General features: G+C 73.3%; 42 protein-coding genes and 2 pseudogenes (1 of these 44 only partly in view). 25 read left to right on the top strand and 19 right to left on the bottom strand.

Annotation, left to right across the window (positions count from 1 at the left end):
* Positions 1-1,384: outer membrane protein assembly factor BamB family protein (locus KM933_RS15235; RefSeq protein WP_221352356.1), on the top strand; the 1,384-nt coding region annotated here is incomplete at its 5' end.
* 38 nt (positions 1,385-1,422) lie between these two features.
* Here the strand turns inward: KM933_RS15235 and KM933_RS40485 are convergent.
* Positions 1,423-1,863: pseudogene (locus KM933_RS40485) on the bottom strand (Scr1 family TA system antitoxin-like transcriptional regulator); the annotation flags it as partial.
* A gap of 134 nt (positions 1,864-1,997) precedes the next feature.
* Complete coding sequence (locus tag KM933_RS15225) at positions 1,998-2,363, bottom strand: YybH family protein (protein WP_221352351.1); 366 nt, start codon at positions 2,361-2,363, stop codon at positions 1,998-2,000.
* A 98-nt stretch (positions 2,364-2,461) separates the two neighbouring features.
* On the opposite strand from KM933_RS15225, the gene KM933_RS15220 reads away from it, so the two are divergent.
* Positions 2,462-3,355, top strand: a complete 894-nt coding sequence (locus KM933_RS15220) for a LysR family transcriptional regulator (protein WP_221352350.1) — start codon at positions 2,462-2,464, stop codon at positions 3,353-3,355.
* 94 nt (positions 3,356-3,449) lie between these two features.
* Here the strand turns inward: KM933_RS15220 and KM933_RS15215 are convergent, their stop codons facing one another.
* From KM933_RS15215 to KM933_RS15205, 3 genes are read right to left on the bottom strand one after another with little or no spacing between them, the layout of a single operon-like run.
* Complete coding sequence (locus tag KM933_RS15215) at positions 3,450-4,220, bottom strand: enoyl-CoA hydratase/isomerase family protein (protein ID WP_221352348.1); 771 nt, start codon at positions 4,218-4,220, stop codon at positions 3,450-3,452.
* Positions 4,217-4,666: a Zn-ribbon domain-containing OB-fold protein gene (locus KM933_RS15210; RefSeq protein ID WP_221352346.1), complete on the bottom strand. Its 450-nt coding sequence runs from the start codon at positions 4,664-4,666 to the stop codon at positions 4,217-4,219. Before KM933_RS15210 ends, KM933_RS15215 begins: the two co-directional genes overlap by 4 nt.
* A 41-nt stretch (positions 4,667-4,707) precedes the next feature.
* Complete coding sequence (locus KM933_RS15205; protein WP_221352344.1) at positions 4,708-5,871, bottom strand: lipid-transfer protein; 1,164 nt, start codon at positions 5,869-5,871, stop codon at positions 4,708-4,710.
* 131 nt (positions 5,872-6,002) lie between these two features.
* On the opposite strand from KM933_RS15205, the gene KM933_RS15200 reads away from it, so the two are divergent.
* Entirely contained in the window at positions 6,003-7,700 is a 1,698-nt protein-coding gene (locus tag KM933_RS15200) for a fatty acid--CoA ligase family protein (RefSeq protein ID WP_221352342.1), read from the top strand.
* A gap of 61 nt (positions 7,701-7,761) precedes the next feature.
* Here KM933_RS15200 and KM933_RS15195 read toward each other — a convergent pair whose 3' ends face one another.
* Genes KM933_RS15195 through KM933_RS15185 form a run of 3 tightly spaced genes read right to left on the bottom strand, consistent with a single transcriptional unit; the run spans position 7,762 to position 11,532 of the window.
* Positions 7,762-10,440, bottom strand: coding sequence for an ABC transporter permease (locus KM933_RS15195; RefSeq protein WP_221352340.1), 2,679 nt, complete (start codon positions 10,438-10,440; stop codon positions 7,762-7,764).
* A gap of 4 nt (positions 10,441-10,444) precedes the next feature.
* The gene (locus KM933_RS15190; protein ID WP_221352389.1) at positions 10,445-11,212 is read right to left on the bottom strand and encodes an ABC transporter ATP-binding protein; all 768 of its coding nucleotides are present in this window, start codon (positions 11,210-11,212) and stop codon (positions 10,445-10,447) included.
* Between the two features lie 32 nt (positions 11,213-11,244).
* Complete coding sequence (locus KM933_RS15185) at positions 11,245-11,532, bottom strand: hypothetical protein (RefSeq protein ID WP_260333565.1); 288 nt, start codon at positions 11,530-11,532, stop codon at positions 11,245-11,247.
* Positions 11,533-11,730: 198 nt separating this feature from the next.
* Between KM933_RS15185 and KM933_RS15180 the strand changes: the two are divergent.
* From KM933_RS15180 to KM933_RS15170, 3 genes and pseudogenes are all read left to right on the top strand, one after another.
* Positions 11,731-13,120, top strand: a pseudogene (locus KM933_RS15180) (sensor histidine kinase).
* Positions 13,108-13,767, top strand: coding sequence for a response regulator (locus KM933_RS15175; protein WP_221352338.1), 660 nt, complete (start codon positions 13,108-13,110; stop codon positions 13,765-13,767). Before KM933_RS15180 ends, KM933_RS15175 begins: the two are co-directional and overlap by 13 nt.
* Before the next feature lie 242 nt (positions 13,768-14,009).
* A complete protein-coding gene (locus KM933_RS15170) occupies positions 14,010-15,293 on the top strand; it encodes a serine hydrolase domain-containing protein (protein ID WP_221352337.1) in 1,284 nt (427 codons plus the stop codon).
* A 136-nt stretch (positions 15,294-15,429) separates the two neighbouring features.
* Here the strand turns inward: KM933_RS15170 and KM933_RS15165 are convergent, their stop codons facing one another.
* From KM933_RS15165 to afsR, 3 genes are all read right to left on the bottom strand, one after another.
* Positions 15,430-15,582, bottom strand: coding sequence for a hypothetical protein (locus KM933_RS15165; RefSeq protein WP_221352335.1), 153 nt, complete (start codon positions 15,580-15,582; stop codon positions 15,430-15,432).
* A 183-nt stretch (positions 15,583-15,765) separates the two neighbouring features.
* Complete coding sequence (locus KM933_RS39320) at positions 15,766-16,077, bottom strand: hypothetical protein (RefSeq protein WP_260333564.1); 312 nt, start codon at positions 16,075-16,077, stop codon at positions 15,766-15,768.
* A 216-nt stretch (positions 16,078-16,293) separates the two neighbouring features.
* Complete coding sequence (afsR, locus tag KM933_RS15155; protein ID WP_221352332.1) at positions 16,294-19,260, bottom strand: SARP-family global regulator AfsR; 2,967 nt, start codon at positions 19,258-19,260, stop codon at positions 16,294-16,296.
* A 224-nt stretch (positions 19,261-19,484) separates the two neighbouring features.
* Here afsR and KM933_RS15150 point away from each other — a divergent pair, with 224 nt between their 5' ends.
* From KM933_RS15150 to KM933_RS15115, 8 genes are all read left to right on the top strand, one after another.
* Positions 19,485-20,714 carry an amidohydrolase family protein gene (locus KM933_RS15150; protein WP_221352330.1) on the top strand — a complete coding sequence of 410 codons (1,230 nt, stop codon included), beginning with the start codon at positions 19,485-19,487 and terminating at the stop codon, positions 20,712-20,714.
* Positions 20,715-20,779: 65 nt separating this feature from the next.
* Positions 20,780-21,685 carry an LLM class F420-dependent oxidoreductase gene (locus KM933_RS15145; protein WP_221352383.1) on the top strand — a complete coding sequence of 302 codons (906 nt, stop codon included), beginning with the start codon at positions 20,780-20,782 and terminating at the stop codon, positions 21,683-21,685.
* A 75-nt stretch (positions 21,686-21,760) separates the two neighbouring features.
* Positions 21,761-22,579, top strand: coding sequence for an SDR family NAD(P)-dependent oxidoreductase (locus KM933_RS15140; RefSeq protein ID WP_221352329.1), 819 nt, complete (start codon positions 21,761-21,763; stop codon positions 22,577-22,579).
* 149 nt (positions 22,580-22,728) lie between these two features.
* Positions 22,729-23,847: an LLM class flavin-dependent oxidoreductase gene (locus tag KM933_RS15135; protein WP_308013402.1), complete on the top strand. Its 1,119-nt coding sequence runs from the start codon at positions 22,729-22,731 to the stop codon at positions 23,845-23,847.
* Positions 23,848-23,938: 91 nt separating this feature from the next.
* Positions 23,939-25,669, top strand: coding sequence for an N-acyl-D-amino-acid deacylase family protein (locus KM933_RS15130; RefSeq protein WP_221352327.1), 1,731 nt, complete (start codon positions 23,939-23,941; stop codon positions 25,667-25,669).
* A gap of 76 nt (positions 25,670-25,745) precedes the next feature.
* The gene (locus KM933_RS15125) at positions 25,746-27,197 is read left to right on the top strand and encodes an aldehyde dehydrogenase family protein (protein ID WP_221352325.1); all 1,452 of its coding nucleotides are present in this window, start codon (positions 25,746-25,748) and stop codon (positions 27,195-27,197) included.
* Positions 27,198-27,340: 143 nt separating this feature from the next.
* Positions 27,341-28,192: a hypothetical protein gene (locus tag KM933_RS15120; RefSeq protein ID WP_260333563.1), complete on the top strand. Its 852-nt coding sequence runs from the start codon at positions 27,341-27,343 to the stop codon at positions 28,190-28,192.
* Positions 28,193-28,417: 225 nt separating this feature from the next.
* A complete protein-coding gene (locus tag KM933_RS15115) occupies positions 28,418-29,065 on the top strand; it encodes a LysE family translocator (RefSeq protein ID WP_430727317.1) in 648 nt (215 codons plus the stop codon).
* Positions 29,066-29,096: 31 nt separating this feature from the next.
* Here KM933_RS15115 and KM933_RS15110 read toward each other — a convergent pair whose 3' ends face one another.
* A complete protein-coding gene (locus KM933_RS15110; RefSeq protein WP_221352321.1) occupies positions 29,097-30,035 on the bottom strand; it encodes an alpha/beta hydrolase family protein in 939 nt (312 codons plus the stop codon).
* Between the two features lie 142 nt (positions 30,036-30,177).
* Between KM933_RS15110 and KM933_RS15105 the strand changes: the two genes are divergently transcribed.
* Positions 30,178-30,558 carry a MerR family transcriptional regulator gene (locus KM933_RS15105; protein WP_221352319.1) on the top strand — a complete coding sequence of 127 codons (381 nt, stop codon included), beginning with the start codon at positions 30,178-30,180 and terminating at the stop codon, positions 30,556-30,558.
* Positions 30,559-30,637: 79 nt separating this feature from the next.
* Here the strand turns inward: KM933_RS15105 and abc-f are convergent, their stop codons facing one another.
* The 4 genes from abc-f to KM933_RS15085 all read right to left on the bottom strand — a co-directional run bounded on the left by abc-f (position 30,638) and on the right by KM933_RS15085 (position 33,644).
* Complete coding sequence (gene abc-f, locus KM933_RS15100) at positions 30,638-32,281, bottom strand: ribosomal protection-like ABC-F family protein (RefSeq protein WP_308013403.1); 1,644 nt, start codon at positions 32,279-32,281, stop codon at positions 30,638-30,640.
* Between the two features lie 192 nt (positions 32,282-32,473).
* Positions 32,474-32,869 carry a nitroreductase/quinone reductase family protein gene (locus KM933_RS15095; protein ID WP_221352315.1) on the bottom strand — a complete coding sequence of 132 codons (396 nt, stop codon included), beginning with the start codon at positions 32,867-32,869 and terminating at the stop codon, positions 32,474-32,476.
* Positions 32,859-33,053: a DUF397 domain-containing protein gene (locus tag KM933_RS15090; RefSeq protein ID WP_221352313.1), complete on the bottom strand. Its 195-nt coding sequence runs from the start codon at positions 33,051-33,053 to the stop codon at positions 32,859-32,861. Before KM933_RS15090 ends, KM933_RS15095 begins: the two co-directional genes overlap by 11 nt.
* Positions 33,054-33,158: 105 nt before the next feature.
* Positions 33,159-33,644 carry a Scr1 family TA system antitoxin-like transcriptional regulator gene (locus KM933_RS15085; protein WP_308013401.1) on the bottom strand — a complete coding sequence of 162 codons (486 nt, stop codon included), beginning with the start codon at positions 33,642-33,644 and terminating at the stop codon, positions 33,159-33,161.
* Between the two features lie 189 nt (positions 33,645-33,833).
* Here KM933_RS15085 and KM933_RS15080 point away from each other — a divergent pair, with 189 nt between their 5' ends.
* Positions 33,834-35,420, top strand: coding sequence for an alpha/beta hydrolase (locus KM933_RS15080; RefSeq protein ID WP_221352311.1), 1,587 nt, complete (start codon positions 33,834-33,836; stop codon positions 35,418-35,420).
* A gap of 79 nt (positions 35,421-35,499) precedes the next feature.
* Entirely contained in the window at positions 35,500-37,407 is a 1,908-nt protein-coding gene (locus tag KM933_RS15075; RefSeq protein WP_221352308.1) for a protein kinase domain-containing protein, read from the top strand.
* Positions 37,408-37,476: 69 nt separating this feature from the next.
* On the opposite strand, the gene KM933_RS15070 is transcribed toward KM933_RS15075, so the two are convergent.
* Positions 37,477-39,078: a CehA/McbA family metallohydrolase gene (locus KM933_RS15070; protein ID WP_221352306.1), complete on the bottom strand. Its 1,602-nt coding sequence runs from the start codon at positions 39,076-39,078 to the stop codon at positions 37,477-37,479.
* Positions 39,079-39,336: 258 nt separating this feature from the next.
* Between KM933_RS15070 and KM933_RS15065 the strand changes: the two genes are divergently transcribed.
* From KM933_RS15065 to KM933_RS40270, 6 genes are all read left to right on the top strand, one after another.
* On the top strand, positions 39,337-40,182 hold the full coding sequence (locus KM933_RS15065) for an LLM class F420-dependent oxidoreductase (protein ID WP_221352304.1): 846 nt from the start codon (positions 39,337-39,339) through the stop codon (positions 40,180-40,182).
* Between the two features lie 157 nt (positions 40,183-40,339).
* A complete protein-coding gene (locus KM933_RS15060; RefSeq protein ID WP_221352302.1) occupies positions 40,340-42,925 on the top strand; it encodes a bifunctional FO biosynthesis protein CofGH in 2,586 nt (861 codons plus the stop codon).
* A gap of 184 nt (positions 42,926-43,109) precedes the next feature.
* A complete protein-coding gene (locus KM933_RS15055; RefSeq protein ID WP_221352300.1) occupies positions 43,110-43,682 on the top strand; it encodes a hypothetical protein in 573 nt (190 codons plus the stop codon).
* A gap of 399 nt (positions 43,683-44,081) precedes the next feature.
* Complete coding sequence (locus KM933_RS15050; RefSeq protein WP_221352298.1) at positions 44,082-47,318, top strand: nSTAND1 domain-containing NTPase; 3,237 nt, start codon at positions 44,082-44,084, stop codon at positions 47,316-47,318.
* Between the two features lie 215 nt (positions 47,319-47,533).
* Positions 47,534-48,148, top strand: a complete 615-nt coding sequence (locus KM933_RS15045) for an RICIN domain-containing protein (protein WP_221352296.1) — start codon at positions 47,534-47,536, stop codon at positions 48,146-48,148.
* Positions 48,149-48,412: 264 nt separating this feature from the next.
* Positions 48,413-50,896: a tetratricopeptide repeat protein gene (locus tag KM933_RS40270; protein WP_308013400.1), complete on the top strand. Its 2,484-nt coding sequence runs from the start codon at positions 48,413-48,415 to the stop codon at positions 50,894-50,896.
* Between the two features lie 183 nt (positions 50,897-51,079).
* Here the strand turns inward: KM933_RS40270 and KM933_RS15035 are convergent, their stop codons facing one another.
* Positions 51,080-51,598, bottom strand: coding sequence for a DUF2165 domain-containing protein (locus KM933_RS15035; protein ID WP_221352294.1), 519 nt, complete (start codon positions 51,596-51,598; stop codon positions 51,080-51,082).
* A gap of 149 nt (positions 51,599-51,747) precedes the next feature.
* Positions 51,748-52,587, bottom strand: coding sequence for a hypothetical protein (locus tag KM933_RS15030; RefSeq protein WP_221352292.1), 840 nt, complete (start codon positions 52,585-52,587; stop codon positions 51,748-51,750).
* A 91-nt stretch (positions 52,588-52,678) separates the two neighbouring features.
* Between KM933_RS15030 and KM933_RS15025 the strand changes: the two genes are divergently transcribed.
* The gene (locus KM933_RS15025) at positions 52,679-53,464 is read left to right on the top strand and encodes an SDR family oxidoreductase (protein ID WP_221352290.1); all 786 of its coding nucleotides are present in this window, start codon (positions 52,679-52,681) and stop codon (positions 53,462-53,464) included.
* Between the two features lie 152 nt (positions 53,465-53,616).
* On the top strand, positions 53,617-53,818 hold the 5' end (the start) of the coding sequence (locus KM933_RS15020) for a sodium:solute symporter family protein (RefSeq protein ID WP_221352288.1). 1,364 nt of this gene lie beyond the right edge of the window; only the first 202 of its 1,566 coding nucleotides appear in the window; its start codon is at positions 53,617-53,619; its stop codon lies off the right edge, out of view.

Here is a 53,818-nt window from a genome sequence, read left to right as displayed (position 1 = left end):
GCGCCTCGCCGGCGCCCGGGTGCCGATCGGGCCGGGGCCGCGCGTCGCCGACGCCCGCGCGGCCGCCGTGAAGGCGCCTCCGCCCGAGGCCGGGCTCGTGGCCTCCTGGTCCCGGCCGCGCCCCGGCGTGAACGGCGGTGCGATGGCGGCCGGACCCGTCCCCGGTTCAGGCCCTGTCCCCGGTTCCGGACTCGTTCCCGGTGCCGTCCCCGGCCCGGGTGCCGTACCCGCGCAGCCCTCCGCGGCGGACGGTGGCGCGTCCTGGCGGCCGTGGCGCTTCCGCATGTCGAACGACGTGTGGGGCACCCCCGCCGTCGCCGGTGACCTGGTCTACGTCACCTCCTTCGAGGTGCACGCGCTCGACGTGGCCACCGGCCGGCGCCGCTTCAAGACGCGGGACGTCGCCTGGTCGATGGCGGTCGCCGACGGCCGCGTGCACGCCTCCGACGGACCGACCCTCTTCGCGCTGGACGCCCGCGAGGGCACCGACCTGTGGCGGCTGCCGACCGACGCCTGGGTGTACTCGCTCAAGGCCGACCGCGGCACCGTCGTCACCGGCACCCGGGGCGGCGGCGTACAGGCGTGGGAGGCCGCCAACGGGCAGAAGCTCTGGGAGATCACCGGCGCCCAGACCGACTTCGAGTCGCCCGAGGCCGGTCCGGCGATCCACGACGGCACGGTGTACGTCTGGAAGGACGCCCGGCTGCGTGCGCTGGAGGCCCGTACGGGCGAGGAGCGCTGGTCGTACCCCATCGGCGACGCGGCCTCCTGCGGCGGGGTGCCGGTCCGGATCACGCACGCCGACGACGGGTACGTGTACGTGTCGGCGGGCACGCGGGTCCTCGCCGTGGACATCGCCGGCGGGCACGTGCGCTGGCACTTCGAGGCACCGGCCGTCTTCCTCAGCCCGCCGGCCTTCGTACCGGGCCCCGCCGTCACGGGCGGCGGGGTGTACCTCGCCGACTACCTCGGCACGGTGTACGCCCTCGACGCCACGGACGGCCGCGACCGCTGGCGCATCGCGACCGAGGCCCGTTCCTCCGTCGACCCCGTCCTCGTCTCGGCCGGGCACGTCCACGTGGGCAGCGGCAAGGGGCTCTACACCCTGGACGCGGTCACCGGTACACCCAAATGGCGCTTCCAGGCGGGCGGCGACGTGGTGGGCGCGCCGGCGGTGGCGGAGGGCCGGATCCACTTCGGCTCGACGGACCACCTGCTGTACACGCTGAAGGCGGACGACGGCCGTCTGCGCTGGAAGCTGGCCACGGGCGGGGAGATCACCGGGTCGCCCGTCGTCAAGGACGGGGTGGTGTACGCGTGCAGCAAGGACCGCTGCGTGTACGCGCTGGACGCGGAGAAGGGAACGGGGACGGCCCGTTCCTGAACGGTTGCCTCCCCTGAGACCGGTGGGGCCGGATCGGCTCAGCCGGTCCGCTCCGCGGCGTACCCGACGAAGGCCGCCCAGGCATCCTGGGTGACGGCCAGTCCGGGGCGGGCGGAGTTCTTGAAGTCCCGTACACGGACGGTGCAGGAGCACACAGCGATTTCCACGCAGTCACCGCCCTCGCCGCTGCTGTGGCTGCTCTTCGTCCACGTCACCGTCCGCGCGTACTCCTCGGCCTGCAACAACCCTTTCACCACATGGGTGTCGTAGGCGTGCAGCTCGACCGCCTCCACCTCCAGTCTCGCCGCATCGTGGAAGAAAGCCGGGTACTGCGCCCTGGCAACCTCCTCCTTCATCTCCTGCAGGACACCACCCGCGTCCAGCAGTCCGTCCACCACGTCGATGAACCGGGGCGGCGGTACCCGGCGCCCCTGCTCGTACGCCGCGATCGTCGACGCTGGGTACCCGGTCCGTGCTCCGAGGCCGGTGCCCATGCCCACCAGCACCTTCAACGATGGCGGCGGCCTCAGCGCCGTGCGGGATCGTGACCGGCCCATGTAGGGCGCGCCGAGCAGTTCGGGGCCGGGCCCGTGAGGGGGCCAAGTCGCCGGTTTCAGCGGGCGGGCGGGGCGAACTCGGGCTGGTCGAGCAGGCGCAGCCAGCTTCCGTCGGGCTGGCGCCTGACGACCTGTGCCCGCGCGCCGGTCCCGTCTCCCGGCGGGGTCGAGGTGAGGGCGATGTCACCGCTGACCAGCGTCGGCAGCGGCTGTTCCGGCTCGAAGCGGGGGCCGTTGGACAGCACCTTCTGCCACAGTGCGTGGATCGCGCTCCGCCCCACCGTCCGTTCGCCGGGCGGGTAGGCCAGCACCGCGTCCTCCTCGTAGAGCGCGGCGACCCCGGCCGCGTCACCGGCGTTGGACCGTTCGACGAACAGACGGGTGATGTCCTCGGGCCGCATGGCCTTCTCGTACTCCGGCACGGGTTCCTCCTGGCGTCGGGTTCCGGTGCTTCCCAGCGTGGTCGTCCGCCGGTCAGAAGTCCAACAGATGGTTTTTCTGCGAACTAGAATCAGCGGTTATGGAACTGAGGCAGCTGGAGTACTTCGTCGCGGTCGCCGAGGAGCGGAGCTTCACGCGTGCGGCCGAGCGGGTGCACATCAGCCAGTCCGGCGTCAGCGCCCAGATCCGCCGGCTCGAACGGGAACTCGGTGCCGAGCTGTTCGACCGGTCCGCCCGCTCCGCCACTCTCACCGTCGCGGGGAAGGCGGCGCTCGGACACGCCCGCACCGCACTCGCGGCAGCCGGGGCGGTCGGCCGGGCCGTGGACGAGGTGACCGGCCTGGTCCGGGGCCGGCTCACCGTCGGGATGGTCGTCGGCTGCACCCTCACCCCGCTGTTCGACGCCCTCGCCGCGTTCCACGAGGCGCATCCCGGTGTGGAGATCTCCCTGCTGGAGGACCGCTCCGACCGGCTCGTCGAAGGGGTGCGTGCCGGCGCCGTCGACGTGGCACTCGTCGGGGCCGCGGCCGCCCCCGAGGGGCTGGACGCGCTGACCCTCGTCAGCGAACGGCTCGTCGCGGCGGTCCCGGCCGGACATCCCCTGGCGGAACAGCCGGAGGTCACCCTGCGCGACCTGATGGCCCACCCGATCGTGTGCATGCCGCCCGGCACGGGGCTGCGCGCGGTGTTCGACCGGGCCTGCGCCGCGCAGGGCCTCCAGCCCGTGATCGCGCTGCAGGCCGGCGCCGCGGACGCCATCGCGGGCCTCGCCGCCCGCGGACTCGGTGTCGCCGTCCTCAGCGACTCGATGGCCGCCGACCACCGCGACCGCCTCACCGCCCGCACCGTCGTCGATGCCGTGACACCGGCGCTGCTGGCCCTGGTCTGGAGGAACGCGGACAACCCGGCGGTGCGCGAGTTGCTCGTGCACGGCAGGCGGGCGTTCGCGGGCTTTCCGGGGGCGCGCCGGTAGAGGCCGTCCAGCGGCTTCACCGCCGGGCGGTGAAGCCGCTGGACGGTGCCCCGGAGCGCCGGACGGTGACCGAAGCCGGACCGTGCCGATCGGCTCAGCGGGTCCGGAAGTCCGCGCGGCGGGTGTCGAACAGCTCCGCCTGCGCCGCGGGCGGCAGGTTTCCGAGTGAGACCAGGTGGGGGGCCTGGGACAGGGCCGCCGTGCGGGTGGCCTCCTGGGCGGACCACAGGGCCCGGACCGTGCCCCGCACCGCCTCCGGCGGGTACGACGCGATGACGGTCGCGCAGCGCACGGCGGCCGGCAGCGCCCCGCCCGGCGCCGTCACCTCCGACACCAGCCCCACCTCGTACGCCCGCCGCGCCGAGACGCGTTCGGCCGTGCCCATCAGCGCCATGCGCGCCACCTCCCCGAAGGGCGTGCGCTGGGCCAGGTAGACCGACTCGTACGCGCTGACCATGCCGTACGTCGTGTGCGGGTCGAAGAACGTGGCCGTCTCGTCGGCGATCACGAACTCCGCCTCGCCGAGCAGGTAGAACGCCCCGCCGCACGCCATGCCGTTCACCGCGGCGACCACCGGCTTCCACAGGCCCGCCGCCTTCGGCCCGACCGCCGCGAGCGGGTCCTCCACCATGTACGGCGACCCGGGCTGCGGCACCTCGGCGCCGCGGTCCAGGCCCGTGGAGAAGGCCCGCCCGCCCGCACCGGTGAGGACGACCGCCCGTACGGAGTCGTCGTACCGGAACCCGTCCCAGGCCGACCTCAGTTCGGCGACCGTGGCCAGGTCGAGCGCGTTGAGCCGGGCCGGGCGGTCGAGGGTGACGACGGCGACCCCGGTGTCCTCGTCGGCGGCGATCCGCAGGGTCATGACCGCTCCAGCGTCCAGCGGGGCGGCCGGACGGCCCCCTCTTCCAGTTCCTTCGGCTCCCTCGGGAACACCACCTGCACCCGCGCCCCGATCCTGATCCGCTCCCGCGCGACGGAGTCGAGCCGCGCGTCCGGCCCGGCGACCAGGTTCCCCACGAGCCGGATGCGCGGCGCCTCCGCCAGCTCGACGACGATCACGTTGTACGGGGCCTGCGCCGCGTAGTCGGGCAGCAGCGGCGGATGCGGGATCACGTACGACCAGATACGCCCTCTGCCGCTCATCCTGCGCCACTCCGCGGCGAAGGAGTGACAGTGCGGGCAGCAGGGGCGGGGCGGGAAGCGGAGTTCGCCGCAGCCGGGCTCCGCGCATGCCTGGACGCGCAGTTCGCCCCGGGCGGCGTACTCCCAGAAGGGGGTGCCGTCGTCGTCCACGACGGGTGTGAGCATGGGAGTTCCTCCTCGGCTCGGCGAGCATGGTCCGGCAGACGTCAGTTCCGCAGGAGCAGGGCCGACGTCGGGACCCCCTCACCCGCCGTGACCAGGCAGGTCGCGGCGTCCGGCACCTGCGCGGTGCTGGTCCCCCGGAGCTGCCTCACGCCCTCGGTGACGAGGTTGAAGCCGTGGACGTACGCCTCCGAGAGGCCGCCGCCGCCCGTGTTCAGCGGCAGCCGCCCGCCGATCTCCAGGGCGCCCCCCTCGGTGAACGCGCCGCCCTCGCCCCGGCCGCAGAAGCCGTAGCCCTCCAGGGAGAGCGGGACGAGGGACGTGAACGCGTCGTAGATCTGGGCCACGTCGACGTCCTCCGGGGTGAGGTCGGCGTGCTTCCAGAGGTGGCGGGCCGCCGTCCAGGCGGGGCCGGTCAGCGGGTCGTCGTTCCAGTAGTTGACCATCCCGTGGTGCTGGGCGGGCAGGCCCTGGGCGGCGGAGTGCACGTACACGGGCCGGCGCCGGCAGTCGCGGGCCCGTTCGGCGGAGACGACGACGCAGGCCAGCGCCCCGTCCGTCTCCAGGCAGTTGTCGAAGAGGCAGAGCGGCTCGCTGATCCAGCGCGAGGTCATGTACATCTCCCGGGTCAGCGGTCTCTCGTACATGATCGCCGCCGGGTTCTGGTTGGCCCGGTTGCGGCAGGCGAGGGCGACGTTGAAGAGGTGGTCGCGGGTCGCCCCGTACTCGTACAGGTAGCGGCGGGTGAGCATGGCTATCTCGTCGACGGGGCGCAGGAGACCGAAGGGGCGCGTCCACTGGGCCGGGGTGGGCAGCTGGACCGCGGTGTTCCGCCACGGCCTCGGTCCGCTGCCCCGCTTCCGGGACCGCCAGGCGACCCCGACCGTCGCCTGGCCGGTGGCGACGGCCGCCGCCAGGTGCGCGACGGTGGCGCAGGAACCGCCGCCCCCGAAGCCGACCTTGGAGAAGAAGCTCAGGTCGCCGAATCCGACGGCCTTGGCGAGCTCCACCTCGTCGGTCTCCTCCATGGTGTAGGAGGCGAGCGCGTCGACCTCGGCCGGAGAGATCCCCGCGTCGTCGAGCGCGGCCAGGACCGCCCGGCACGCCAGCGCCTTCTCGCTCTCCGGGAGCCGCTTGGCGAAGGCGGTCTGCCCGATCCCGACGATCGCGGTGGCGTCCTTGAGTCCCGCTGTCCGGGTGCCTGCCATGAGCACACCTCCACGCCGGTCCACCGATACCGATGCTGACAGGGCGTCAGGCTACAGCTAATCTGACGGACAGTCAGCTAGCGATCGGCCGGCCGGTGAGAGGCCGGCCGGGCGACGGTGGGAGGCCCGCTGTGCGCGGTGACTTGGAGTGGGGCACGATCCCGGGACTCGTACGGGCGGCGGCCGGGCGGTACGCCGACGTGGAGGCGGTCGTCGAGGGCCGTACCCGTGTCACGTACGCGGAACTGGGCGCCCGGGTGGAACGCGCGGCGGCGGCCTGCGTCGCCAACGGCGTGGAACCCGGCGACCGGGTGGCGGTCTGGGCGCCCAACACCCTGGACTGGATCGTGTCCTCGCTGGGCGCGGTGTCGGCGGGCGCGGTCCTCGTCCCGCTGAACACCCGCTTCAAGGGGACGGAGGCCGTGTACGTCCTCTCCCGGAGCCGGGCGAAGCTGCTGTTCGTGACCGGCACGTTCCTCGGGACGTCGTACGTGGCGTCACTGCGGCGGGCCTGCTCCGGGGGAGGAGCCCGTTCCGGGGACTCCGGGGACTCCGGGGACTCCGGGGACTCCGGGGACTTCGGGGACTTCGGGGAGTCCGGAGGCTCCGGGAAAGGGGGCGGCGCAGCCCCCGGTCCCCTCCCCGGGCTGCCGTGGCTGGAGCAGGTGGTCGTCCTGTCGGACGACGCCCCGGCCGACTTCCGCACCTGGAAGGACTTCCTGGCGAGCGGGAACGCGGTCGAGGCGGCGCGGGTGCGGGGACGGGCCGCGGCACAGGACCCGTCCGCCCCCTCGGACATCGTCTTCACCTCGGGCACCACGGGCCGCCCCAAGGGCGCCGTGATCACCCACGCCCAGACCCTGCGGGCGTACGACGTGTGGTGCGAACTGGCGGGCCTGCGCCGCGGCGACCGCTATCTGATCGTGAACCCCTTCTTCCACACCTTCGGCTACAAGGCCGGCGTCCTCGCCTGCCTCATGCGGGGCGCGACGATGGTTCCGCAGCCGGTCTTCACCGTGGACACCGTCCTCGCGAACGTGGCCGCGGAGCGCATCTCGGTGCTCCCCGGCCCACCCACGCTCCACCAGTCCCTCCTGGACCACCCCGGCCGCGACGCGTACGACCTCTCCTCCCTGCGCCTCGTCGTGACCGGCGCGGCGGTCGTGCCGCTGCGCCTGGTGGAGCGGCTGCGGACGGAACTGGGCGTGGACACGGTCCTCACCGCCTACGGCCTCTCCGAGGCGAGCGGGATCGTCACGATGTGCCGCCGCGGGGACGAACCCGGCGTCGTCGCCGCCACGTCCGGCCGGGCCGTTCCCGGCACCGAGGTGAAGGTGGTGGACGCCCGGGGCCGGACGGTCGCCCCGGGCGTCCGGGGCGAGGTCCTGGTCCGCGGCTTCACCGTCATGCGCGGCTACTACGAGGACGCCCGCGCCACCGCGGCGGCCATGACCGCGGACGGCTGGCTGCGCACCGGCGACATCGGCGTCCTGGACGACGCGGGCAACCTGCGGATCACCGACCGCATCAAGGACATGTTCATCGTCGGCGGCTTCAACGCCTACCCGGCGGAGATAGAACAGCTCCTCGGCCTGCACCCCGGCGTCGCGGACGTGGCGGTGGTCGGCGTCCCGGACACACGGCTCGGCGAGGTCGGCAAGGCGTACGTCGTACGGCGGCCGGACGCGACGCTCACCGGCGACGACCTGATCGCCTGGGCCCGCCGCAAGATGGCGAACTACAAGGTGCCCCGGACGGTGGAGTTCCTCGGCGCACTGCCGAGGAACGCGAGCGGGAAGGTCGTCAAGGGGGAGCTGCGCGGACGCTGACGGGCCGCCCGCCGGAGGTGCGTACCTCCGGCGGGTGGGCTCCCCGGCGAGCGGGCCTGTCCTACTCGCGGGCGGACAGCGCGTCGGCGGGGGCCGTGCGCAGGGCCTGCCGGGTGGGGAGCTCGACCGTGACGAAGGCCGTGCAGAGCACGGTCAGCGCGACGGCGGGCAGCAGCCACACCGGGCCCGCGGGCCAGGGCCGGTCCAGGAAGCCGATGCCGAGCAGCGCGAGGGGGATCACGGACAGCAGCACCCCGGTGGCGAGCGCGGCGACTCCGATCACCGCGGCCTCGCGGCGCATCATCGCGAGGATCTGGCGCGGTGTGGTGCCGTTCAGGCGGAGCGTGGCGATCTCGCCCCGCCGCTGGGCCGTCGTCGCGACGAGCTTGTTGGCGATGCTGAGGAGCAGGTAGCCGAGGAGTACGACGATGGTCGCCAGGTTGATCCAGACCTCCGGCGGGGCGTCGTCCAGCCCTTCGCCGGAGCCGGAGCCGGAACCGGTGCCGGTGCCGGTGGGCTCCAGGACCAGGCCGGGGCGGTCCGCGGCGAGGGCGGCGAGAGCGTGCCGTGCGGCGTCGGTGCCGTCGGTGCGGACGAGGACGCCCTGGTCGAGACCGGCGGTGGTGTGTCCCGCGGCGAGGTCGTGGGAGAGGGCGACCGGGCCGAAGCCGAGGCCGCGGTCGTACACGGCGACCACCTCCGGGCTGACCCGGCTGCCGTCGCCGAGGACCAGGGTGATCCGCCGGCCGACGCCCGCGTCGCGGGAGCGGGCGACGTCGGCGCTGACGGCGACCGTGTCACCGGTGAGCCGGTCCAGGCTGCCGTCCCGTACGCCGAGGTCCAGGACCCCGGGCGCGGCCGGTGTCAGGATCATCGCCGAACTGGCCTCGACCTGCGGGTCGCCGAACATCTCGTAGCTCCACACGACCGTGGTGTCGCCGACCGGGGCGGCCGCCCGCACGCCGTCGGTCCGGCGGACGGCGTCCAGGGTGCCGGTGGGCACCCCGCCGAGCCCTGGTGCGCCCAGGCGCTGCTGGGCCAGGGTGCCGGTGTCGGTGTCCCGCGCGGTGGCGCTCATGACGGTCGTCTGGGCCAGGGTGTAGGTGAGGACGAACACGACCGCCATGGCGAGGGCGCTGACGACCCCCGAGAGCCGCAGGGCGTAGCCGCGGACGTTGGCGACCGCCAGCCAGGTCGGCGCCGTGACGCCGGGGCGCAGCCGCCGGGCCGCCGTGTCACCGATGCCCCGGACCAGGGCCGGTCCGGCCAGGGCCAGGCCGATCGCCCCGAGGATGCCGGCGATGGAGGTGGCCGTCGCGCCGAGGACCGTCCGGCTCAGCAGCGGCACCGCCGAGAGCGTCGTGGCACCGGTGATCAGCAGCAGCCCGGCACGGGTCCGCGTCCTCGACGGGGTACGGGGTTCGCTGCGCGACTCGGCGACCGCCTCGGTGGCCGGCATGCGCGAGGTGCGCCACGCGGCGGCGCGGGCCGACACCTGGACGCCGATGCCGAGGAGCAGGACGGTGGCGAGCGCGGGGAGCGGGCCGTACGTGAGCGGCAGGCCGTCCGGGGTCACCCCGCGGTCGACCAGCATCTCCCGGAACCGCCCGGCCAGCAGGTAGCCGAGCGCGACGCCGGGTACGGCCGCCACGGCCGCGATCAGCGAGGCCTGCGCGGCCGCGAGCCGTCTGATCTGCCGGGGTGTCGCGCCGACGGCCCGCATCAGGGCGAGGTCGCGGCGCTGGCCGCCGATGGACACCGCGAGCGCGCTCGCCATCACGAACCCGACGATCAGCAGGATGACGCCGGAGAGCGAACCGGCGAGCAGGACCAGCAGGGAACGGGCCGCGCCCGCGCCGGGGGAGGCGATGTCCCCGCGCGCGGAGCCGGTGGAGACGATCAGACCGGTGCCCTCGCCGCCTTCCCGGTCGACGGTCCTGCCGCCTTCCCGGCCGGCGCCCTTGTCCTCCTCCCGGCCGGCCTTCTCGATCGTCCTGCGGGCCGCGGCCGCCACCGGGGCCTCGGCTCCGGGTTCGGTGCGCAGGCCGATCAGGTCCACGGTCCCGGCACGCCCGCCGTCGACGCGTCCGGCGTCGGCACGCCCGCCGTCGGTGCGCCCGGCGTCGACGCGTCCGGCGAGCCGCAGGGCCGTCGGGTCGGCGAAGAGGATCCCGGCGTCCGGGGCGTCCACCACCGCCGTCACGCGGTACGCGGCGGCGGCCCGGCCTGCCGCGACGACGTCCACCCGGTCGCCCACCCCGACACCCGCGGCCCCCGCCGTCGCGCTGTCGAGGGCCACCTCGCCGGTGCCGGTGGGCGCGGAGCCGTCGATCCCGGGGTCCTCGAACAGCTTCGTCGAGGACCAGCCGTGCCCGGCCGCCTTCGGGTCCCCGGACGGTACGACCCGGCCGCCGGCGTCGATCACGGCGGCCGGGAAGCCGACGTCGCCGACTGCGGCGGTGACACCGGGCAGCCGGCCCAGCCGGTCGACCAGCCCGGCCGCGACCGTGGCGCGCTCCGGGAGCGCGATCGGCAGGTCACCGCCCGGACGCAGGTTCTGGTCGGCGGAGACTACGACGTCCGCGCCGGCGAGCCGGCCGGCCGGCAGCTGGGAGCGGATGCCGGACTCGGCCAGCACCCCGGTCCCGGTGATCAGCGCCGCGCCGCCGAACACCGCGCACGCCACCGCCAGCAGGGCGGTGATCCGGTGCCCGGCCATGCGGACCGCGAGATGCAGCATGGTTCTAGACCTCTCCCAGCTTGACGAGGCGGTCGGCCAGTTCGAGGGCGGTGGGCCGGGCCAGGGTGTCGACCACCCGGCCGTCGGCCATCACCAGCGCGTGGTGCGCCTGGGCGGCGGCCCCCGGATCGTGGGTGACCATCACCACCGTCTGGCGCAGTTCGTCCACGAGTTCGCGCAGCAGGCCCAGCACCTCGTGGGCACTGCGCAGGTCCAGGGCGCCGGTCGGCTCGTCCGCGAACACGACGGCGGGCTTGGCCACCAGCGCCCGTACGATCGCGGCCCGCTGCTGCTGGCCGCCGGAGAGCTCGGCGGGCCGGTGCGACAGCCGGTCGGCGAGGCCGACCCGCTCGACCAGCGTCCGCAGCCACGCGTGGTCGGGGGCCCGCCCCGCCAGCCGCAGCGGCAGGGTGATGTTGTCGGCGACGCTGAGGGCGGGGACCAGGTTGTATGCCTGGAACACGAATCCGATGTGCTCGCGGCGCAGTTCGGTGCGGCGGGTCTCGTTCAGCCCGCTGATCTCGCGGCCGCCGATGCGGATGCTCCCCGAGGTGGGGGAGTCCAGACCGGCGGCGCAGTGCATCAGCGTGCTCTTGCCGGACCCCGAGGGCCCCATCACGGCGAGGAAGGTGCCGTGGTCCACGGTCAGCGACACGTCGTCGAGGGCGCGGACGCCTCCCGCATACGTCTTGCTGACGTTCGAGAGCGCGATGGCCGGGGCGGGGGCGGGGGCGGGGGCAGAGGTGGAAGTGGAAGTGGAGGAGGACTGCACCGCCGGGTGGCCGGCTCCCGTGGGGAAGCCGTTCACCGACGGCCCCGCAGGTGGCGGGTGACGAGCACCGTCGCGCAGAGCGCGGTGACCGCGCCGCAGACCAGGTGGATCTGGGTGGCGGCGCCGCCGAGCGAGGCCGCCATGTTGCCGACCGTGCTGATGACCAGCACCAGCCACAGGGCCGTACGCACGACGTCGGACCGGGTGACGCCGTCCCCGGTGGCGCCCAGGGCGCCCTGGTTCCTCTGGCCCGTGCTCCGTGTGCCGCCGTCGAGGTTTCCTGTTCCGCCGTCGAAGCGGTAGGGGTCCGTGGTCGTCATCGCTGTCCCTCTCCGGGTCGTCGCGCCGGCCCCGGTCGGGCCGCGCCGTCACCGTCGAAACTACGGATCCGGGCCCCGGGCGGCCGAGCCCGCCAGCAGCCCGGATGGGGGTACAGCAGGCTGTACCTCTACGCTCCTCCTCTACAGCGGAGCGGCCGCCCGGACCGGGCTGCCGGGGAGCGAGAGGGGAGTCCGCCGATGCCGACCTCCACCCGGCACGACGAGCCGGCCGAGGGCGGTGAGGCCCAGGGCGGCACGGCCCAAAGCGGCGGGGCCGAACGCACGGCCGGTGCGGACCGGCCCGGTGTGCGGGCCGCGGTGTCCCGCGCGGGCGGTGCGGCCCTCGCCGCGCTGGGGGAACTCGTCGGCGGACTCGGTACCGCGCTGCTGGCGCTGTTCGTCCTGGTCTGGACGGCCGTGACCGCCGTGACGTCCCTGGCGGGCGTCGGACTGCTGCTGGCCCCGGCCGTCCTGCGCGCCCTGCACGCGCTCGCCGGCCGCGAACGCCACCGGCTCGGCAGGCGGGGCCCCGAGGTCGTCGGCCCGGACCCGGCGCCGACCCGGCTGCGGCTCGCCCTCGTCGACCCGACCACGCGGCGGGAGCTGCGCTGGCTGGTCCGCCACGCCTCACTGGGCCTGCTCCTGGGCCTCGGCGGCGCGCTGCTCCCGGTGCTGGCCGTGCGCGACACCGCGTTCCCGCTGTACTGGAGGCTGCTGCCGGAGGGCGCGACCAGTACGTCCCTGGGCATCGGCGTCGCGGAGACCTGGGCCGACGCGCCGGCCGCCTTCCTGCTGGGGCTCGGCTGGACCGCCATCATCCTCGGCCTCGCCCCCGGTATGGCACGGCTCCAGGCGCGGCCGGGACGCACCCTCCTCGCGGCCGGGCCCGACACGGACCTGTCCCTGCGCGTCGCGGAGCTCACCGCGACCCGGGCCGCCGCCCTGGACGCCCACGCCGTCGAACTGCGCCGCATCGAGCGGTCGCTGCACGACGGCACCCAGAACCGGATCGTCACCGTCACCGTACTGCTCGGCGCCGCGCGCCGCATGGTCGCCCGCGACCCGGCGGGCGCCGAGGAACTCCTGGAGCGGGCCCAGGGCGCCGCCGAGCAGGCGCTGTCCGAGCTGCGCTCGGTGGCCCGGGGCATCCTGCCGCCCGTACTGGCCGACCGGGGGCTCGCCGGTGCGCTCACCGGACTCGCCGCGAGCTGCCCGGTGCCCTGCCGCATCGACGTCGAGGCGCCCGAGCGGTGCGCCGCGTCCGTGGAGGCGACCGCGTACTTCGTGGTGGCCGAGGCGCTGACGAACATCGCCAAGCACAGCGGGGCGCGGCGGGCGTCCGTCACGGTCCGCAGCCGCGGCGGCCGGCTGCACCTGGGCATCACCGACGACGGCCGCGGCGGCGCCGACGCGGAGGGCGGCTCCGGGCTCACCGGCANACGACGGCCGCGGCGGCGCCGACGCGGAGGGCGGCTCCGGGCTCACCGGCATCCGCGACCGGATCGCGGCCCACGACGGCACCCTCGAACTGGCCAGCCCGCCCGGCGGCCCGACGACCCTGAAGGTGGAACTGCCATGCGGATTGTGATCGCCGAGGACGACGCGCTGCTGCGGGAGGGGCTCGCGCTGCTGCTGCGCGCCGAGGGCCTGGACGTGGTGGCCACGGCGGACACCGCCGACGGCGTCCTCGACGCCATCGACATCCACGAGCCGGACGTCGCCATCCTCGACGTACGGATGCCGCCGACGCACACCGACGAGGGGATCGTCGCGGCCGTCGAGGCCCGGCGCCGACGGCCCGACCTGGCGGTCCTCGTCCTCTCGGCGTACGTCGAGCAGTCCTTCGCCACGGAGCTGCTCGTCGGCGGGGTCACCGGGCTCGGCTATCTGCTCAAGGAGCGGGTCGGGCGGGTGGAGGAGTTCCTGGACGCGCTGGGCCGGGTGGCGTCCGGGGGGACGGCCATCGATCCGGAGGTCGTCGCGCAGCTCTTCACCCGCAGCCGCCAGGACACCCGTCTGGAGCGGCTCAGCCCGCGCGAGCGCGATGTGCTCGGGCTGATGGCGGAAGGGCTCGGCAACGGGGCCATCGCCGAGCGGCTCGTCGTCACGGAGGGCGCCGTCCACAAGCACATCCGCAGCATCTTCGCCAAGCTCGACCTGTCACCCGCCGATCAGGTGGACCGGCGGGTCGCGGCGGTGCTGCGCTACCTCGACGACGCGCGTCGTCGCACCTGACGGGGCATCAGTACGCATATATTGCCCCGTGCCCGCACCCGCGCCGGCCGGGGTCGGGCACAGGCCGGGGTCAGGCGCCGGCCGGGACCGGGCGCCGGGCGGTACAGCAGGCACCGTCCGTGCCGGGGCGAAGGCACCCCCGGCAGCCGGCCGGCCTGCTTGATCGTCGTGTCCGGCCGGAATTCCCAGCGTGGTGGTCACACCGCGACGGCGGCCCGACCGATACGCGAGGAGCGCGACCGATGAAGACCGGACTCACCGCCCGTGTGGCAGTCACGGCGCTGGCGACCGCCCTGGCCGGAATCGCCCTGACCCTGCCCGCGGCGGGCGCGACCGGGTCCGCAGCCGGGTCCGCGACGGGGTTCGCAGTCGGATCCCCGGCCGGATCCGCGGCCGCGCCGGCGCACCACGGGACGTACGCCCCGCCGCACGGCACACCGCAGGGACGTTCCCCCGCTCCGACGCACGGCGGCAGGACGCTGCAGGCGCACGTGGACGCGGTCTTCAGGACCGGACCCGTCGGCGTCGTGGCGCTGTCGGCCGGCCCGCGGGGCTCCCGGCACGCCACCGCCGGGCTGGCCGACCGGGCCACGGGCGACCCCGCGCGCCCCGGTGACCGGTTCCGGATCGCCAGCACCACCAAGACGTTCGTCGCCACGGTGATGCTGCAACTCGTCGGCGAGGGACGCGTGTCGCTGGACGACACCGTGGAGCACTGGCTGCCCGGAGCCGTGTCCGGCAACGGCAACGACGGTGGCGCGATCACTGTGCGGCAGCTGCTCCAGCACACCAGCGGACTGTTCGACTACGCGGCGGACCTGCCCGTGTTCACGAGTACGGACGGCTACCGGGCCGACCGTTACACCACCTGGACCCCGGAGCAGCTGGTCGCCGTCGCGACGGAGCACGTGCCGAACTTCGCGCCCGGCGAGGGGTGGGGCTACTCCAACACCAACTACATCCTCGCCGGAATGATCATCCAGAAGGCCACCGGGCACAGCTGGGAGCGGGAGGTCACCGCGCGTGTCATCCGCCCGCTGGGCCTGCGCGACACCACCGCCCCGACGACGTACCCGCGGATCTCCGGACGCCATCTGCGCGGCTACTCCAGCTTCGGGGAGGACCGGGCGCCGATCGACGTCACCGACCTCAATCCCACCGCGGGCGGTGCGGCGGGCGCCATGATCAGCACGACGGCCGACCTGTCCCGCTTCTACCGGGCGCTCCTCGGCGGCCGACTGCTGCGCCCGGCGGAACTGGCGCTGATGAGGACGGCCGTACGGGCCCCGGAACTGGACCGCGGCTGGCCCGGCGCACGGTACGGCCTCGGCCTGATGGAGGTCCCGCTGTCCTGCGGCGGGACGTACTACGGCCACGGCGGCGACCTGCCCGGCTACACGACCCGCAACGGCGTCAGCGGGGACGGCCGCCGCGCGGTGGTCCTGCAGGCCACGGGCGACGGCTCGGCGGACTGGTCGACGCAGGAGACGGCGAACGCCTTGATCGACGACGAACTCTGCACGTGAGGGCGCCCGGTCGGCCGATGCGGCCACGGTCACGGCCACGGCCCCGGTCCCGGACACTGCCAGGGTCACGGCCACCGCGCCGGGCATGACGAAGGGCCGAACCGGATCGGCTCGACCCTGCTCGGCCAGTGCTGCGTCAGGGAGTGACGGCGTCCGGCGGTGCGACGGGCATGCTGTTGTCCGGCGGTGCGACGGGCATGCTGTTGTCGGCCGGTGCCGGGCTCGCAGCCGCGGCCGCTATGCCGAGCATCAGGGCGGTCGTGGCGAGAACTTTCTTGATACGGCTCATCTCTGCTCCTGGTGGGAGGGGAGTTCCGGACGCAAGTGACAGTAGGAAGAGAAGACGCGCGTTCGAAAGAATCGAACAATTTGCGCCGTCGATTGACCTGAACCCCTTCCGCAGACAGACCTCGGCCGCGGTGGCTCCCCCTCCGCGCCACCGCGGCCGAATCCCCCGTCGGGAGAAAGGTCTTTACTTGTTGTCCAGGCCGAACGCCGGGGGCGCCGGCATCGGGTTGTCCAGCGTCGTGACGCCACCCTTGGCGGGCCCGCTCGGCATCGGGTTGTCCAGCGTGACGGCGTCCGGCTCCTTCGACGGCGTCGGCATGGGGTTGTCCATCGCCACGGCGTCGGGTCCGGCCGGCGGGACGGGCATGGGGTTGTCCATCGCCACGGCGTCGGGTCCGGCCGACGGCGTCGGCATCGGGTTGTCCAGCGTGGTGAAGGTCTCGTCCTTGACCGAGTCGTCCGGCAGAGTCGCGTTCGTGTTCTTCTTGTCGCTCATGGGGTTCACTCCCTCTGAATGTGATGACGACTGAAGAACGCCCGTCCGGAGGCTCCCCCGAGGGCCGCCGGACGGGCGTTCGGAGCCGCAGACTAATGGTCGGGCTCCTGGTCAGACCGTCTGCCCCCCGACGCGACGGTGTGACAGTTAGAGAGTGACGGGCGGAGATAAACGAATGCTGAACGTCTGCATCCGCCCTGCTGGGAGTCCCGCCGATCAGGCCGCCGTGGCCGGTGAGAGCAGGGCCCGTACTTCCTCGGCCTCCACGGCATTGCTCTGTTCGTAGAGGTTGAGGGCCTCGCGCCAGCAGGCCGTCGCCCGGTCCACCTGCCCCAGGACCGACAGGGCCCGCCCCAGGAGTGTCAGGACGTTGCCCCGCATACGGTCGCCGCCGATGCACCTGAGCGCGAGCGCCTGTTCGGCATGCTGGGCGGCCTGCGCGGGACGACGGGCGGCCAGGTGCACCTCGGCGATGCGGAAGTGCGTGGTCCCTTCCCAGAGCCGCTGCCGGTGGTCGCCGAGGATGCCCAGGGCTTCGGAGAAGTGTCCCAGCGCCTCGGGGTGCCGGCCGGCCATGTGCAGGGCGATGCCCACGGCGTAGTGGCTGTTGGCGAGGCGTACCGTCCGCCCGAACTCGGCGTGGATCGCCACGCCGCGCTGTGCGATCTCCACGGCCTTGGTGACGTTGCCCATGCCCAGGTGGGCGCGGGAGAGGTTGCACAGGCTCGTTGCTTCGAACGGCCGGTTGCCCGCCGCTCGCAGAAGCTCTATGGCCTGGTCGAAGAAGCCCTTGCCGTCCGCGGGGCGGCCCTGGTGCAGGCAGATGAGTCCCCGGTTGTTCGCCACCCAGCTGATCGCGGTGGCGTCCTGTGCGGAGCCCGCAAGTCCCATGGCGAGCTGCGCCTCCTCCTCCGCCTGCTCGATGCGGCCGGAGACGAGGAGGACGTCGGTGAGGACCGTCCGGGCCCTGCCCTCCGCCCTGCCGTCCCCCGAGACCCGGGTGGCGTCGCACATCGCCCGCGCCGTCGTCTCGTACTGGTGCGAGTTGGCCCCCGACTCGGTGAGGTCCTTGGCCGCCCACAGCAGGTCCACCGCCCGCCGCAGCCGGTCCGTCCCCGCCGCCTGCCGTACGCACGCCAGCAGCGGCGCCGCCTCCGTGTACAGCCAGTCGAGCGCCGCGCTGCCGTCGGCGAAGCGCAGGCCCGGGTACTGCGTCGTCTCCAGGTGGTCCACCAGCCGGTCGCCGGGGCGCTCGATGGCGTAGACCCCGGCCGCCGTGGCCAGGTAGAAGTCGAGCAGGCGCGACAGCGCGGCGGCCCGCTCGCCCGGCGGCTGCTCGTCCCGCTCGGCGCACGCACGCGCGTAGAGCCGGACCAGGTCGTGGTAGCGGTAGCGGCCGGGCGCCGCCGACTCCAGCAGCGAGGTGTCGACGAGCGACTCCAGCACGTCCTCCGTCTCCTCGACGGACAGGTCGAGGACCGCGGCGGCCGCCGCCAGCGAGATGTCGGAGCCGTCCGCGAGGCCCAGCAGCCGGAAGGCGCGCGCCTGGGCGGCCTCCAGCTGCCCGTAGCCCAGCTCGAACGTGGCCTTCACCGCGAGGTCCCCGGCCTGGAGCTCGTCCAGCCGGCGCCGCTCGTCCGCGAGCTTCGCCGCCAGGACCGAGACCGTCCAGGTGCGCCGCGCCGCCAGCCGGGACGCGGCGATCCTGATCGCCAGCGGCAGGAAGCCGCAGGCCGCCACCACGTCCAGCGCCGACTGCCGCTCCGACGCCACCCGCTCCTCGCCGACGATCTTCGTGAAGAGCTGGAGGGCCTCCTCCGGCGACATCACGTCCAGGTCGACCAGGTGCGCGCCGGCCAGGTCGACCATCCGCACCCGCGAGGTCACCAGCGCGGCGCACCCCTCGGTGCCGGGCAGCAGCGGCCGCACCTGGGCCGCGTCCCGCGCGTTGTCGAGGAGCACCAGCACCCGGCGGCCGTCCAGCACCGAGCGGTACAGCGCCGCCCGCTCCTCCAGGGTGTCCGGGATGGCCGAGTCCGCGGTGCCCAGGGCGCGCAGGAAGGCGCCCAGGACCGCCTCGGGCTCGGCGGCCCGCGCGCCCGCGCCCTGGAGGTCGACGTACAGCTGCCCGTCCGGGAAGACGCCCCGCGACCGGTGCGCGACGTGGACGGCGAGCGTCGTCTTGCCCACGCCGCCGATCCCGGCCAGCGCGGACACCGCCATCACCCGGCCCTCGGAGGTCGCGAGCACCTCGCTCAGCTCGGACACGAAGGACGCCCGGCCGGTGAAGTCCGGGACCGTCGCCGGCAGCTGGGCGGGCCGCACCGGGGTGGCGGCGACCTCCGGCGGGACCAGCGGGGCCGAGGGTTCCGCGAGACCGGGGTCGGCCTGGAGGATGCGCTGCTGGAGTTCCTGGAGGCCGGGGCGCGGGTCCACGCCCAGCTCGTCGGCCAGCAGCCGCCGGGTGTCCGCGTACACGGCCAGGGCCTCGGCCTGGCGGCCCGAGCGGTACAGCGCCAGCATCAGCAGCTCGCGCAGCCGCTCCCGCAGGGGGTGGGCCGCGGTGAGCGCGGTGAGTTCGGAGACCGCCTCCGCGTGGCAGCCCTGTTCGAGGTCCATGTCCAGGCGGGTCTCGGTGAGCTGGAGGCGCCATTCGTCCAGCCGGGCGCGCTGGGTCTCCGCGTACGGACCCGGGACGCTCGCCAGCACCTCCCCGTCCCACAGGTTGAGCGCCTTGTTCAGCAGGGCGCGCGCGTGGCACAGGTCGCCCGCCGCCTTCGCCTTCTCCGCGTCGGCCGCCAGCTCCTGGGCCACCGCCAGGTCCAGGGTGCCGCCCGCGCCGCCCGGACCGGAGGCGTCGGAGAGCCGGATCGCGTACCCGCCCGACTCGCTGACCAGGACGCCGGGGGAGAGGATCTTGCGCAGCCGCGAGGCGTACGTACGGACCGCCGCCAGGGCCTGGGAGGGCGGCTCGTCACCCCACAGGGCGTCGATCAGCTCGCCCGCCGTGGCCGTGCGCCCCTCGCGCAGCAGCAGGGCGGCCAGCAGGGCGCGCTGCTGCGGGGACCCCGTGGGCAGCGCCTCCGCTCCGCGCCAGGCGCGCACCGGGCCGAGCACGCTGAAGCGCAGGGCCGCCGATCCCTCGGGACTCCGCTGCTCCGGCACTCCCGGTACACCGTCCATCGCTGTCCCCCTGCCGTACCGTCATGACAACCAGGCCAGTTTGCCTTGTTCATGGCGGATGCGTCAGCCGTGGGAGACGCCCATCACAGGCCGCCATGCCAAGTTCGGGCAACCCCTCCACAGGGTCGACACCCCGTCCTCGCAACCCCGCGGCGGCGCCCGGCATTCCGGAGACCGGCGCCCGCTGGCTGACGGACCGTCAGATCAGCGCTACCGTACGGCACATGGAGACCTTCCCGAAGATCATCTCGGTGGACGACCACACGGTGGAGCCGCCCGGCGTCTGGCGGGACCGGCTCCCGTCGAAGTACCAGGACAGGGGACCGCGTGTCGTGCGCGCCCCGCTGCGGGAGATGACCTTCCTCGGCGGGAAGTTCGCGCCCGTCATGGGAAACCCCGGGGACGACGGCCCGATCGGCGACTGGTGGGTCTACGAGGACCTGCACCGCCCGCTCACCCGGCTCGACACCGCCGTCGGGTACGACAGGGACGAGATCAAGCTGGAGGTCATCACGTACGAGCGGATGCGCCCCGGCTCGTACGACGTCCCGCAACGCCTCGCCGACATGGACGTCAACCACGTGCAGTCCGCGCTCTGCTTCCCGACCTTCCCCCGCTTCTGCGGCCAGACCTTCACCGAGGCGAAGGACCATGAACTGGGGCTCCTGTGCGTGCGCGCCTACAACGACTGGATGGTCGAGGAGTGGTGCGGACCCGAGGCGCGGGGCCGGCTGATACCGCTCACGCTGATCCCGCTCTGGGACGCGGAACTGGCCGCGCAGGAGGTGCGGCGCAACGCCGCCCGGGGGGTGCGCGCCGTCGCCTTCTCCGAGATACCCCCGCACCTGGGACTGCCCTCGGTTCACACGGACGAGTGGGATCCGTTCCTCGCCGCGTGCGACGAGACCGGCACGGTGATCGCCATGCACATCGGGTCGAGCAGCCGGATGCCCTCCACCTCGGCGGACGCCCCGCCCGCCGTCGGCTCCACCATCACCTTCGCCAACTGCTGCTTCTCGATGGTCGACTGGCTGATGAGCGGCAAGTTCGAACGCTTCCCGAACCTCCGGGTCATGTACGCGGAGGGCCAGATCGGCTGGATCCCGTACATCCTCGAACGCGCGGACGTCGTGTGGGAGGAGAACCGCGCCTGGGGCGGCGTCGCGGACAAGGTCCACCGCCCGCCCTCCGAGCTCTTCGCCGGGCACGTCCACGGCTGCTTCTTCGACGACGCCTTCGGGCTGCGGAACCTGGACGCGATCGGCGTCGGCAACGTCCTCTACGAGACCGACTACCCCCACTCCGACTCCACCTGGCCGGAGTCGCGCCAGGTCGGCGAGGCCCAGATGGGCCACCTCGACGCGGACGTCGTGGACCGCATCGTCCGCCGCAACGCCATCGACCTGCTGGGGCTGACGGAGGAGGGGCTGTGGGCGGCGGCGCGGCAGGGGTGAGGCGGGTGAAGGGGATTCCCGCCGACGGGCGACCGGTTCCCTCCGACGGGCGGCTGGCGTACGGGATGCAGCTCCCGGTCCAGTCGCAGAGCACCCTCTACGCCGAGGCGTGGGAGGCCGACGCCGGTCCGGACGACCTCGTGGAGATCGCCCGGACCGCCGACACCGCCGGCTTCGCGTACCTCGCGAGCTGCGACCACGTCGGGGTCCCGCGACGGCTCGCCGCCGCGATGAGCACCGTCTGGTACGACCCCGTCGCCACCCTCGCCTTCCTGGCCGGGGTCACCCGGCGGGTACGCCTGCTCAGCCACGTCGCGGTCGTCGGCCTGCGCCACCCCCTCGTCACCGCCAAGCAGTACGCGACCCTCGACCACCTCAGCGGGGGCCGGCTGGTCCTCGGGGTCGGCGCCGGGCACGTACGGGAGGAGTTCGAGGCGCTGGGGGTGGACTTCGAGCGGCGCGGGGCCGTACTGGACGAGTGCCTGGACGCCCTGCGGGCGGCGCTGGGCCCCGACGAGTTCCCCGCCCACCACGGGAGGCTGTACGACTTCGAGGGGCTCGGCCAGCGGCCCCGGCCCGCGCAGGAACGGGTGCCCGTGTGGGTCGGCGGGTCCTCGCCCGCCGCGGTGCGGCGGGCCGCGGTCAGGGGGGACGGGTGGCTGCCGCAGGGCGATCCGCGCGAACGGCTGCCCGAACAGATCGCCCGGCTGCTGAGGCTGCGCGAGGAGGCGGGGGCGGCCGGCCCGTTCACCGTCGGCGCGATCACCGAACCGCTGTACGTGGGAGGGGCCTCCTGGCGGGTGGGGCGGCGCACGCTCACCGGCACGCCGGAGGAGATCGCCGAGTCCCTGCGGGCCTACCGGGCGATGGGCGTGCACCAGATCCAGGTGCGGTTCCGCTCGCGCAGCCGCAGCGAACTGACGGACCAGATGGCGGCGTTCGGGGTCGGGGTCGCCCCGCTCCTCGGGTAGCGGGCGCGTTCCCGTCGTACGGGCGCCCTCGACCGAGGGGAGGGAGAGGGAGAGAGGGAGAGAGGGAGAGAGGGCATGGGCAAGTTGGACGGGCGGGTCGTGGTGGTCACCGGGGCGGCCCGGGGACAGGGAGAACAGGAGGCGCGGCTCTTCGTCGCGGAAGGGGCCGCGGTGGTGCTCGCCGACGTGCTCGACGAGCAGGGCGAGACCCTCGCCGAGGAGCTGGGCCCCCGGGCCCGGTACGTCCACCTCGACGTGGGCCGGGAGGACGACTGGGCCGCGGCGGTGGCCGTGGCGAAGGACGCGTACGGGAAGGTCGACGGGCTCGTCAACAACGCCGGCATCCTGCGCTTCAACGCCCTCGTGGACACCCCCCTCGACGAGTTCATGAGGATCGTCCGCGTCAACCAGGTCGGCGTCTTCCTCGGCATCAGGGCCCTGGCCCCCGAGATCGGGGCGGCCGGCGGCGGGACCGTCGTCAACACCGCCTCGTACACCGGTCTCACCGGCATGGCGTACGTCGGCGCGTACAGCGCGACCAAGCACGCGATCGTCGGCCTGACGCGGGTGGCCGCGCTGGAACTGGCGGCGCGGGGCATCCGCGTCAACGCGGTCTGCCCCGGCGCGATCGACACCGCCATGAGCAATCCGGCCCTGCTCGACCCGGCGACGGACCCCGGGGCGGACCCCGATTCGGACCTCGGGTCGGACCCCGGGGCGGGCGCGGAGGCCGTCGCCCGCTTCTACCGCAAGCTCGTCCCGCTCGGCCGGATCGGCAGGGCCGAGGAGGTCGCCCGGCTCGCCCTCTTCCTGTCCTGCGAGGACTCCTCCTACATCACCGGCCAGCCCTTCGTGATCGACGGGGGATGGCTGGCGGGCGTGAGCGCGGGGTGAGCACGGAGTGAGCGCGGGACGGGCGGACGCGGCGGCCCGGCGGCCCTTGACGCCTCACGGGGGCGGTGCAACAGTCGGCGGCAGGCAAACCTGACGGATCGTCAGTTTGTATGGGCGCGCACCAGAGGAACTGGGGACGGTGAACCTCCGTGGAATTCGGGCTCTTCGTACAGGGATACGTGGGCAAGCGGGCCGAGACCGATCCGCTCGCCGAGCACAAGGCGCTGATGGAGGAGACCGAGTACGTCATCCAGGCGGACAGGTCCGGCTTCAAGTACGCCTGGGCGTCCGAGCACCACTTCCTGGAGGAGTACTCGCACCTCTCCGCGAACGACGTCTTCCTCGGCTACCTCGCCCACGCGACCGAGCGGATCCACCTGGGGTCCGGCATCTTCAACCCGCTCGCCCAGGTCAACCACCCCGTCAAGGTCGCCGAGAAGGTCGCCATGCTCGACCACCTCTCCGAGGGGCGCTTCGAGTTCGGCAGCGGACGCGGGGCCGGCTCGCACGAGATCCTCGGCTTCCTGCCCGGCATCACCGACATGAACCACACCAAGGAGATCTGGGAGGAGACCATCGCCGAGTTCCCGAAGATGTGGCTCCAGGAGGAGTACCCCGGGTTCCGCGGCAAGCACTGGCAGCTCCCGCCCCGCAAGGTCCTGCCGAAGCCGTACGGGAAGTCGCATCCCGCCATGTGGTACGCAGCCGGGTCGCCGCCCTCGTACGCCATGGCCGCCCGCAAGGGGCTCGGGGTGCTCGGCTTCAGCGTGCAGAAGGTCTCCGACATGGAGTGGGTCCTGGAGCAGTACAAGACGGCCGTCGTCGAGGCGGAGCCGGTCGGGGACTTCGTCAACGACAACGTGATGGTGACGACGACGGCGATCTGCGCGCCCACCCACGAGGAGGCGGTACGGGTCGCCGCCGGCGGCGGGCTGCACTACCTGCCCTCGCTCGTCTTCCGCTACCACGACACGTTCCCGCGGCCCGAGGGGTTCCCCGTGTGGCCGGAGACGCTGCCCGAGTACACCGAGGAGCTGATCGAACTCCTCATCGCCGAGGAGCTGCTGATCTGCGGGGACCCGGACGAGGTGCTCACGCAGTGCAAGCGGTGGGAGCAGGCCGGGGCCGACCAGCTGTCCTTCGGGCTGCCGGTCGGGGTGCCGAAGGAGGAGACGCTCCGGACGATCCGGCTGATCGGCGAGCACGTCGTTCCGAAGATCGACACGGATCCCGTGCACCGGACCACGCGGTTCCGGGGGGCTGTCTGAGCTTCGGCGGCGGCTGCGGGCGCGTTGCGGCTGTTCGCACGGCTCCCGGCGCCCCAGAAAACAAGAAGGGGTTGACCGAGAAGGGGTTCTGGTGCTGGACCATCTGATCAAAGGCGTACGGGTCGTCGACGGGACGGGCGGGACCCCGTACCTCGCCGACGTGGGCATCCGGGACGGCCGGATCGCCGTCGTCGGGGAGGTGCGCGAGGACGCCCGTACGCGCGAGGACGCGCGCGGGCTCGTCCTCGCCCCCGGCTTCGTGGACCCCCACACCCACTACGACGCGCAGCTCTTCTGGGACCCGTACGCCACGCCCTCCCTCAACCACGGCGTGACGACCGTCGCGGGCGGGAACTGCGGCTTCACCCTCGCCCCCCTCAACCCCGCACGCCCCGGGGACGCCGACTACACACGGCGGATGATGTCCAAGGTCGAGGGGATGTCGCTGGTCGCCCTGGAGGAGGGCGCGCCGTGGAACTGGAGCGGCTTCGGGGAGTACCTGGACGCCCTCGAAGGACGTATCGCGGTCAATGCCGGCTTCATGGTCGGGCACTGCGCGCTGCGGCGGTACGTCATGGGCCCCGACGCGGTGGGCGGGCAGCCGGACGAGGAGCAGCTGGCCGCGATCGTCCGGCTGGCGCACGAGGCGATGGACGCCGGGGCCTGGGGATTCTCCACCACCCAGTCCTCGACCCACTCCGACGGCGACGGGCGGCCGGTCGCCTCCCGGCACGCGGGACCCGCCGAGCTGCTGGCGCTGTCGCGGGCGGTCGGGGAGCACGAGGGCACCCAGATCGAGGCGATCGTGGCCGGCTGCCTGGACCGGTTCAGCGACGCCGAGATCGACCTGCTGGCGCGGCTGAGCGCCACCGCCGGCCGGCCCCTGAACTGGAACGTCCTCACCATCGACGCCGCCGTCCCCGAGCGCGTGCCCCGGCAGCTCCTCGCGAGCGAGCGGGCCCGGGAGACGGGCGGCCGGGTCGTCGCCCTCACCATGCCGATCCTCACCCCGATGAACATGTCGCTGGGCACCTTCTGCGCCCTCAACCTCATCCCCGGCTGGGGCGAGGTCCTCGGCCTGCCCGTGCCCGAGCGGATCGCCAGGCTCCGGGACCCCGGCGTCCGGGCCGGGATGCTGCGGCGGGCCGACTCGAAGGAGGCCGGCGTCTTCCGCCGCCTCGCCGACTTCGGGCGCTACGTCATCGGGGACACGTACAGCCCGCAGAACAAGGGACTCACCGGACGGGTCGTACGGGACATCGCGGCCGAGCGGGGCCAGGAGCCCTTCGAGTGCATCGTCGGGATCTGCGCCGAGGACGATCTGCGTACGGTCCTGTGGCCCATGCCGACCGACAACGACCCCGACTCCTGGCGCCTGCGCCAGGAGACCTGGCGCCACGAGGACGTGCTGCTCGGCGGCTCGGACGCGGGCGCCCACCTGGACCGGATGTGCGGCGCCCCGTACACCACCCGGTTCCTCGGGGACTGCCTGCGGGGGCGGAAACTGGTGCCGCTGGAGCAGGCGGTGAAGATGCTCACGGACGACCCGGCCCGGCTCCTCGGACTCCGGGAGCGCGGCCGGATCGAGGAGGGCTTCCACGCGGACCTCGTGCTCCTCGACCCCGAACGCGTCGACGCGGGCAAGGCCACCCTGGTGCACGACCTGCCGGGGGACAGTCCGCGCCTGGACTCGAAGGCCGTCGGGGTCAGGGCCGTGTGGGTCAACGGCGTCGAGTCGATACGGGACGACGTGGTGACCGGGGCCGTACCCGGCAGGGTGCTGCGGTCGGGCCGGGACACGTACACGGTGGGCACGGCATGACGCGGCACCGGAACCCGAACCGGCACCGGAACCCGAACCCGAACCGGAACCCGGGGGACGAGCACCTGGAGGACGAGTGAGCCGGGAGCAGCGGCTGTTCATCGGCGGTTCGTGGGTGGAGCCGGACGGCGGTCACTACGAGGTGGTCGACCCGGCGACCGAGGAGGTCGTCGGCGCGGCCCCGGAAGCCTCGCGGGAACAGGTGCACGCGGCGGCGGGCGCGGCCCGCGAGGCATTCCGCACCTGGTCGCGCACGACCCCCGAGGAACGGGCCGCCGTCCTGCGCCGGGCGGCCGGGGTGATCCGCCGCAACCTCGGCGCGTACGCCGAACTGGCCCAGGCGGAGACCGGGGCGACGACCGGTACCGCGCGCGGGGTGCAGGTGGGGGTCGCCGCGGCCCGTTTCGAGCGGTACGCGCGCGTGGAGCCCGCCGAGCAACCGCTGCTCCCGCAGATCAACGAGGCGGGTCCGTTCGGCGGGGCCGCCGTCCTCGGTGCCCTCGCCGTACGCCGGCCGGTGGGCGTGGTCACCTGCGTCACCTCGTACAACAACCCCTGGGCGAACCCGGCCGGCAAGATCGCGCCGGCGCTGGCGATGGGCAACACGGTCGTCGTGAAACCCGCTCCGCAGGACCCGCTCTCCGTGTACCGGATGGCCGAGGCGCTCCAGGAGGCGGGCGTGCCGCCCGGGGTCGTGAACGTCGTCGGCGGGGCGCGGGCGGAGGTGGGGGAGGCGGCCGTCGACTCGCCCGACGTCGACATGGTGAGCTTCACCGGTTCGTCCGCCGTCGGGCGGCGCATCGCCGAGGTGTGCGGGCGCGGTATGAAACGGCAACTGATGGAACTGGGCGGCAAGGGCGCGGCGCTCGTCTTCGAGGACGCGGACCTGAGGGCGGCGGTCCGGGGGATCGGCACCACCTTCTCGTTCTACAGCGGCCAGATCTGCACGGCCCCGACGCGGGTGCTGGCGCAGCGGCCGGTGTACGACCGGCTGATCGCCCAGCTGACGGCGTACATCGGGTACCTGAAGGTGGGGGACCCGCGGGCCGAGGGCACGACCGTCGGACCGGTGATCTCGGCGGCCCACCGGGACCGCGTCGAGTCGTACGTCGAACTGGGCCGCGAGGAGGGCGCGCAACTGGTCGCGGGCGGCGGACGGCCGCCCATGGACCGGGGCTTCTACGTGGCGCCCACGCTCCTGGCGGACTGCACCAGCGGCATGCGGGTGGTGCGCGAGGAGATCTTCGGCCCGGTCGTCGTGGTCCTGCCCTTCGACGACGAGGAGGAGGCACTCGCCCTGGCCGACGACAGCGACTACGGCCTGATCGACTACGTCTGGTCGGGCGACGTGGCCCGCGCCTTCCGCGTCGCGGGCCGGCTGCGGGCGGGCGGGGTCGGCGTCAACACGGTCGGCCGCAACATGGAGGCACCGTTCGGCGGCTTCAAGCAGAGCGGGGTGGGGCGGGACGTGGGCTCGTACGCCCTGCACGCGTACTCGGAACTGCAGTCGCTGGTGTGGGAGGCGTAGCCGAGGGAGCCGAAGGAGCCGGGGGCGCGGGGAGCCGGCCTTCCCGGAGGGAGGGCAGGGGGAGCCGCGCGTGAAATGATCTAGAGTTCCCGCACGCGGCGGGCGGTGGACCCGCCGCCCGGACCTTGCCCCAGGGGTGGGAATTGATCATTTCATCGACACCGACTGCTGCCCGGCGGCGGCACAGACCCGCGGCCCGGCGTGCGCTCACCGCGACGCTGGCCGCCGGCACGGCACTGGCGGCCGTGGTGCTCACGGCCCCGGCCGCCCACGCCGCCGAGAGCGACATCTCGTTCTCGGACGTCGTGATCAACAACGGCAAGCCCGTCGTCGTCGGCCTCAGCGCCGAGGTCGAGGCATCGCTGACGTACACGGTGAAGAGCAAGGTGGCGCTCGACGACTGGTGGGTCGATGCGTACCGGCGCACCCTCGGCACCGACGAGTACATCCTCGCGATCTCCACGACCCGGTGGAGCTGCCGCCAGTCCTCCGCGGGCGGCTACACCTATCGCGACTGCGACGAGACGATGACCATCGACCCGGACGGCATGCCGGGCGGCAACGGCAACCGCCTCGTCAACGATGACGCGGCCGTGTGGAAGACCGTCGGTACGGCCATCAGGAAGAACGGCAGCTACGACACCGACCGGCTCTCCGCGACGGTCCGTCTCCAGCGTGCCTCGCGCATCCAGAGCGCGAACGCGACCCCGGAGCCCGTCACCAAGGGCAAGCAGATCACCGTCACCGGCACCGTGCAGCGCGCCAACTGGAGCGCGCACCGCTACGACAACTACGGCAGCCGTTCGGTGAAGCTGCAGTTCAAGCCCGCCGGCTCCAGCACCTACAGCACGGTCAAGTCGGTCACGGCGAGCGGCACGGGCGCGCTCAGGGCCACGGTGACCGCCTCCCAGGACGGCACCTGGCGCTGGCGCTACAGCGGCAACACCACCACGGGCGCGAGCAACTCGTCCGGCGACCACGTCGACGTGAAGTGAACCCTCCGGGCGCTTGCGCACCCGCGCAGCGCACCGCGCGACGAAGGCCCCGCTCCGGCGGGGCCTTCCGCTTTGCCCGTAGCGGCGCTCACGACGCCGCCGTCGCCCCGGCCGACGCCCCGTAAACCCCATAGGCCCCATAGATCCCGCAGGTCCTGTGGGCGAACGGGCCGTCGCCGCCGCCGCCGGAAAACCGCTACCGGTCGATCGGGTCCCGGGGCCAGGATGGGCGGCATGGTGTCCACGGACAGGTTGCTCGCCTTCGCCGCCATGTCGTTCCTGCTGATCGTGGTCCCCGGACCCAGCGTGCTGTTCGTGGTCGGCCGGGCGCTGGCCCAGGGGCGCCGGGCCGCGCTGACCACGGTCGTGGGGAACACGCTGGGCGCGTACGTCCTCGTCGTGGCGGTCGCCCTCGGCGTCGGGGCCGTGGTGGAGCGCTCGGTGGTCGTCTTCATGACGCTGAAGCTGGTGGGGGCGGCGTACCTCGTGTACCTGGGGGTGAGGGCGGTGCGGCAGCGCGGGTCGCTGCACGCCGCGTTCACCGGTGACGGGCCCGCGCAGAGCGGTCTGCGCACGCTGGGGGAGGGGTTCGCGGTCGGCGTGGCCAACCCGAAGACGATCGTGTTCTTCGCCGCCGTCCTGCCGCAGTTCGTCGACCGCGGCCAGGGCCACGTCATGGCGCAGATGCTGCTGCTCGGCCTGGTCTTCAACCTCATCGCGGTGGCCTCGGACAGCGTGTGGGGCCTGGGCGCGGCCGCCGCCCGGAACTGGTTCGCCGGTTCGCCGCGACGGCTCGCCCTGGTCGGCGGGGCCGGCGGGGTCACGATGATCGGCCTCGGCGTCACGATCGCCGCGACGGGCCGCAAGGACTAGGAACGGACGTGTTCCGCCCATCGGGCCGGGGTTACTTGGATTCGAGGTGTCCCAGTGGGTGGCTGCCCGTGAGGACGGTCCGGGCGTTGTTCCAGTCGGTGTGGTCGACTCCGGTGACGTGCCGCAGGTAGGCGAGGGTGACCTGCTGGACGAGGGCGACACGGTCGGGGTTCTCGTCGGTGGTCTCCGCCGCTCGGTAGCCGGAGATGCCACCGAGGAAGTGCTCGCCGCCGCGGACGGTCAGGAGGCTCTTGTCGCCGCGGCTGAGGGTGTAGGGGTCGGTCGTCCAGGCCGGGCCCCGGGTGGAGAGCGGCAAGTCGTCCTCGTCTCCGGCGACGACGAGGCCGGGGGCGGTGATGCGGGAGAAGTCCTGCTCGCGCAGCCAGGGAAGGTTGTCGTGGGCGAAGGGGGTCAGCTCGTCGCCGCCCCTGCCGGCGGTGGCCAGCTGGATACCGGCCATGACCCGGGCGTCGGACAGGTCCTCGGCGGCACCGGTCTGCGGGTCCGTGACGCGCAGGCCCACCAGGATGCCGGCGGTCTGGCCGCCGAAGGAGTGCCCGGCCGCGACGACGCGGCTGCGGTCCATGCGGCCCGACAGACCCGGCACGGCCGCCTCCAGCGTGGTGAGTCCGTCGAGGACGCGCCGCATGTCCTGTACGCGGTAGCGCCACATCCGGGGCCGGCGGGGGTCGTCGGCGGGCAGGCCGAGCCGCCTGGAGTCCAGATGGGTGGCCTGGACCACGACGAAGCCGCCGGACGCCCAGTGATCGACCAGCGGGGCGTAACCGTCCAGGTCCGAGCCGAAGCCGTGGGCGAAGAGCACGACGGGCAGGCCGGTGCCGGTGGTGGGGGCGGTGACGCGGACGTGCAGGTCCTCAGCGCGCTGCGGTGCGTTCAGCACGAGCGGCCTGACGGACACGGTCGCGGTGAGGACGGGGCCGGAGAGGCCGGTCGCGGAGTACGTGGGCACGGGTGCCTGCCTTTCAGGGACGACGGACTGGGGGTACCGAGGACGCGTTCGGCCGGCGGGCGCGTTGGCTACCGTAAAAGTTGACGTCGACGTGAAAGGCAAGTGCGCGTGACGCACGGCACACGAAGGAGAGGAGGCGGGAATGCGGATCGGTGAACTCGCGCGCCGCACGGGTGTCACCACCCGGGCCCTGCGCTACTACGAGGAACAGAACCTGCTCACCGCCGAGCGCAGCGGCAGCGGCCAGCGCCACTACGCGGAAGACGCCGTCGACCGGATCCGCCTCATCCGCCGGCTGTACGCCGCCGGACTGGGCAGCAAGGCCATCGCCGAGCTGACGCCCTGCGTCATCGACGGCAAGGCCACCCCCGAGCTCCTCCGGCGCCTGGCCGCGGAACGTGACCACCTCGACCGGCGCATTGCGGATCTCGTCCACACCCGGGACAGGCTCGACTCCGTCATCGGTGGCGCCTCATCCGCCATGGACACGGGTGTCCCCTGCCCGCGGGACGCCGACGCATAGACCTGCGCCGGCCCCCGCCGGAAACGGAGGTGAGCTCAGGCAGCCCGCCCGTCACTGCTGCCGAGTACGTGGCGGACGGTCACGGAGCGCTTGGTGGCGTGTTCGCCAGGTCCAGGCGGGCCCCGTCGAAGCGTTCACGCAGGAGCCGGTCGTGCGTCACCACGACCAGGGTGCCGGTGTAGCAGGCCAACGCCGCCTCGACCTCCTCCACCAGGGCGGGGGCGAGGTGGTTGGTCGGCTCGTCGAGGAGCAGCAGGTCGAGCGGACCGGCCGTGACGAGCCGGGCCAGTTCGAGCTTGCGACGCTGCCCGACGGACAGGTCCCGTACGGGAACGGCGAGATCGGCCCCGCGGAACAGACCGAGCGCGAGCAGTGCGTCGGCGTGCTCCTCGGGCTGCCCCGCCCGGCCGGCCGCGAAGGCCGCGAGCAGCGTACGGGTGTCGAAGGCGTCGTCGGGCGCGCTCCGCTGACGCAGGAATCCGACCCGGCGGGGCCGGTGCACGACACCGGTGCCGGGCGTCAGCTCCCCCGCGAGCAGCTGGAGGAGGGTGGACTTGCCGGCGCCGTTGGGTCCGGTGACCAGGAGCCGTTCGCCGGGGGCGAGTTCCAGGGACGGAACGTACAACCGCCCTTCGACCAGGACGTCCTCCAGGCGCACCGCCGCCGATGCCTCCCCGGCGGCCGGCGCGCTCCCGACGCGGCCCGTGAACCGCAGTGGCTGCGGGGGCGGCGGCACGGGGTGCTCCATGAGCCGCTGCACCCGCTCGCGTGCGTTGCGGATGCGGCTCTGCGCGCCGTGCGCCCGCGAGCGCGCCCGGAAGGCGCCGGCGCCGCTGAACCCCCGCGGCCCCTTGTGGGGGATCTCCGCCAGCATCCCGGCACCGGCGTCGGCGAGGCGTTCCTGCCGGGCGACCTCGTCGCGCCACTGCTCGTGCTCCCACGCCCACCGGGCGCGGGCCGCCGCCTTGGCGGTGAGGAAGCCGGCATAGCCGTTGCCGTAGCGCCGTACCGTGCGCCGGTCCTGGTCGACCTCCAGGACGGTGCCGGTGACGCGTTCCAGGAAGGCCCGGTCGTGCGTGGCCACGACGACCGTGCCCCGGTGCCGGTGCAGATGTCCTTCGAGCCAGGCCACGGCCTCGTCGTCCAGGTCGTTGGTCGGTTCGTCGAGCAGCAGCAGTTCGGGGGCCGCGGCCAGGGTCGCGGCGAGCGCGAGCCGGGAGCGCTGTCCGCCGGAGAGGGTGTTCAGCGCCCGCTCCCGGTCCAGCGGCGCGCGCTCGCCGAGCCGGCGCAGGGTCACCTCGACCCGGCGGTCCGCTTCGTGCCCGCCTCGTGCCTCGAACTCGGCGACGAGCGCGGCGTAGCGCTCGAACCCGGCGGGCCCGGCCGTGCCCAGGGCGGCCTCGGCGGCACGGATACGCCGCTCCAGGGCGCGCAGCTCACCCAGTACGTGGTCCACGGCGTCGCCCACCCGCGCCGAACCGGGCAGGTCGAGGGTCTGGCGGAGGTAGCCGGTCCCGCCCGGTGCCACGACGGTCAGGTTGCCGTTGTCGACGGGCTCCTGCCCTGCCAGCAGCCGCAGGAGCGTGGACTTCCCGGAGCCGTTGTCCCCGACGATCCCGACCTTCTCGCCGGGCCGGACGGTGAGGGACACGCGGTCCAGCACCACGCGGTCGCCGTAGCGCTTGGTCACCCCGGCGAGAGCGATCTGCGAGGTGGCGGAGATGTCGGTGACGGAAGAGACGGTGGCAGTGGTGCCGGCTGAAGCACGGTGCAAGAGCGGTCCTTTCCTGTGCGCTGTCCAGCGGATGAACATGAAACTAGACGCAACGTTCCGTCTCGTCAAGAGGTTGAGAGGTCGGGAGGTCGGAAAGTCGGAAGGTCTCCGGAGGCCGGGAGGCCCGCCCCGCCGGACGGGTCAGCCGTCCAGGTCGATCCTGATCGTCAACAGGTTCGTGCCGACCGCTCGGACCGCACCGCTGTTGAACCGCGGCAGCGACTTCAGGCGGGCGCGGGGGTCGTCCTCCGGCATCAGGTGGGCGGTGCCGTGGTGCCACCGCCCGCCGACGCGGACCCGTACCTTCGGGTCGGCCCGGATGTTGCGCACGTACTGCGACTTGTCGCCGTACTCGGAGACGAGCCAGAATGCCTGCCCGACGCGGCGTCCGCCGACCGGTGTGCGGCGGGGGAGTCCGGAGGTGCGCCCGGTCGTCTCCAGCAGCGTCTGGAACGGCAGCCGCCGGGTCACCGGATTGACCACCCGCCGCTGGAACGCGGTGACCACCCGGAACCTGAGGTCGCGATCACGGGACACGTCGGTCCCGCCCTTCTTTGAGCAGGAGGAGAAGGGACTCGAAGGCATCCGGGGAGGCCCCGAGTATGGCTCCGCCGGGGTCGCCGCTCTCGGTGAGGCGGACGGTCCGCGCGGCGGTGGTGACGTGCAGGCAGGACTCGCCCTGCCCGCAGTAGGACGACCTCTGCCAGGAGTGATCGAGCATGTCGGTCCCTTCACAGATCCTGAGCGATGGTGTGGATGAAGTCGCGGGACTTCTCGGGAGAGAGGGCCACGGACTCCATGCGGTCGAGGAGGACGCGGTATGTGTTCAGTTGCGCAGTGCTTGGCGCTGGAGCCGGTGGCTCACCCGGTGCTCGATGTGGGTGCGGGAGAACTCGGGAACGACCTGCCGGAAGATCTCGCGGGCGTGATCCGTGATCTGGAGAAGACCTGGAATGTGAGCGGTGTTGGCGGACCGCAGACGTCTGGAGCGCTGCTCCAGCTCGGCGATGTCCAGCAGCGGGGTGGGCAGCACCTCGCGGAAGGTCTCCCACCATCCTCCCGCCCGCTCGGTGGCGAGCTCGGACAGCCCGTCGACGTACTCGGTGTCGGAGCAGCGATAGATGTGGTCCAGCGCACGAAGGCGGTCCCGGCTCACACCGAACCGGCTGGCCTCGATGTTGCTGAGCTGGGCCTGGCTGACGCCGAGTTGACGGGCGCCCTCGGTGACGGTGAGTCCCGCGCGCTCACGCATCCGCCGCAGTTCGGTGCCGAGACGCAGTCGGCGGGCGGTAGTGGCGATCCTGGACGCCATGGCTCAACTCTCCTTGCGCAAGAGAATGTTGTTGTCACCCGCACGAGGGAAAACCTCATGCTATTGCCAGAATGGGAAATGTATTAAGTGGCGAGAGGCAGGGTGGGACGGGGCGGTTCGGGAAACCGCCCGCCCGACAGGCCAGTTGGCCGCATGGGACCCGCCCGTCCCGTCCGCGAAGCTCGTCGCATGGTGACCACCAAGCGAAAGTCCCGCCTTCTCGCCGCCTCCGGCGCGGTGCTCGCGCTCACTCTGCCGTCCGCCGCGTCCGCCGCGTCCGCCGCGTCCGCCGCATCCACCGCATCCGTCCCGCCCGGGACGGCTCCCGCGGCCCCAGTGGTCCCAGTGGTCCCCGCGGTCCCCGCGACCGCCGGGTACGGCAAGCCCCTCGTCTGGGGGGCATGCGAAGGGGACGGGCTCGACCCCCGGCAGCGGTGCGCCACCGTCGAGGTGCCCGTGGACCACTCCGATCCCGCCGGTGAGCGGATCGGGATCGCCGTGTCCCGGATTCCCGCCGAGAGGCCGGAAGCCCGCCGCGGGGTCCTGCTGATGATCGCCGGTGGTCCCGGCGGCGGGAGCCTCGACGAGATCTCCGGGAAGGGGCAGCGGCTGCCGCAGGAGGTGCGGAACGCATACGACCTGGTCGGGTTCGATCCGCGCGGGGTCGGCCGGTCCGCACCCGTGAGCTGCGGGCTCGACCGGGAGGATCTGACCACGACCAAGTTCTGGCCCTGGCCCGCCGCGGACGGCTCCGTCGCCGGGAACATGGCCACCGCCCGGCGGACGGCCGCCGCCTGCGACCGCAACGGCGGCGAACTGATCCGGCACATCAGTACCGCCGACAACGCCCGCGACCTCGACCGCGTCCGCGCGGCCCTCGGCGAGCGCAGGCTGTCCGCGTGGGGCGTCTCGTACGGGGCGTACCTCGGCGCCGTCTACCGCGAGCTGTTCCCCCACCGCACCGACCGGTTCGTGCTGGACAGCAACCCGGACGGCACCGGCTCCCTCAGCCACGGAAACTTCCCCCGCGGCATGTGGGCGGGGTTCGAGGGCGGTGTCGAGGACGCCTTCCCCGAGTTCGCGAAGTGGGCGTCCCGGGACGGGAACCCGTACCGGCTCGCCCGGACGCCGGCCGAGGTCCGGGACCTCTTCCTGCGGCTCGCCGAGCGGCTCGACCGCGAGCCGCTCCCCTGGCCGGGCGCCGCTCCGGCGGAGCTGAACGGCAACGTCCTGCGCCAGGCCATGGTCTACGCGCTGTACGGCCCCGGCGACTTCCCGGGCCTGGCCGAGCTGATCCGGGCCGCGCAGCGGGGCGAGACCCCGCCCGCGCCCGAGCAGGCCCCCGAGCCCTTCCTCCAGAACGGCCTCGCCGTCGCCCTCGCCACCTTCTGCAACGACGGCGACTGGCCGCGCTCGGCCGCCGTGTACCAGGCGGCGGTCGACCGCAGCCGGGCCGACCACCCGCTGACCGCGGGGATGCCCCGCAACGCCACGGCCTGCGCGGCCTGGCCCTCGTACCCGAAGCCGGACCCGGTACGGATCACCGACCGCGGCGACTCCGTCGTGCTGCTCGTCCAGAACGAGCGCGACCCCGCCACCCCGCTCGCCGGCGCCCGCGCGGTCCGGGCCGCCCTCGGCGGACGGGCCGTCATGGTGACCGTCGGCTCGACCGGGCACGAGGTCCATCTCGCCCAGGGCAACGCCTGCGGGGACCGGGCCGTCACCCGCTACCTGACCACGGGTCAGCGTCCCGCGCGGGACACGTACTGCCCGTAGACACAGGGTTCGCGCGCGCCACCCCCTCCCCATCTCCTATCCTCGCTGCGAACGCGTCGCCGGGGAAAAAGGAACACGCATGGACGGGTTGGCCCCGGACGATCCGGGCTGGATAGGCAACTACCGACTGCTCGGAAGACTCGGCGAGGGCGGCATGGGGCGGGTGTACCTGGCCCGCTCCGACCGCGGCCGTACGGTCGCGGTCAAGGTCGTCCAGGAACAACTGGCCCGCAAACCCGACTTCAGGCGCCGCTTCGCCCAGGAGGTCAAGGCCGCCCAGCGGGTCGGCGGCGAGTGGACGGCACCCGTCCTGGACGCCGACACGGAGGCGGCGACACCGTGGGTGGCCACCGGTTACGTCGCCGGACCCTCGCTCGCCGAGGTGGTGGACAAGCAGTACGGGCCCCTGCCCCCGAAGTCCGTACGGGCACTGGCGACCGGACTCGTCCGCGCGCTCCAGGCCATCCACGGCGCGGGGCTCGTCCACCGCGACCTCAAACCGTCCAACGTCCTGGTGACGATCGACGGACCCCGCGTCATCGACTTCGGCATCGCGCGCGCCCTCGACCCGTCCATGGAGTCCGGCGACGGACTCACCCTGACGGGTGTCGTCGTCGGGTCCCCGGGCTTCATGTCACCCGAGCAGGTGCGCGGGGAGCGGGTGACGTACGCGAGTGACGTCTTCTGCCTGGGCGCCGTGCTGGCGTACACCGCGACGGGGCGGATGCCGTTCGGCGCCGGCGAGGGCGGCATCCACTCGCTGCTCTTCCGCATCGCCGGCGAGGAGCCGGACCTCACGGGGATCCCCGAGCCGTGGGACCGGCTGATCGCCTGGTGCCTCGTCAAGGACCCGGCCCGGCGGCCGTCCCTCGACGACCTGTCGCAGCACATCGAGGGCATCGAGGGCGCCGAAGGTGCCGGGGGTGTCGGAGGCGCCGGGGGAATCAGGGGCACGGGCGGCGCGTGGCTGCCCGGCGAGGTGCTGGCGGAGCTGGGCAGACACGCCGTGCAACTCCTCGACATCGAGAACCCGCAGAACGCGCAGGACCGGCAGGACCCGCAGGACCCGCGAAGCGCGCAGGACCCGCGGAGCCGTGCGCTCGCCGGGCAGACACCGGCGGCGGCGTCCCCGCACACTCCAGCGCACACCCCGGCGCACGCCCCGGTGCAGGGCTTCGGCCCGCCGCTCGCCTACGCCCCCTCCCCGCCTCCGTGGCAGAGCCCGCCGCCGGGCGGCCTGCACCCGGGCGGCCTGCAGCCGAGTGTTCTCCACGCGGGCAGCCCCCCGCCCGCCGGGCGGCTGACCCCGCCGGGCCGCGGCGCCTTCTCCGCACCCCCGGCCCGCCCCGCCCGTGCGCTCGCGACGGCCCTGGCCCTCCTGCTCGGCCTCTACATCCTGCCCCTGCTGTTCCGCAGCGCCGTTCTCGGCGAGGCGTACCTGCTGCTCGACGCGCGGGACAGCATGTCCGCCACCCGCGACGTCAACGGCTTCGAGGAGCTGAAGTTCGCGACGGACCTGGCCGACTCCATCGAACTCCTGGTGGGCCTGGCGGTGGTGGTGGTGTGGCCGATCTGGTTCCAGCGCGTCCGCCACAACGCCGAGGCGTTCGAGCCGGGACAGCTGCGTTACGCGTCCGGGATGGCGGCCGGGTCCTGGTTCGTCCCGCTCGTCAACCTCATCATGCCCAAGCAGATCAGCAACGACATCTGGACGGCGTCCACCGGCCACCGCGTCGGCGCCGGACGGTGGATCCTGCACCTGTGGTGGTGGAGCTTCGTCGCCTACGCCGTCATGTACTTCAGCGACTCGTGGAGCAGCTGGTACGACAGCGACATCGTGGTCGAGGCCACGGACGACATCGTCACCGGGCTGGTCACCAACGTCCTGGGTGTCGTGAGCGCCGTACTGGCCGTCCTCGTCGTCAGGCGGCTCACCACGGTCCAGCAGGCCCGCATCCAGGAGGCGCGGAACGCGGGTACCGCCTGAGACGCCCCGGGCGGTACCAGCCCTTCCCAGCCCTTCCCCTCCCAGCCCTTCCCCTCCCCCTTCCTTTCCCTACCGCCCCAGGAAGACCGGGTTGGTGAACGCCGCCAGCGCTCCCGGCAACGGCCCCGCCGCCACCTCGTGCCGCACCTCCGCGCGTACGTACGCCGCGTACTGGGCCGTCGTACGCCACTCCACCGTGCCGGAGCCCGACACCGGCAGGGCGGGGCTCGTGTGCAGGACGCCCTGGTCCGTGACGAGGCGGACCGTGCAGCGCGGCGCCCCCGAGACCTCCAGGCGGACCGTGACCGGGTCGTCGCGGTCCACCTTCAACCGCCCGCCGATTCCAGCGTGTTCGCCCTTCGGGCCGGTCGCCGAGAACGACAGCGACACCGCCTTCGACTCGGCCACGTACGAGCGGCCGGCCCGGATGCCCTCCTGGATCGCCTCACGGGTCAGGTCGTCGGCGAGGACGACCGTCTGCGGGGTGCCGACGGGGTCGGGATCGCGGTGGGCGTCACTGCTCCCCATCGCCGGGATCCAGCCCCGGCCGCCCGCGCCGCCCCGGCCGTCCCCACCGTCCCGGCCGTCCCCACCGATCCGGCCCTCCCGTACGGAGGCCACGAGCATGCTGTCCCAGTCGGCGAGCGACACCTCGTCGTCGGGCCCGTACGCGCCGTTCCACACCTCCACCGCGTCCGCCTCGCCGAAGCCGAACTTCCAGTTGCAGCCGATGCAGGTGGCGTGCGGATGGGCGGGGACGACCAGCCCGCCGGCCTCGCGGATGCGGCGCGCGTACCTGCCGAAGCGGTTGTCGCGGGCCCGGTAGCGCCAGTCGATGAACGTGCCCGGGTCGGTGCCGAGCGCGACGACGTGGCCGTTCCTCGTCGTGACCTCCTCGCCCAGCAGGATCAGCAGCTCCCCGTCGGGGTGCGGGCCGGCCTGGTCGGCCCAGTGGGCGTGCGAGGAGTGCGTGTTGTGCTCGGACGTGTTGATGAAGTCCAGGCCCGCCGCCCGCGCCAGCGCCGCGATCTCGGCCGGGGTGCGGCGGCCGTCCGAGTACCAGGAGTGCAGGTGGCAGTCGCCCCGGTACCAGGCCCGGCCGCGGCCCCTGGCCCGCGACGGCGGGTACACCGGCTTCACGGCCTCGCCCGGTTCGCCGTACGTCAGCGTGACGGTGACCTCGTACGCGAGTCCCTGCGGAGCCACCGTGTACGGGCCCAGCGCGATGTGCCAGGTGCCCGCGCGGACCGGGCCCGGCAGGTAGCCGGGCGTCGCGTCGTCCGCGCGGAGGAAGAACTCCGTGCGCGCCCCGCCCGACCAGCCCCGGAACCCCTTGCCGCCCAGCTCGATGCCGCGCTGGTCGAAGATCCCGATGTCGAGCGCGTTGCCCGCCGTCCCGGCCGGGACGGCGGGCCGCTCGTAGGTGTACGCGACCCTGATCTCCCGTACGCCGGACGGGACTTCGACGGGCAGGTACACGAAGTCGGGCGCGCCGGGAGGCAGGGTGCCGCGTACGGTCCGGGTCTCGGAGGCACCGGACGCCTCCGCCGCGTCGGCCGCCCGGTCCGGGAAGCTCACGCTCCCCAAGGTGAGCGCGGCGGCGGCCCCCGTCACGAACAGGGCGCGTCTGCCGATGCCGTGGTCGCTCGCGTGCTGGTCGTCCTCGCACATGCTGCTGCTCCCAGGTCGTCGTGAGTCACTGGCACTGGTACTGGCACTGTCACCGGTGGCGGTGGCGGTGGCGGTGGCGGTGGCGCGGGTGTGGTCGCCACCAGCCTCGTATTCAGCCGTGAACCACGGTTCAAGGGAAGGGGACCGGCAGCTTTCGGGGACGGAGCACCCGTACGACGCGGAGCGCCCGCACGCCCGCGACGAATGTGCCGACCGGTCGGTATGGACACGGGAACCCCGCGCCGGTAGAGATGACGCATGCGCATCTCCGTGACGATCTTCCTCACCGATGAGACGATCACCCCGACCCGGCTCGCCCGTGAACTGGAACAACGCGGCTTCGCCGGGCTGTATCTGCCCGAACACACGCACATACCCGCGGAGCGGACCACCCCCTACCCGGCGGGGGGCGACCTGCCGCCGGAGTACGCCCGCACCCTGGACCCCTTCGTCGCCCTCGGCCAGGCGGCGGCCGTCACCGGGGCGCTCGCGCTCGGCACCGGCATCACCCTCGTCACCCAGCACGACCCGATCGACCTCGCCAAGCAGATCGCTACCCTCGACCACCTCTCCGGCGGCCGCTTCACCCTCGGCATCGGCTTCGGCTGGAACGTCGAGGAGGCCGCCGACCACGGCGTGGAGTGGAGTACGCGACGGGAGCTGGGCCGGGACCGGATGGCGTTGATGCGGGCCCTGTGGTCGCCCGAACCGACCGCGTACGAAGGCCGGTTCGACTCCGTACGGGCCAGCCACGCCTACCCCAAGCCCGTACAGAAGCCGCGCGGGCAGCTCGTCGGGCCGCGCACGCTCATCGGGGGAGCGGCGGGCCCCAAGCTCTTCGCGCACATCGCCGAGTACGCGGACGGCTGGCTGCCGATCGGCGGCCGGGGCCTGACGGAGTCGCTGCCCGTGCTGCGGACCGCCTGGGCCGAGGCGGGCCGGGACCCCGGCACCCTCCAGGTCGTGCCGTACGCCGTGCTGCCCGGCGCGGGCAAGCTCGCGCACTACGCGGACCTCGGTATCGAGGAGGTCGTGCTGCAGCTGCCGCCGGCGGGGGAGGAGGAGGTGCTGCGCGTACTGGACGGGTACGCGGCGTACCTGTAGAGCCCTCGGCCGCCGTACGCCCGGCCTCCGACCGTCGGCCGCCGGGCCCCCGGCCACCGCCCGCGCCCGGCCCCCTCGCGCCCGCGCCTGACCGGTAGTGCCCGGTCGGCGGTGCCTGACCGGTAGTGCCTGGTCACCGCGATCGTATGCTCGAAGGATGACGACTTCCGCGACCTCCGGAACCGGGCCCACCGAGAACTCCATGCGTCGCGCCCTCAAACGCGCCCGCGACGGCGTCGCCCTCGACGTCACCGAGGCCGCCGTGCTGCTCCAGGCCCGCGGCGCCGACCTGGACGACCTGACCGCGTCCGCCGCCCGGGTGCGTGACGCGGGCCTGGAGGCGGCGGGCCGCCCCGGCGTGATCACGTACTCGAAGAGCGTCTTCATCCCGCTCACCCGGCTGTGCCGGGACAAGTGCCACTACTGCACGTTCGTCACCGTCCCCGGCAAGCTCCGCCGGGCCGGTCACGGCATGTTCATGTCCCCCGACGAGGTGCTCGACATCGCCCGCAAGGGTGCCGAGCTGGGCTGCAAGGAAGCCCTGATCACCCTCGGCGACAAGCCCGAGGACCGCTGGCCCGAGGCCCGCGAGTGGCTCGACGCGCACGGCTACGACGACACGATCGCGTACGTACGGGCCGTCTCCATCCGCATCCTGGAGGAGACGGGTCTGCTGCCCCACCTCAACCCGGGCGTCATGTCGTGGACCGACTTCCAGCGGCTCAAGCCGGTCGCGCCCAGCATGGGCATGATGCTGGAGACGACCGCGACCCGCCTGTGGTCCGAGCCGGGCGGCCCGCACCACGGCTCTCCCGACAAGGAGCCGGCGGTCCGGCTGCGGGTCCTGGAGGACGCGGGCCGCTCCTCCGTCCCCTTCACCAGCGGGCTGCTGATCGGCATCGGCGAGACGTACGAGGAGCGCGCGGACGGCCTGTTCGCGCTGCGGCGCGTCTCCCGCGCCTACCACGGCGTCCAGGAGCTGATCATCCAGAACTTCCGCGCCAAGCCGGACACGGCGATGCGCGGGATGCCGGACGCCGAGCTGGACGAACTGGTCGCGACGGTCGCCGTGGCCCGGCACATCATGGGCCCCGCCGCCTGCCTCCAGGCGCCGCCCAACCTGGTCGACGCCGAGTACGGGCGGCTGATCGGCGCCGGTGTCGACGACTGGGGCGGGGTCTCGCCGCTGACCATCGACCACGTCAACCCCGAGCGCCCCTGGCCGCAGATCGAGCTGCTGCGCGAGCAGTCCGCGCAGGTCGGCTTCGAGCTGCGCGAACGCCTGTGCGTGTATCCGGAGTTCGTGCAACGGGGCGAGCCGTGGCTGGACCCGCGGCTGCTGCCGCACGTACGGGCGCTGGCGGACCCGCGGACCGGGCTCGCCCTGCCCGACGCACCCGTCGTGGGCCACCCGTGGCAGGAGCCGGAGGAGGCGTTCACGTCGTCGGGCCGCACCGACCTGCACACCACGATCGACACCGAGGGGCGCACCGGCGACCGGCGCGAGGACTACGACCACGTGTACGGGGACTGGGAGGCGCTGCGGGAGGCCGCGGCGCCCGGCATGGTCCCCTCGCGCATCGACACCGACGTACGGGCGGCGCTCGCGACGGCGGCCGACGACCCGACCCGCCTGACCGACGACGAGGCCCTCGCCCTGCTCCACGCGGACGGGCCGGCGCTCGACGCGCTCTGCCGCGTCGCGGACGACGTCCGCAGGTCGGCGGTCGGCGACGACGTCACGTACATCGTCACGCGGAACATCAACTTCACCAACGTCTGCTACACCGGCTGCCGCTTCTGCGCCTTCGCGCAGCGCCGCACCGACGCCGACGCGTACACGCTCTCCCTGGAGCAGGTGGCCGACCGCGCCGCCCAGGCGTGGGACGTGGGGGCCGTCGAGGTCTGCATGCAGGGCGGCATCCACCCCGACCTGCCGGGCACCGCCTACTTCGACATCGCGCGCGCGGTGAAGGAGCGCGTCCCCGGCATGCACGTCCACGCCTTCTCCCCGATGGAGGTGGTGAACGGCGCCACCCGCACCGGCCTGTCCATCCGGGAGTGGCTGACGGCGGCGAAGGAGGCGGGCCTGGACTCCATCCCCGGCACGGCGGCGGAGATCCTCGACGACGAGGTCCGCTGGGTCCTCACCAAGGGCAAGCTCCCCACCGCGACCTGGATCGAGGTCGTCACCACCGCGCACGAGCTGGGCATCCGCTCGTCCTCGACGATGATGTACGGGCACGTGGACCAGCCCCGCCACTGGCTGGGCCACTTCCGCACGCTCTCCCGCATCCAGCAGCGGACGGGCGGTTTCACGGAGTTCGTGACCCTCCCCTTCATCCACACCAACGCGCCCGTCTACCTGGCGGGGATCGCCCGGCCCGGCCCGACGACCCGCGACAACCGCGCGGTGATGGCGATGGCGAGGCTCCTGCTGCACCCCCACATCCCCAACATCCAGACGAGCTGGGTGAAGCTGGGCACGGAGGGCGCGGCCGAGATGCTGCGCTCGGGCGCCAACGACCTCGGCGGGACGCTGATGGAGGAGACCATCTCCCGTATGGCGGGGTCGAGCTACGGCTCGTACAAGTCGGTCAAGGACCTGATCGCGGTGGCGGAGGCGGCGGGCCGCCCGGCGAAGCCGCGTACGACGCTGTACGGGCCGGTGCCCGAGGAGCGGCAGCGGGCGGCGGAGCGGTCGGACGGCCACCTGCCGGAGCTGCTGCCGGTCCTGGAGTGACCGGTCCCGGCGCAACCGGCGCAACCGGAGCAGTTGGCGCAGCCGGAGCAGCCGGAGCGGGTCCGTCGGTTCCCGGGCCGCCGGTTCCGGGGCGCCTCCCCCGTCGGAGTAGGATGATCGGACCCTCCGACGGGGTGCGCCCGGGGCGTGCTTCCGGCGGGGTGAGTCAGAGCTGAGGAGATGCGTGCCCGTGCCTGCCCGACGGCTTCCCTCGTGGGCCTGGGTCACCGGTCTGACCACGGTCGCTCTGGTGCTGGTGGCCGTGCTGGCCGTCAAGGCCGACAAGGGGCCCCAGCCGACCGCGTCGGCGAGCCCGAAGCCGTCCGCCTCCGCGAGCGCCAAGCCCTCCGCCGCCCCCGACGAGTCCGCGCCGGTCGCCGTACCGGACGGTTCCGGCACCGGCCGGCGCATCGTCTACTCCCTCGCGCAGCGCCGTGTGTGGCTGATCGACGCGAGCGACGCGTCCCGGCGCACCTTCGAGGTGTGGCCGGGGACGGTGAGCCCGGCGCCCGGCACCTACACGGTCGGCACCCGGACCGAGGCCGCCACCGGCAGTGACGGCGTGGAGATCGAGAACATCGTCTACTTCGCCGTCACGTCCGGTGTCTACGTGGCCTTCTCCAACGCCGTCGACGGCTCCTCCCCGCCCCCGCCCGAGCCGGGCGCGCAGACGGGCGGAGTCCGCATGAAGGCGGCGGACGGCGACGCGATCTGGAAGTTCGGCACGGCGGGGACGACGGTCAGGGTCGTGAAGTAGCCCGCGCCCCCTCGGCACGGCTCGGCATCGGCACCGGTGCCTGTCCCCGTGTCCGTGCCTGCCCCCATGTCCGCGCCTGCCCCCGCGCCTGCGTTCGCGTCCGCATCGGTCCACACGTGGAGCTTGTCCGGGCCGGCCGCCGACCGCCGACTATCGGCCGCCGGCCGCCGGCCGCCGGCCGCCGGCCGCGGGTCGCTGACCCGTCCTCCGCGGAAGTCCCCCCGACCACACCGACGGCTGCCCCGGCGATGCGCACGGCGGGGACACGAGGTCGCTCGTGCTCCCTTGACCGGAGCAGGCAATCGGCCGAAACGCGCTGCTCAGTGCGTTGTGACGGTTCCCAGGAGCTGTAAGGGTGGCCTTTCGTGTGGTACCGAACGAGTTGTCCATGGGGGGGCGATGGGGCGTCGCGAAGGCGCGCTGGACCCGGCGGCAGGCCCGGTGCAGCGCTTCGCGTTCGAGTTGCGCAAGCTGCGCCAGGAAGCCGGAGGCCCGACTTACCGGGCCATGGCGCAGCGCACGGACTATTCGACCGCCACTTTGTCCAGGGCGGCTGCCGGCGAGCAATTACCGTCCCTGCCCGTTGCGCTGGCCTATGCACGGGCATGTGGCGCAGACGCCGGGGAGTGGGAGCGGCGCTGGCACGCGGCGGCCCGGGAGAGGGCCGCCGAGCCACAGCACGGTGACGGCGAGCGGGCGCCGTACCGGGGTCTGGCCCGGTTCGAACCCGGTGACCGGGAGCTGTTCTTCGGCCGGGAGCGGCTGGTGGCTCAGCTCGCCGAGCGGGTGCGTGCCCACCGGCTGGTCGCGGTCGTCGGGGCCTCGGGCAGCGGCAAGTCCTCCCTCCTGCGCGCAGGACTGATCCCCGTCCTGCGGAAGGAGGACTCCCCGGACCGTCGGCCGGCGGCCATCAGGATCCTCACCCCGGGTCCCCACCCCCTCTCCACTCACGGCGGATCGATGACGGCGAGCCGGGAACCCGGGGACACGGTCGTCGTGGTCGACCAGTTGGAGGAACTCTTCACCCTGTGCGTCGACCCCGCCGAGCGCGCGGCCTTCCTCGACCTGCTGGTGAACGCCGCGGATCCGGAGCGTCGGCTGCGGGTGGTCATCGCGGTACGGGCCGACTTCTTCGGCCGCTGCGCCGAGCACCACACGCTGCCCGCAGTGCTGCGTGACGCCACCCTGCTCGTCGGACCCATGAGCCCGGCCGAACTCCGCCAGGCCGTCGTCAGACCGGCGGCTGCCATGGGACTGATCGTCGAGCGCGAACTGACCGCAAGGATCGTCGAAGAGGCAGGCGGGAAACCGGGCGGCCTGCCCTTGATGTCCCACGCCCTGCTGGAGACCTGGCGTCGCCGCACAGGCCGTACCGTGACCCTGGCCGCCTACCAGGCGGCGGGCGGTATCCAGGGCGCCGTCGCCCGAACCGCGGAAGACCTCTGCACCCGGCTGTCCGCCCACCAGGCCGACTGCGCCCGGAGGATCCTGCTACGCCTGATCAACCCGGGCGAGGGCACCCCGGACACCCGCCGCCCCGCCGCCCGGACCGAACTCGACCCGGCCGACGAACCGGGCGAGGTCGCACTCGTCCTGGACCGGCTGGCCCGTGCCCGCCTGGTCACCCTCCACGAGGACACCGTCGACCTCGCCCACGAGGCGCTGATCACCGGTTGGCCCCGGCTGCGCGACTGGATCGAGCGGGACCGGGAGCGCCTGCGCGTCCACCGGAGACTGACCGAGGCGGCCGAGACATGGGCTGAACTGGGCAGGGATCCGGGTGCGTTGTACCGCGGCAGCCGGCTGACCACGGCCGAGGAACAACTCGAACAGGATGAACTGACCGCGGTGGAGCATGCGTTCCTCACCGCTGCTGTCGCCCTCCGTGACCAGGAGCGGCGCCTGGCAGGACACACGGCCAGGCGGCTGCGCCGACTGCGCGCGGCCCTGTCCGTGGCGGCCGTGCTCACCCTGCTGGCCGCAGTGGTGGCGTGGCAGCGGAACACGGACGGCGAGCGTCGGCTCGCCGAGGCCACGTCCCGCCGGGTCGCGTCGGTCGCCGAGAGCATGCGCTACGCCGACCCGTCGACCGCCATGCGGCTCAGCGTCGCCGCCTGGCGCATCAGCCCCACGCTGCAGGCACGGGCCGCGCTCCTGGGCGCGATGACCCAGCGCGAGCAGGACGTCTTCACCGAACCCGGAGCACGCACCGCCGACCAGCGGATCCTCAGCTCCGACGGCCGCGCCATGGTCACCGTCGGCCTGAGACGCGTACACGTGTGGGACCTGGACGGTCATCGGCTGACCGGTACGGTACGGACCGGGAAGCACGAGGACCTGGTCGACATCTCCCCCGACAGACGACGGGTGCTGCTGTACGGGCCGGCCGGCTGGAAGCTGCGGGACCTGACGTCCGGCGCGTCGGTCCGTCTCTCGGAGGAGCTCTTCGACATCGGGGTCAATTTCGGACCGAATGCCCACACCCTCTCCCTGTGGTCCCAGGACCGGCCGGCCGGACTGTGGGACCTGCGGCGGAACCGCAAACTCTCCCGGGACGAGGCCGAACGAGTCATGCGCTCCGCCGATCACCCGGACGACCGGCACGGCGCGGTGTGCCGGAACTCCGGCGAGCTGGAACTCCTGGACGGCCGCGGCACCCGCCGGTTGCGCGCCGCCGGACGGTGGGCCTCCGTCGTACGCCTGGCCTGCGGCCCGCGTGATCCCGACGTCTACGGGATGCCTCCCTTCGTCCTTCCTCTCCGTCCGGACAGGGACAGCCTGATGATCGTCACGGACACCCGGATACGGACCTGGAACCTGACCACGGGCAGAGAGCTCCCGCCCGTCCCGAGGACCGGAGGCCGCAGAGCGTACGACGTCGCCCCCGGCGGTGAGTTCCTCGTCACCGCGGACGACCGGAACATCTTCGTACGGCGGATCGGCGATCTCGCCGAACCCGTCTACCGGTACCCCCTCAAGGGCCGGAGCGTCGCCGACGTACGTCTGGACCCGGAGCGCAGGGTGATCCGGTACATCGAGCGGCAGTCCGCCTCGGCCTCCGTGGCGCGCACCCTCCATCTCGGGGCCGCCCTGGATCCGGACTGGCGGAACGACGCCCCCGAGCACACCCCACCGGTGTCCCGCCCGGACGAGCTGTACGGCAGCCGGCTGACCTCCGTCGCGGTCGGCCCGGACACCGCCGACCGGGTGGCGACCGGGGACGCGACGGGCTGGGTCACCCTGTGGGACCGGGCGGTCGAGCGACGCGTCAGCATGTTCGCCGGAATCCCCGCCGACGAGGGGGACGGCGGACCCCGGCCCGTCTCCGCCCTGGCCTATTCCCCCGACGGCCGCATCCTGGCCGTCGCGGGCGGCGGCACCGTGCAGCTCTGGGACACCGCGTCGGCCCAGCCCCTCGGAGACGGCCTGCTCACCACGGGAGACACCGTGCGGTCCCTCGCTTTCAGCGGCGACGGGAGAACCCTGACCGTGCGCGGCGCCCACACCCCGCCCCGCACCCACCCCGTCGGCCCCGGCCTCGTGGCCAAGGCCGTGTGCGAGCGCTCCGGCGGGGGCGTGGCGGCCGCCGACTGGCGGACGTACATCCCGGAGGTCCCGTACAGGAAGACGTGCTGAGCCCGGCTCCGAAGATCCCGCGGATCGCTTTGTTTCATGCCCGGGAGACGGCTGTGCAACAACCCCGCACCCGGTGGACTCGTCGTGAGCACCCCTTCGAACGGGTGCTCACGGCGCTTCGGGGATGTCCCGCCGGCGGGCTCCCGGAACACGCGCCGCACACGGCCGCTCCGCAGGGTGCGGAGCCGGTCCCGCTCTCACAGGAAGGAACGTACGTGTCCCGAACCGCCAAGTTCCTCACGGGTGTCATCGCCACAGCCCTGTGCGGGGTGATGAGCCCTGCGTTCGCCTCACCGGCAACCGCCGCGGAGTCCGCCGACCCTTCTGGACCCGGCGCGGTGCAGAAGCTCTCCGCGGCCGAGGTGAAGGCGTTCGAGCAGGAGAACCCCGAGGAGGACGCGCGCCTCAAAGCCGACTCCGTCCGCCGTCACGGTGGAGCGGCCGCCCGGGGAACATACGTGAGGATCCACAACAAGAACAGCAACAAGTGCCTGGCGATCGGCAACAGCAGCCAGGAGAACGGGGCCCACGCCATCCAGTGGAAATGCCTCGACAGCAACGCACAGCTCTGGTACATAGACGGTCACTTCGTCCAGAACGCCGCGAGTGGAAAGTACCTGGCCATAGGTTCCAGCAGTACCGCCAACGGCGCTCACGCGATCCAGTGGGACTACACGGGGAGCAAGGGCCAGCAGTGGACATGGAGCGGCGAGTTCTTCTGGAACAACAACAGCGGCAAGTACCTGGCCATCGGGAGCAGCAGCACCGAGGACGGCGCGCACGCCCTGCAGTGGGAGTACACCGGTAGCGACGGACAACGCTGGTGGTGAGCCGCACCTCGCCCGGGGGGCGGCTGTGATCTGCGGAACCGGAGTGTGACACGGCTTGCGACGCCCAGGAGGCGGCGGGGCCGGGCGGAGCGCTCCGCCCGGCCCCGCCGCGCAAGGCCCGTACCCGCTTCCGCCAGGGTTCTCCGGTAGACCGCTCGTCGTGTCCGGTCGCTCACGGGTGACCCGTCAACCCCTGGGCCTTTCACACCGGGTTGATCCAGACTGGGAGCCGGACGTGGCGCGGAGCGGTGGGGAGGCGGACCGGTGGTGCGGGCGGCAGGGGTGTCGTGGCAGGAGCTGATTCAGCGGGGCAACCGGGCCGGGTTCGTCGGGCGGGACGCCGAGCGGGCCGCGTTCCTGGCGGACCTCGACCTCCCGGCCGGGGACCCCGGGCGGCGCTTCCGCTTCCATGTGCACGGCACCGCCGGGGTCGGGAAGACCTACCTGGTCCAGGAGTTGCGGCACCTCGCACGTGAACGCGGCGCGCTGACGGCGTACGTCGACGAACGTGCCGGGAGCGTGCCGGAGGCGATGGCGGAGGTGTGCCGGCAGTTCGCCGGACAGGGGCGGCGGTTGAAGGAGCTGGAGCGGCGGCTCGCCGTGTACCGGGAGCGGCGGCACGAGGCGGAGGCCGCCGCCCTGGCGGCGCTCGCCCCCGGGCAGGGGACGCCCCCGGACCCCTCGGCCGGCAGCCGGACCGCCGTCGGACTCGGCCTCGCGGCCGCGGAGGCCGTCGTCCCGGGCGCCGGCCTCCTCACGAGCGCCCTCCCCGCCGACCTGTTCGCCCAGGGCGCGGACCGTCTGCGCGCCGGTCTGAGCGCCCGTTTCCGCAACCCCGACGACATCGAACTGGTGATGTCCCCGGAGCGGGTGCTCACCCCCGTCCTGCTGCGTGAACTGCGCACCGCCGCCTCCGCGACCGCGTCCGTCGTCCTGTTCCTCGACGCGTACGAACGGACCGGACCGTTCCTCGACCCGTGGCTGCACGACCTGGTCACATGCCACGAGGCGGACGGCGGACTGCCCGCCTCCGTCGTGGTGGTCACCGCGGGACAGCGTCCCCTGGACACCGCCCGCTGGAGCGGTACGGGCCATGTGGCGGACGTACCGCTCGCGCCGTTCACCGAACCCGAGGCCCGCGGCCTCCTCGCCGCGAAGGGGGTCGTGGCCGAACCGGTCGTCAAGGAGGTGCTGCGCCTCACCGGCGGCCTGCCCGTCCTCGTGTCGACGCTCGCGGAGACCCGCCCCGGCGACCCGGACGACGTGGGCGACCCGAGCGCCACCGCCGTGAAACGGTTCCTGCAGTGGGAGACCGACGACGCCCGCCGCCAGGTCGCCCGGACCTGCGCGCTGCCCCGGCACCTGGACGCGGACGTGTTCCGGGTCCTGGTCGACCACCCGGACGACGCCGGAGCGGACGCGCTGTACGACTGGCTGACCGGGCTGCCGTTCGTCGCGGAGCGCGGGGCACGGGTGCGGTACCACGACGTCGTACGGGCGCCGATGCTGCGCCTGGAGCGGCGCCGGTCCCCGCGGGAGTGGGCCGCGCGGCACCGGCGGCTGGCGGCGGCCTTCGCGCGGTGGCGGGCCGAGGCCGCGGCCGGGCGGGAGGACGAGAACCCGTGGGCGGACGAGGAGTGGCGCGAACTCCTCCTGGAGGAGACCTACCACCTGCTCTGCGCCCGGCCCTCCGCGGCGCTCGGCGCGGCCCTGCACGCCCTGGTCGAGGCATGCCACGAGGACCGCGCCGTCGGCGGCCGCTGGGCGCGGATGCTGCGGGACGCGGGCGAGGCGACGGACAGCCCCGATCTCGCCGAACGGGGCGCACGGCTGGGCGAGGCCCTCGACGACGAGGCGGCCGGGATCGCCGGGGCGATGGACCTGCTCCTGGCCCGCCCCGGCCCGGACGCGGCCGGCCGGGCCCTGGCGCACACCCTGCGCGGCAGGGAACTGCGCCACGCCGGCGAGCACCGGCGGGCCCTGGCGGAGTACGACCGGGCCCTGGAGCTCGATCCCGGACTCGCCCGGGCCCACCACGGCCGCGGTTCCACCCACTACGCGCTGGGCGACCTGCCGGCGGCGCTGGCGGACTTCGACCGGGCGGACGAACTCGCCCCCGGCACCGTGTGGATCATCGCCGGGCGTGCGGAGACCCACCGGCTGGCGGGCCGCTTCGAGGAGGCCGTCGCGGACTTCGACCGCGCCGTCGCCCTCGACCCGGCCGACGCCGGGCCGCTGACCGGCCGCGCCGTGTGCCGGCACGCCCTCGGCCGGTACGACGAGGCGCTCGCCGACTTCGACCGGGCCCTGGCCGTCGACGCGGACCACCTCTGGGCGCTGGTGCGCAGGGCCCGCCTGCACCGCGCCATGGGCGCACCGGACAAGGCGTCCGCCGACTTCGACCGGGCGGTCCGCATCGCACCCGACAGCCCCTGGGTCGCGTCGGAACGGGGGGACGTCCACCGGCTCGACGGCCGTTCCGAGGAGGCCGTCGCCGAGCTGGGCCGGGCCGTCGCCCTGAAACCCGACTACGCCTCGGCCCTCGCGAGCCGAGGCGGAGCCCTGTACGACCTGGGCCGGTACGAGGAGGCGCTGGCCGACCTCGACCGGGCCGTCGAGCTGGTCCCCGACTACTCCTGGGCGCTGCTGACGAGAGCCCGGACGAGACACGCACTGGGCGACACCGCGGGCAGCGCGGAGGACCTGCGCCGGGCCGGGCGGACACCCCCGGACACCACCACCGGCTGACTCCCCGGGCAGCGCACGGCAGCCGAAGCCCCCGTGACATGTGTCCCCCTCCGGTACCCCACCCGAGGGGGACAAGCATGCGACCGCGGCGACAGCGCGGGGTCAACGCGGCACATGACGTACTCGTGACGTACTGACTCGTGACGTAGTGACTCATGACGTACTGGAGGGCGGGGGAAACTCCTAGCCGTCACGGCCCGGGCCGGGTGAACCCCCCTCCCGGTCCACCCCCGGCAGGTGGATCACGATCAGCACCGCCGCGCTCAGCAGGAACACCCGCATCGCCGCGTCCAGTCCGTTCCAGTCCTCCGACTGCCACATCGCGAACCACTCGCCGCCGATGGCGATGAACCCCGCGCCGAAGAGCAGCATCAGCATCAGCAGCCCCACGGTGGAGACCCGCCGGGCCTGGACGTGGTCCCGCCGGAACCACAGGAACGTGCCGAAGATCAGGACGAGCGCGGCCGTCGTCTCCCAGATGATGACCGCCACGTACGCGGCGTTCTGGAGCACCTCGGACTCCACGGCCCGCCACATCAGGTCCTCGTCCTTGAAGGTGGTGTCCATGGCGAGTACGTGCTGGACGAACTGCTGGTTGGTGTCGAAGTCGGTGATGTTCCCGAATGCGACGAGTGCGATGTAGAGCGCGACCGTACCGGTGAGCAGGGCCGCGGTGATCGGTAACGCACGTGCTGCGGTCATGTTCGAGTCCCCCTCGTCGACAGGTGTGTCGGACAACAAACACCTGTCGCCGTGTATGCCGCGCACAGCCCGTGGATTCACCGGGCGATCCGCCGGGCGGCCGGCTGATCCGCCGGAGGGTCGGCTGATCCGCCGGGCGGTCGGCCGATTCACCGCAGCCGGTCGACGTACCGGTCGGTCCCCGGCACCGTCGGGACGAACGGCGCCACCAGCTCCACCCGCCCCGTCCCCGCCCCGGCCACCTGCTCCTCCAGCCCGGTGAACCACTCCTCCCAGCACTCCCGCGGATCCGCCTCCAGGAACCACAGCAACGTGAGCCGCGTGTCGACGCCCTCGACCTGCTTCACGTACGACATCCGGTCGCCGGGCAGCGGGGTCGGCCGGAAGACGGTGACCATGGCGGCCGGGGAGCCCGCGAGGCGCCCGGGGAGGTGGCGGGACCGCAGCCACTCCAGCAACTCGCCCCGCTCCGCGGCGGACCCGGCGTCGACGACCTGCAGCACCAGTCCCGCGTACGGGTGGTCCAGCGCGTGGAAGTCGCGCGGTCCCGCCGCCCCGTCCCGGTACACCGTCGCCTCGTGCTCCTGGAACGCCGTGAAGACGTGCGTACGGTCCTGGAAGACCCGCCCGTCCCTGTTCAGCCGTCTGTTGATGCCCACGGTCCACTTCATGTGGTCGTCGTGGCGGCCGTCCGTGATCCAGTACGTCGAGAGGTAGCAGCCGGCCGTGACCGGCCGGGCGACCGCGGACTTCCCGGGGTAGCGCAGGAGCTGGAGGTCGCGGGTCGCGACCCAGCGCCGGCCGGCGTACATCCAGGGCATCGCCATCGCACCCGCGTAGTAGTGGTCGTCCTCGTACCAGCGGTTGTAGGCGTGCTCGTGGCCCGGGTGCGGCTCCACCATCGTGATCAGGGCATGGCCGGGCCGCACGCCGTACGGGCCGACGGCGGCCAGTTCCGCGTACACCTCGCTGCGCGTGTCATCGGGCATGGTGCGCTCCCTCCCGTTCCCTTCCGTCCTCCTCCGGACGCACTTACTCTGACGGTCCGTCAGATCTGGCGCCAGAGCCGGGAGGCCGCACATGTCGTTGCTCCGGGGCAGGACCGTCGTCGTCTCGGGGGTCGGGGCCGGACTCGGACACCGGGTCGCGGCGGCCGTCGTGCGGGACGGCGGGAACGCCGTGCTCGGCGCGCGCACGGAGGCCAACCTCGCCAAGACCGCCGCGGAACTCGACCCGGGCGGCGCGCACACCGCGTACCGGGCGACGGACATCACCGACGAGGGGCAGTGCGAGGCGCTGGCCGCGCTCGCGGCCGAGCGGTTCGGGCGACTCGACGCGGTCGTCCACGTGGCCGCGTGGGACAGCCACTTCGGCGGTCTGGAGGACGCGGACTTCACCGTCTGGCAGGCCGTGCTCGACGTCAACCTGCTCGGCACGCTGCGGATGACCCGCGCCTGCCTGCCCGCGCTGAAGGAGCGCGGCGGGTCCGTGGTCGTCATCGGGACGCAGTCGTCCGTCGCCGCCCCCTCCCAGGTGCGGCAGGCGGCGTACGCGGCCTCGAAGGGCGCGCTGACCAGCGCGATGTACTCCCTGGCGCGGGAGCTGGGACCGCACCGCATCCGGGTGAACACCGTGCTGCCGGGCTGGATGTGGGGCCCGCCGGTGGAGGCGTACGTGCGGTTCGCCGCACGCACCGAGGGCGTGCCGGAGGCCGAGGTGCTGGAGCGGCTGACCTCCCGGATGGCGCTGCCGGAGCTGGCCACGGACGGGGACGTGGCGGACGCCGCGGCGTTCCTGGCGTCCGACCGGTCCAGGGCGATCACGGGCCAGTCGTTGCTGGTCAACGCGGGGGAGCTGATGCGATAGCAACCTCGTTGCGCAGTTCATGGACATGAATCGAGGTCGAAGAGCTGAACTATTTTACCTCGCCTTGACCGTACGGGATGTTGTCGCAGTCATGCCATCGAACCCACGATGAGCGGGCGCTTCACGACCCTGACGATCCTGGGAGAGGGCATATGAACGGTCTCGACTGGGCCGTGCTCATCGGCTATTTCGGGGTGATGGTCGCGATCGGTGTCTGGTCCCACAAACGGGTCGACAACGTCAGCGACTTCTTCACCGCCGGCGGCAAGATGCCGTGGTGGCTGTCGGGCATCTCGCACCACATGTCCGGCTACAGCGCGGTCATGTTCACGGGTTACGCGGCCATCGCGTACA

Source organism: Streptomyces beigongshangae (assembly GCF_019710745.1).
Classification (GTDB): Bacteria; Actinomycetota; Actinomycetes; order Streptomycetales; family Streptomycetaceae; genus Streptomyces; species Streptomyces beigongshangae.
The sequence above is the reverse complement of the archived record's forward strand: the minus strand, read 5'-3'. Positions and strand labels throughout refer to the sequence as shown.

Bases quoted from the DNA above. Each gene is read 5' to 3' on its own strand.
- afsR (WP_221352332.1), bottom strand. From the start codon at position 19,260: ATGGACGGTGTACCGGGAGTGCCGGAGCAGCGGAGTCCCGAGGGATCG.
- KM933_RS15035 (WP_221352294.1), bottom strand. From the start codon at position 51,598: ATGACCGCAGCACGTGCGTTACCGATCACCGCGGCCCTGCTCACCGGT.
- KM933_RS15195 (WP_221352340.1), bottom strand. From the start codon at position 10,440: ATGCTGCATCTCGCGGTCCGCATGGCCGGGCACCGGATCACCGCCCTG.
- KM933_RS15050 (WP_221352298.1), top strand. From the start codon at position 44,082: ATGGGGCGTCGCGAAGGCGCGCTGGACCCGGCGGCAGGCCCGGTGCAG.
- KM933_RS15150 (WP_221352330.1), top strand. From the start codon at position 19,485: ATGGAGACCTTCCCGAAGATCATCTCGGTGGACGACCACACGGTGGAG.
- KM933_RS15205 (WP_221352344.1), bottom strand. From the start codon at position 5,871: ATGGCAGGCACCCGGACAGCGGGACTCAAGGACGCCACCGCGATCGTC.
- KM933_RS15210 (WP_221352346.1), bottom strand. From the start codon at position 4,666: ATGCTCACACCCGTCGTGGACGACGACGGCACCCCCTTCTGGGAGTAC.
- KM933_RS15075 (WP_221352308.1), top strand. From the start codon at position 35,500: ATGGACGGGTTGGCCCCGGACGATCCGGGCTGGATAGGCAACTACCGA.
- KM933_RS39320 (WP_260333564.1), bottom strand. From the start codon at position 16,077: ATGAGCGACAAGAAGAACACGAACGCGACTCTGCCGGACGACTCGGTC.
- KM933_RS15085 (WP_308013401.1), bottom strand. From the start codon at position 33,644: ATGGCGTCCAGGATCGCCACTACCGCCCGCCGACTGCGTCTCGGCACC.
- KM933_RS15220 (WP_221352350.1), top strand. From the start codon at position 2,462: ATGGAACTGAGGCAGCTGGAGTACTTCGTCGCGGTCGCCGAGGAGCGG.
- KM933_RS15090 (WP_221352313.1), bottom strand. From the start codon at position 33,053: ATGCTCGATCACTCCTGGCAGAGGTCGTCCTACTGCGGGCAGGGCGAG.
- KM933_RS15115 (WP_430727317.1), top strand. From the start codon at position 28,418: ATGGGCGGCATGGTGTCCACGGACAGGTTGCTCGCCTTCGCCGCCATG.
- KM933_RS15165 (WP_221352335.1), bottom strand. From the start codon at position 15,582: ATGAGCCGTATCAAGAAAGTTCTCGCCACGACCGCCCTGATGCTCGGC.
- KM933_RS15140 (WP_221352329.1), top strand. From the start codon at position 21,761: ATGGGCAAGTTGGACGGGCGGGTCGTGGTGGTCACCGGGGCGGCCCGG.
- KM933_RS15215 (WP_221352348.1), bottom strand. From the start codon at position 4,220: ATGACCCTGCGGATCGCCGCCGACGAGGACACCGGGGTCGCCGTCGTC.
- KM933_RS15175 (WP_221352338.1), top strand. From the start codon at position 13,108: ATGCGGATTGTGATCGCCGAGGACGACGCGCTGCTGCGGGAGGGGCTC.
- KM933_RS15145 (WP_221352383.1), top strand. From the start codon at position 20,780: ATGCAGCTCCCGGTCCAGTCGCAGAGCACCCTCTACGCCGAGGCGTGG.
- KM933_RS15065 (WP_221352304.1), top strand. From the start codon at position 39,337: ATGCGCATCTCCGTGACGATCTTCCTCACCGATGAGACGATCACCCCG.
- KM933_RS15070 (WP_221352306.1), bottom strand. From the start codon at position 39,078: ATGTGCGAGGACGACCAGCACGCGAGCGACCACGGCATCGGCAGACGC.
- KM933_RS15025 (WP_221352290.1), top strand. From the start codon at position 52,679: ATGTCGTTGCTCCGGGGCAGGACCGTCGTCGTCTCGGGGGTCGGGGCC.
- KM933_RS15185 (WP_260333565.1), bottom strand. From the start codon at position 11,532: ATGACGACCACGGACCCCTACCGCTTCGACGGCGGAACAGGAAACCTC.
- KM933_RS15030 (WP_221352292.1), bottom strand. From the start codon at position 52,587: ATGCCCGATGACACGCGCAGCGAGGTGTACGCGGAACTGGCCGCCGTC.
- KM933_RS15080 (WP_221352311.1), top strand. From the start codon at position 33,834: ATGGTGACCACCAAGCGAAAGTCCCGCCTTCTCGCCGCCTCCGGCGCG.
- KM933_RS15060 (WP_221352302.1), top strand. From the start codon at position 40,340: ATGACGACTTCCGCGACCTCCGGAACCGGGCCCACCGAGAACTCCATG.
- KM933_RS15105 (WP_221352319.1), top strand. From the start codon at position 30,178: ATGCGGATCGGTGAACTCGCGCGCCGCACGGGTGTCACCACCCGGGCC.
- KM933_RS15170 (WP_221352337.1), top strand. From the start codon at position 14,010: ATGAAGACCGGACTCACCGCCCGTGTGGCAGTCACGGCGCTGGCGACC.